The 55,325-nt window shown below is 70.2% G+C and carries 54 protein-coding genes (1 of these 54 running past the window's edge); 30 read left to right on the top strand and 24 right to left on the bottom strand.

What is annotated here, in order from left to right:
* The 3 genes from trmD to serA all read left to right on the top strand — a co-directional run.
* Positions 1 to 268: the 3' portion of a tRNA (guanosine(37)-N1)-methyltransferase TrmD gene (trmD, locus tag E1J50_RS04095; protein WP_132250680.1), read on the top strand. The gene continues 473 nt to the left of window position 1, outside the view; the window shows 268 of its 741 coding nt (coding positions 474–741); its start codon lies beyond the left edge, outside the window; it ends in the stop codon at positions 266 to 268.
* Positions 269 to 405: 137 nt separating this feature from the next.
* Positions 406 to 1,575, top strand: coding sequence for a phosphoserine transaminase (locus E1J50_RS04090; protein WP_132250678.1), 1,170 nt, complete (start codon positions 406 to 408; stop codon positions 1,573 to 1,575).
* Positions 1,576 to 1,708: 133 nt separating this feature from the next.
* The gene (serA, locus tag E1J50_RS04085; RefSeq protein WP_132250676.1) at positions 1,709 to 3,301 is read left to right on the top strand and encodes a phosphoglycerate dehydrogenase; all 1,593 of its coding nucleotides are present in this window, start codon (positions 1,709 to 1,711) and stop codon (positions 3,299 to 3,301) included.
* A gap of 160 nt (positions 3,302 to 3,461) precedes the next feature.
* Here serA and E1J50_RS04080 read toward each other — a convergent pair whose 3' ends face one another.
* The 4 genes from E1J50_RS04080 to tesB form a co-directional block, all read right to left on the bottom strand.
* Positions 3,462 to 4,730: an outer membrane beta-barrel protein gene (locus E1J50_RS04080; protein WP_425374907.1), complete on the bottom strand. Its 1,269-nt coding sequence runs from the start codon at positions 4,728 to 4,730 to the stop codon at positions 3,462 to 3,464.
* 391 nt (positions 4,731 to 5,121) lie between these two features.
* A complete protein-coding gene (locus E1J50_RS04075; protein ID WP_132250674.1) occupies positions 5,122 to 6,624 on the bottom strand; it encodes an ammonium transporter in 1,503 nt (500 codons plus the stop codon).
* Between the two features lie 91 nt (positions 6,625 to 6,715).
* Positions 6,716 to 7,054 carry a P-II family nitrogen regulator gene (locus E1J50_RS04070; RefSeq protein WP_132250672.1) on the bottom strand — a complete coding sequence of 113 codons (339 nt, stop codon included), beginning with the start codon at positions 7,052 to 7,054 and terminating at the stop codon, positions 6,716 to 6,718.
* Between the two features lie 310 nt (positions 7,055 to 7,364).
* Positions 7,365 to 8,234 (bottom strand): acyl-CoA thioesterase II, encoded by an 870-nt coding sequence (tesB, locus tag E1J50_RS04065; protein WP_132250670.1) that lies wholly within the window; start codon positions 8,232 to 8,234, stop codon positions 7,365 to 7,367.
* A 92-nt stretch (positions 8,235 to 8,326) separates the two neighbouring features.
* Between tesB and E1J50_RS04060 the strand changes: the two genes are divergently transcribed.
* Positions 8,327 to 9,583 carry an FAD-dependent monooxygenase gene (locus E1J50_RS04060; RefSeq protein WP_132250668.1) on the top strand — a complete coding sequence of 419 codons (1,257 nt, stop codon included), beginning with the start codon at positions 8,327 to 8,329 and terminating at the stop codon, positions 9,581 to 9,583.
* Between the two features lie 18 nt (positions 9,584 to 9,601).
* Here E1J50_RS04060 and ppa read toward each other — a convergent pair whose 3' ends face one another.
* Positions 9,602 to 10,141, bottom strand: coding sequence for an inorganic diphosphatase (gene ppa, locus E1J50_RS04055; RefSeq protein WP_132250666.1), 540 nt, complete (start codon positions 10,139 to 10,141; stop codon positions 9,602 to 9,604).
* A 151-nt stretch (positions 10,142 to 10,292) separates the two neighbouring features.
* Entirely contained in the window at positions 10,293 to 10,802 is a 510-nt protein-coding gene (locus E1J50_RS04050) for a GNAT family N-acetyltransferase (protein ID WP_132250664.1), read from the bottom strand.
* A 190-nt stretch (positions 10,803 to 10,992) separates the two neighbouring features.
* Here E1J50_RS04050 and E1J50_RS04045 point away from each other — a divergent pair, with 190 nt between their 5' ends.
* Entirely contained in the window at positions 10,993 to 11,718 is a 726-nt protein-coding gene (locus E1J50_RS04045) for a tyrosine-protein phosphatase (protein ID WP_132250662.1), read from the top strand.
* Between the two features lie 4 nt (positions 11,719 to 11,722).
* Here the strand turns inward: E1J50_RS04045 and E1J50_RS04040 are convergent, their stop codons facing one another.
* Entirely contained in the window at positions 11,723 to 12,580 is an 858-nt protein-coding gene (locus E1J50_RS04040; RefSeq protein WP_132250660.1) for a prephenate dehydratase, read from the bottom strand.
* Between the two features lie 6 nt (positions 12,581 to 12,586).
* On the bottom strand, positions 12,587 to 13,330 hold the full coding sequence (locus E1J50_RS04035; protein ID WP_132250658.1) for a 3-deoxy-manno-octulosonate cytidylyltransferase: 744 nt from the start codon (positions 13,328 to 13,330) through the stop codon (positions 12,587 to 12,589).
* Between the two features lie 288 nt (positions 13,331 to 13,618).
* On the opposite strand from E1J50_RS04035, the gene E1J50_RS04030 reads away from it, so the two are divergent.
* The 5 genes from E1J50_RS04030 to E1J50_RS04015 all read left to right on the top strand — a co-directional run bounded on the left by E1J50_RS04030 (position 13,619) and on the right by E1J50_RS04015 (position 19,883).
* Positions 13,619 to 14,581: a c-type cytochrome gene (locus tag E1J50_RS04030; protein ID WP_132250656.1), complete on the top strand. Its 963-nt coding sequence runs from the start codon at positions 13,619 to 13,621 to the stop codon at positions 14,579 to 14,581.
* Positions 14,582 to 14,711: 130 nt separating this feature from the next.
* Positions 14,712 to 14,885 carry a hypothetical protein gene (locus E1J50_RS27115; RefSeq protein WP_165937771.1) on the top strand — a complete coding sequence of 58 codons (174 nt, stop codon included), beginning with the start codon at positions 14,712 to 14,714 and terminating at the stop codon, positions 14,883 to 14,885.
* 220 nt (positions 14,886 to 15,105) lie between these two features.
* Entirely contained in the window at positions 15,106 to 16,902 is a 1,797-nt protein-coding gene (locus tag E1J50_RS04025) for an extracellular solute-binding protein (protein WP_425374908.1), read from the top strand.
* The gene (locus tag E1J50_RS04020; protein ID WP_132250652.1) at positions 16,899 to 18,761 is read left to right on the top strand and encodes an extracellular solute-binding protein; all 1,863 of its coding nucleotides are present in this window, start codon (positions 16,899 to 16,901) and stop codon (positions 18,759 to 18,761) included. The genes E1J50_RS04025 and E1J50_RS04020 overlap by 4 nt, the downstream gene beginning before the upstream one ends.
* An 18-nt stretch (positions 18,762 to 18,779) precedes the next feature.
* On the top strand, positions 18,780 to 19,883 hold the full coding sequence (locus tag E1J50_RS04015) for a microcin C ABC transporter permease YejB (protein WP_132250650.1): 1,104 nt from the start codon (positions 18,780 to 18,782) through the stop codon (positions 19,881 to 19,883).
* Between the two features lie 10 nt (positions 19,884 to 19,893).
* Here the strand turns inward: E1J50_RS04015 and E1J50_RS04010 are convergent, their stop codons facing one another.
* Together E1J50_RS04010 and E1J50_RS04005 are read right to left on the bottom strand one after the other, a co-directional pair.
* Positions 19,894 to 20,265, bottom strand: coding sequence for a hypothetical protein (locus E1J50_RS04010; protein WP_132250648.1), 372 nt, complete (start codon positions 20,263 to 20,265; stop codon positions 19,894 to 19,896).
* Positions 20,266 to 20,423: 158 nt separating this feature from the next.
* Positions 20,424 to 21,206 carry a hypothetical protein gene (locus E1J50_RS04005; protein WP_132250646.1) on the bottom strand — a complete coding sequence of 261 codons (783 nt, stop codon included), beginning with the start codon at positions 21,204 to 21,206 and terminating at the stop codon, positions 20,424 to 20,426.
* Positions 21,207 to 21,434: 228 nt separating this feature from the next.
* On the opposite strand from E1J50_RS04005, the gene E1J50_RS04000 reads away from it, so the two are divergent.
* Together E1J50_RS04000 and E1J50_RS03995 are read left to right on the top strand one after the other, a co-directional pair.
* Entirely contained in the window at positions 21,435 to 21,932 is a 498-nt protein-coding gene (locus tag E1J50_RS04000; RefSeq protein ID WP_132250644.1) for a GNAT family N-acetyltransferase, read from the top strand.
* A 22-nt stretch (positions 21,933 to 21,954) separates the two neighbouring features.
* Complete coding sequence (locus E1J50_RS03995; protein WP_132250642.1) at positions 21,955 to 22,353, top strand: DUF6157 family protein; 399 nt, start codon at positions 21,955 to 21,957, stop codon at positions 22,351 to 22,353.
* A 15-nt stretch (positions 22,354 to 22,368) separates the two neighbouring features.
* Here the strand turns inward: E1J50_RS03995 and E1J50_RS03990 are convergent, their stop codons facing one another.
* From E1J50_RS03990 to E1J50_RS03975, 4 genes are all read right to left on the bottom strand, one after another.
* Positions 22,369 to 24,450, bottom strand: a complete 2,082-nt coding sequence (locus E1J50_RS03990) for a hypothetical protein (RefSeq protein WP_132250640.1) — start codon at positions 24,448 to 24,450, stop codon at positions 22,369 to 22,371.
* 232 nt (positions 24,451 to 24,682) lie between these two features.
* The gene (locus E1J50_RS03985) at positions 24,683 to 27,514 is read right to left on the bottom strand and encodes a DUF4159 domain-containing protein (RefSeq protein WP_132250638.1); all 2,832 of its coding nucleotides are present in this window, start codon (positions 27,512 to 27,514) and stop codon (positions 24,683 to 24,685) included.
* A gap of 10 nt (positions 27,515 to 27,524) precedes the next feature.
* On the bottom strand, positions 27,525 to 28,436 hold the full coding sequence (locus E1J50_RS03980) for a DUF58 domain-containing protein (RefSeq protein ID WP_132250635.1): 912 nt from the start codon (positions 28,434 to 28,436) through the stop codon (positions 27,525 to 27,527).
* 3 nt (positions 28,437 to 28,439) lie between these two features.
* The gene (locus E1J50_RS03975) at positions 28,440 to 29,444 is read right to left on the bottom strand and encodes an AAA family ATPase (RefSeq protein ID WP_132250633.1); all 1,005 of its coding nucleotides are present in this window, start codon (positions 29,442 to 29,444) and stop codon (positions 28,440 to 28,442) included.
* Between the two features lie 235 nt (positions 29,445 to 29,679).
* Here E1J50_RS03975 and E1J50_RS03970 point away from each other — a divergent pair, with 235 nt between their 5' ends.
* The 5 genes from E1J50_RS03970 (at position 29,680) to E1J50_RS03950 (ending at position 32,991) form a co-directional block, all read left to right on the top strand.
* Positions 29,680 to 30,105, top strand: coding sequence for a PaaI family thioesterase (locus E1J50_RS03970; protein ID WP_132250631.1), 426 nt, complete (start codon positions 29,680 to 29,682; stop codon positions 30,103 to 30,105).
* A 62-nt stretch (positions 30,106 to 30,167) separates the two neighbouring features.
* Positions 30,168 to 30,755: a DUF1285 domain-containing protein gene (locus tag E1J50_RS03965; protein WP_132250629.1), complete on the top strand. Its 588-nt coding sequence runs from the start codon at positions 30,168 to 30,170 to the stop codon at positions 30,753 to 30,755.
* Positions 30,752 to 31,435 (top strand): CoA pyrophosphatase, encoded by a 684-nt coding sequence (locus E1J50_RS03960; protein ID WP_425374906.1) that lies wholly within the window; start codon positions 30,752 to 30,754, stop codon positions 31,433 to 31,435. Before E1J50_RS03965 ends, E1J50_RS03960 begins: the two co-directional genes overlap by 4 nt.
* Before the next feature lie 45 nt (positions 31,436 to 31,480).
* Positions 31,481 to 31,738 carry a DUF6111 family protein gene (locus E1J50_RS03955; RefSeq protein WP_132250627.1) on the top strand — a complete coding sequence of 86 codons (258 nt, stop codon included), beginning with the start codon at positions 31,481 to 31,483 and terminating at the stop codon, positions 31,736 to 31,738.
* Positions 31,738 to 32,991 carry a CCA tRNA nucleotidyltransferase gene (locus E1J50_RS03950; protein WP_132250625.1) on the top strand — a complete coding sequence of 418 codons (1,254 nt, stop codon included), beginning with the start codon at positions 31,738 to 31,740 and terminating at the stop codon, positions 32,989 to 32,991. The genes E1J50_RS03955 and E1J50_RS03950 overlap by 1 nt, the downstream gene beginning before the upstream one ends.
* 115 nt (positions 32,992 to 33,106) lie before the next feature.
* Here E1J50_RS03950 and E1J50_RS03945 read toward each other — a convergent pair whose 3' ends face one another.
* From E1J50_RS03945 to E1J50_RS03920, 6 genes are all read right to left on the bottom strand, one after another.
* Positions 33,107 to 33,508, bottom strand: a complete 402-nt coding sequence (locus E1J50_RS03945; protein ID WP_132250623.1) for a F0F1 ATP synthase subunit epsilon — start codon at positions 33,506 to 33,508, stop codon at positions 33,107 to 33,109.
* Positions 33,509 to 33,627: 119 nt separating this feature from the next.
* Positions 33,628 to 35,085: a F0F1 ATP synthase subunit beta gene (gene atpD, locus E1J50_RS03940; protein ID WP_132250621.1), complete on the bottom strand. Its 1,458-nt coding sequence runs from the start codon at positions 35,083 to 35,085 to the stop codon at positions 33,628 to 33,630.
* A gap of 48 nt (positions 35,086 to 35,133) precedes the next feature.
* On the bottom strand, positions 35,134 to 36,021 hold the full coding sequence (locus E1J50_RS03935; protein WP_132250619.1) for a F0F1 ATP synthase subunit gamma: 888 nt from the start codon (positions 36,019 to 36,021) through the stop codon (positions 35,134 to 35,136).
* Between the two features lie 75 nt (positions 36,022 to 36,096).
* Positions 36,097 to 37,626 carry a F0F1 ATP synthase subunit alpha gene (gene atpA, locus E1J50_RS03930; protein ID WP_132250617.1) on the bottom strand — a complete coding sequence of 510 codons (1,530 nt, stop codon included), beginning with the start codon at positions 37,624 to 37,626 and terminating at the stop codon, positions 36,097 to 36,099.
* A gap of 62 nt (positions 37,627 to 37,688) precedes the next feature.
* A complete protein-coding gene (locus tag E1J50_RS03925; RefSeq protein ID WP_132250615.1) occupies positions 37,689 to 38,261 on the bottom strand; it encodes a F0F1 ATP synthase subunit delta in 573 nt (190 codons plus the stop codon).
* Positions 38,262 to 38,542: 281 nt separating this feature from the next.
* On the bottom strand, positions 38,543 to 39,238 hold the full coding sequence (locus E1J50_RS03920) for a DsbA family protein (protein ID WP_132250613.1): 696 nt from the start codon (positions 39,236 to 39,238) through the stop codon (positions 38,543 to 38,545).
* Positions 39,239 to 39,500: 262 nt separating this feature from the next.
* On the opposite strand from E1J50_RS03920, the gene E1J50_RS03915 reads away from it, so the two are divergent.
* Positions 39,501 to 40,268, top strand: a complete 768-nt coding sequence (locus E1J50_RS03915) for an invasion associated locus B family protein (RefSeq protein WP_132250611.1) — start codon at positions 39,501 to 39,503, stop codon at positions 40,266 to 40,268.
* Between the two features lie 18 nt (positions 40,269 to 40,286).
* Here E1J50_RS03915 and E1J50_RS03910 read toward each other — a convergent pair whose 3' ends face one another.
* A complete protein-coding gene (locus tag E1J50_RS03910; protein WP_132250609.1) occupies positions 40,287 to 40,913 on the bottom strand; it encodes a 2-hydroxychromene-2-carboxylate isomerase in 627 nt (208 codons plus the stop codon).
* Between the two features lie 165 nt (positions 40,914 to 41,078).
* Here E1J50_RS03910 and E1J50_RS03905 point away from each other — a divergent pair, with 165 nt between their 5' ends.
* Both E1J50_RS03905 and E1J50_RS03900 read left to right on the top strand, forming a co-directional pair.
* Positions 41,079 to 42,317 carry an argininosuccinate synthase gene (locus E1J50_RS03905; protein ID WP_132250607.1) on the top strand — a complete coding sequence of 413 codons (1,239 nt, stop codon included), beginning with the start codon at positions 41,079 to 41,081 and terminating at the stop codon, positions 42,315 to 42,317.
* 275 nt (positions 42,318 to 42,592) lie between these two features.
* Positions 42,593 to 42,832 (top strand): hypothetical protein, encoded by a 240-nt coding sequence (locus tag E1J50_RS03900; protein WP_132250605.1) that lies wholly within the window; start codon positions 42,593 to 42,595, stop codon positions 42,830 to 42,832.
* Positions 42,833 to 42,870: 38 nt separating this feature from the next.
* On the opposite strand, the gene mtgA is transcribed toward E1J50_RS03900, so the two are convergent.
* Positions 42,871 to 43,575 carry a monofunctional biosynthetic peptidoglycan transglycosylase gene (gene mtgA, locus E1J50_RS03895; protein WP_245516421.1) on the bottom strand — a complete coding sequence of 235 codons (705 nt, stop codon included), beginning with the start codon at positions 43,573 to 43,575 and terminating at the stop codon, positions 42,871 to 42,873.
* 100 nt (positions 43,576 to 43,675) lie between these two features.
* On the opposite strand from mtgA, the gene E1J50_RS03890 reads away from it, so the two are divergent.
* Positions 43,676 to 44,662: a polyprenyl synthetase family protein gene (locus E1J50_RS03890; protein ID WP_245516419.1), complete on the top strand. Its 987-nt coding sequence runs from the start codon at positions 43,676 to 43,678 to the stop codon at positions 44,660 to 44,662.
* Positions 44,663 to 44,746: 84 nt separating this feature from the next.
* Positions 44,747 to 45,856 (top strand): 3-isopropylmalate dehydrogenase, encoded by a 1,110-nt coding sequence (gene leuB / locus E1J50_RS03885; RefSeq protein ID WP_132250600.1) that lies wholly within the window; start codon positions 44,747 to 44,749, stop codon positions 45,854 to 45,856.
* Positions 45,857 to 45,955: 99 nt separating this feature from the next.
* On the opposite strand, the gene E1J50_RS03880 is transcribed toward leuB, so the two are convergent.
* On the bottom strand, positions 45,956 to 46,369 hold the full coding sequence (locus E1J50_RS03880; protein WP_132250598.1) for a hypothetical protein: 414 nt from the start codon (positions 46,367 to 46,369) through the stop codon (positions 45,956 to 45,958).
* 167 nt (positions 46,370 to 46,536) lie between these two features.
* On the bottom strand, positions 46,537 to 47,451 hold the full coding sequence (locus E1J50_RS03875) for a hypothetical protein (RefSeq protein WP_245516418.1): 915 nt from the start codon (positions 47,449 to 47,451) through the stop codon (positions 46,537 to 46,539).
* A 395-nt stretch (positions 47,452 to 47,846) separates the two neighbouring features.
* Between E1J50_RS03875 and E1J50_RS03870 the strand changes: the two genes are divergently transcribed.
* The 8 genes from E1J50_RS03870 to E1J50_RS03835 all read left to right on the top strand — a co-directional run.
* Positions 47,847 to 48,881: an aspartate-semialdehyde dehydrogenase gene (locus E1J50_RS03870; protein WP_132250596.1), complete on the top strand. Its 1,035-nt coding sequence runs from the start codon at positions 47,847 to 47,849 to the stop codon at positions 48,879 to 48,881.
* A gap of 151 nt (positions 48,882 to 49,032) precedes the next feature.
* Positions 49,033 to 49,710, top strand: a complete 678-nt coding sequence (locus E1J50_RS03865) for a hypothetical protein (protein ID WP_132250594.1) — start codon at positions 49,033 to 49,035, stop codon at positions 49,708 to 49,710.
* Positions 49,711 to 49,793: 83 nt separating this feature from the next.
* Entirely contained in the window at positions 49,794 to 50,126 is a 333-nt protein-coding gene (locus E1J50_RS03860) for a hypothetical protein (RefSeq protein ID WP_132250592.1), read from the top strand.
* Positions 50,123 to 50,824 (top strand): hypothetical protein, encoded by a 702-nt coding sequence (locus E1J50_RS03855; RefSeq protein ID WP_132250590.1) that lies wholly within the window; start codon positions 50,123 to 50,125, stop codon positions 50,822 to 50,824. Before E1J50_RS03860 ends, E1J50_RS03855 begins: the two co-directional genes overlap by 4 nt.
* A 562-nt stretch (positions 50,825 to 51,386) precedes the next feature.
* Entirely contained in the window at positions 51,387 to 52,151 is a 765-nt protein-coding gene (gene rimP, locus E1J50_RS03850) for a ribosome maturation factor RimP (RefSeq protein ID WP_132250588.1), read from the top strand.
* Positions 52,152 to 52,217: 66 nt separating this feature from the next.
* Positions 52,218 to 53,822: a transcription termination factor NusA gene (nusA, locus tag E1J50_RS03845; RefSeq protein ID WP_132250586.1), complete on the top strand. Its 1,605-nt coding sequence runs from the start codon at positions 52,218 to 52,220 to the stop codon at positions 53,820 to 53,822.
* Positions 53,823 to 53,847: 25 nt separating this feature from the next.
* On the top strand, positions 53,848 to 54,648 hold the full coding sequence (locus E1J50_RS03840) for an RNA-binding protein (protein WP_132250584.1): 801 nt from the start codon (positions 53,848 to 53,850) through the stop codon (positions 54,646 to 54,648).
* On the top strand, positions 54,649 to 55,325 hold a 677-nt coding region (locus E1J50_RS03835), incomplete at its 3' end, for a translation initiation factor IF-2 associated domain-containing protein (protein WP_207919147.1).

Genomic DNA, 55,325 nt, shown 5'->3' with positions numbered 1-55,325 from the left:
GATGGTGCTGATCGATGCCTGCGTGCGCCTCCTGCCCGGCGTGATGGGCAAGGAGGCCTCCGGCATCGAGGAGAGCTTCGAGAACGACCGGCTCGAATACCCGCACTACACGCGGCCGAGGGCCTGGGAGGGGCGCACGATTCCCGAGGTACTCACCGGCGGCAACCACGCGGCGATCGCCCGCTGGCGGGCGGACGAGGCCCTTCGCCTCACGCGCGAGCGCCGGCCGGATCTTCTCAATCGGAGCGTGACGCGGATCACGGAATGACTGCGCACATGTGACACGGACGGAGGATCGACGGCCTTCGACCCTTGCCCACCTTGCTTTCGCAACGAAGTTCCATCATGCGGATCGACGGGACACTCCTCCCCAACGAGGAGCGCCCATCTGCAAGGATGGATCACATGACGAACCGCCCCGACACGCGTCCCCGCGTGCCCTATTTCTCGTCCGGCCCCTGCACGAAGCGCCCCGGCTGGACGCTCGATGCCCTCTCCGACGCGGCGCTCGGGCGCTCGCACCGCTCCCCCCTCGGCAAGGGCAAGCTCCAGGAAGCCATCGACCTGACGCGCAGGATCCTGCGCGTGCCGGCCGATTATCGCATCGGCATCGTGCCGGGCTCCGATACCGGCGCCGTCGAGATGGCCATGTGGACGATGCTCGGCCCGAAGCCGGTCGAGGTCGCGGCCTGGGAGGCCTTCGGGGCCGAGTGGGTCACGGACGCGCTGAAGGAGCTGAAGATCAGCCCCGTCGTGCACCAGACGCCCTACGGCGTGCTCCCCGACCTCTCGAAGATCGACACGAAGCGCAGCGACGTCATCTTCACCTGGAACGGGACGGCCGCCGGCGTGAAGGTGCCGAACGGCGACTGGATCGCGGCCGACCGGGAGGGGCTCACGATCTGCGACGCCACCTCGGCCGCCTTCGCGCAGCCGCTGGCGTGGGACAAGCTCGATGTCGTCACCTTCTCCTGGCAGAAGGTGATGGGCGGCGAGGCCGCGCACGGCATCCTGATCCTGTCGCCCCGCGCCGTGGCCCGGATCGAGAGCCACACCCCCGCCTGGCCGGTGCCGAAGGTGTTCCGCCTCGCCAAGGGCGGCAAGCTGATCGAGGGCATCTTCAAGGGCGACACGATCAACACGCCCTCGATGCTCGCGGTCGAGGATTACCTCGACACCCTGCGCTGGGCGGAGAGCATCGGCGGCCTCGACGCGCTGCACGCGCGGGCCGATGCCAATGCCGGCGTGATCCATGAGTGGGTGGCGCGCACCCCCTGGATCACCCATCTCGCGGTCGATCCCGCCACCTACTCGAACACGGGCATCTGTCTCGTGATCGCCGACCCGGACGTGCTCGCCAAGGGCGACGCGGCGGTCGCGGCGGTGGCCAAGGACATCGTCGGGTCCCTGGAGCGCGAGGGCGTCGCCTACGACATCGCCGCCTACCGCGATGCGCCCGCGGGCCTGCGCATCTGGTGCGGCGGCACGGTGGAGCGCGCCGACCTCGAGGCGCTGACGCCCTGGCTCGACTGGGCCTTCGCCGAGGCCAAGGCGAAGCTCGCCCGGGCGGCGTAGGGCCTGCCCCTGCGCCGCGGCGCCTCACCTCTCCCGTAGGGGAGAGGGTGTCCGCCCGCGCCGTCCACACATCGAGATTGCCGCGGCCGGCCCGTCCGGCCGCTTCCCCGACCTGTTAGAGCAGGAGGCACGCATGCCCGCTCCCAAGGTGCTCATCTCCGACGCGCTGTCGGAGGCCGCGATCCAGATCTTCCGCGACCGCGGCATCGACGTCGATTTCCGTCCCGAACTCGGCAAGGACAAGGAGGCGCTCGCCGCCGTCATCGGCGATTACGACGGCCTCGCCATCCGCTCCGCCACCAAGGTGACGCCGAAGATCCTCGATCAGGCCGCCCGCCTGCGCGTCGTCGGCCGGGCCGGCATCGGCGTCGACAACGTCGACGTGCCGGCCGCCACCGCCAAGGGCGTGATCGTGATGAACACGCCCTTCGGCAACTCGATCACCACGGCCGAGCACGCCATCGCGATGATGTTCGCGCTCGCCCGCCAGATCCCGCAGGCCGACGCCTCGACGCAGGCCGGCCGCTGGGAGAAGAACCGCTTCATGGGCGTCGAGCTCACGGCCAAGACCCTCGGGGTGATCGGCTGCGGCAATATCGGCGCGATCGTGGCCGACCGCGCCATCGGCCTGAAGCTGAAGGTGATCGCCTACGATCCCTTCCTGTCGCCCGAGCGGGCGCGCGAGATCGGGGTCGAGAAGGTCGAGCTCGACGGGCTGCTCGCGCGCGCCGACATCATCACCCTGCACGTCCCCATGACGGACAAGACCCGCAACATCCTCTCGGCCGAGGCGCTGGCGCGGACGAAGCCCGGCGTGCGCATCGTCAATTGCGCCCGCGGCGGCCTCGTGGACGAGGCGGCGCTCCGCGCGGCGCTCGATTCGGGCCACGTGGCCGGCGCGGCCTTCGACGTCTTCGTGGAGGAGCCGGCGAAGGAGAACCCGCTCTTCGGCCACCCGAACGTGATCTGCACGCCCCATCTCGGCGCCGCGACCAACGAGGCGCAGGAGAACGTGGCGCTCCAGGTCGCCGAGCAGATGGCGGATTACCTCCTCAGCGGGGCCATCACCAACGCCATCAACTTCCCCTCGATTTCGGCCGAGGAGGCGCCGCGCCTGAGGCCCTACGTGTCGCTCGCCGACAAGCTCGGCTCGTTCCTCGGCCAGCTCACCGACGCGCCGATCAAGGGCATCCGCATCACCTACGAGGGGGCGGTCGCGGGGATGAACACCCGCGCGCTCACCTCGGCGGCGGTGACCGGGGTGCTGCGCCCGTTCCTCGCCGACATCAACATGGTCTCGGCCCCAGCCATCGCCCGCGAGCGCGGCATCGTCATCGACGAGGTGAAGCGCGAGGGCGGGGACGGCGATTACGAATCGGTCGTGCGCATCACGGTCGATGCGGAGGACATGCCGCGGGATGCCGCCGGCACCGTCTTCCACGACGGCAAGCCCCGGATCATCGAGATTCGCAGCATCGACATCGATGCGGCCTTCGCGCCGCACATGCTCTACGTGCGCAACCACGACAAGCCGGGCTTCATCGGCCGCTTCGGCAGCCTGCTCGGCGAGGCCGGCGTCAACATCGCGACCTTCACTCTCGGCCGCGAGACCGAGGGCGGCAACGCCATCGCCTTCGTGGCGGTGGACGGGCCGGTCGGGCCGGACGTGCTGGAGAAGATCGCCGAGATCCCGCAGGTGAAGCGTGTGCGAGCGGTGAGCTTCTGAGACGCATCGCCCGCCGCGTCGGTGCGGCCCGACGGCTCGGTGCGGCGGGCCGCAACCCGCGGAGAATGCAGAACGGGCGCGCGTTCCGACCGAACGCGCGCCCGTTTCGTCGAGCGGTTCGCCCGGCGCCGATGGGCTCGGCGCCGGGGTTAAGCCGGAATCAGAAGGTGAAGCCCGTCTCGATCATGTAGCGGTCCTGGCCGGCGCGGTTGCCGATGCGGCCGAAGCCGAGGCCCACGATGCCGTTGGCGAGATCCGGGCGCTGGAAGTCGACCAGCTCGACATGCGAGTACTCGCCGCGGATGAAGAACCGGTCGAAGGTGAAGGTCGGCGTGATCGTGAAGGAATAGGCCGAGCTGCCCGCGCCGTAGAGCACGGAGGTCTGGCCGGCTGGGTTGAAGCGGCTGCCGCTCTGGCTGATGTACTCGAAGCGGCCGGCGAGCGCGAAGTTGTCGGTGAAGGCGTAGCTCGCGAGCAGCGCACCGCCGAAGGTCTCGGCGCCGGCGAGGCCGAAGACCGGCTCGACGTTCGTGTACTGGACGTACGGCGTCACGATCCACGGGCCGGCCGAGTAGGTGTAGTTCGCGCTGACGATGCTGCTGTTCTGCAGCGCCACCGGCGTCGCGTACTGGAAGCGCAGGCTGCGCAAGCCGGAATTGTAGCTCGAGAAGTGCGTGCCGCCGTTGATGCCGATCGTGTTGGCGTCGTCGAGTTTGTAGGTGATGGCGCCGGTGACCCAGTTGAGCTCGCCGGAGTAGAAGCCGTCCGTCACCGCGATCGAGGCCGCGAGCGGCCCGCTCGAATAATTGACCTGCGCGCCCTGGTTGATGATAATTTCCTGGTTGAACAGGAGGCCGCGCGAGATGTTCAGGTTCTGGAAGGTGAAGGCGAGCTCCGAGCCGATATTGGTCGGCATCCGGCCGCCCTGCACCGACCACTCGTCGTTGATCGCGATCTTGCCGAAGGCCACCGGCACGGGGCCGAACAGCAGGTCGGTCTGGCTGAACGAGCTGAAGGTCGGGAAGCCCAGCGCCGGGATCGAGTAGAGGCCGGTCTGGATGTAGAACTGGAACGGGCCGTCGGCCTTCTGGATGAAGGCCTGCAGGTTGCTGATGTCGACGCGGCCGTAGCGGTCGTCGCGCTCGCCCGGAGGCGTGTAGAAGGGTCCGAACGCGTTCGAGTAATTGTAGGCGTAGCCCGTGACCGCGCCGCCGACATAGATGTCGCCGATGCCCGTGGTGAAGCAGGCGGGGTTCGGGTTCTGCTTGATGACGCCGCCGAAGGCGGGGAAGGTGATCGTGGCCTTGCAGGCCTCGACCACCGGGGCCGGGGGCGGGGCCGCCGGCATGTCCGCCGCCTGAGCCTGTCCGAGGCAGAGCGATATCGCGGCCGCGGCCGTGCCGCACTGCAGGAACAGTTTGAAGGTCATCGTGTCGAGCCCCAATGTTTGATCTTGTATAGTCAAGGTGCCGGATCGGCCCGTGCAGCGCAAAACCAAACTCCAGGCAATTGCCTAGTTTGGAGGCAGTTCAGGGGGGCTCACAGCTTCCATCGGGCCATGTTGCGCCGAGGACACGCTTTTTTGTTCGGGACGGCACTTGCCACGCGACGAATTTGCTGACGGCGGGCCTTCGACGCCGGACCGACCGGGCTCCCGCAACGCCTCACCTTTCGGTGACCGCTCCGCGCCGCCGCCGGGGCCGAACGAATCAGGCCGGCGCGCCCGTCGCGCGATCGAATCGGTGGCTCGAAACGAGAGAGGGCCCCGGCTCTCGCGAGCCGGGGCCCTCCCCTTCGGATCGATGCCCGAGGGCTGACGATCAGTAGTTGTAGGCGCGCTCGCCGTGATCGGCGATGTCGAGACCCTCGCGCTCCTCCTCCTGCGTCACCCGCAGGCCGATCGTGACGTCCACGAGCTTGTAGAGGATCGCCGAGCCGATGCCCGACCACAGGATCGTCATGCCGACCGCCTTGGCCTGCGTGATGAGCTGGGTCGTCAGGTCGTAGGCACCGACGACGAGCTCGCCGGGCTTCGTGGTGTAGTCCGGGATGCCGACGCCGCCGAGATCCGGGTTGACCAGGATGCCGGTCGCGAGGGCGCCGATGATGCCGCCAATGCAATGCACGCCGAACACGTCGAGCGAGTCGTCGTAGCCGATCGCGTTCTTCACGGTGGAGCACATCGCGAAGCAGATCGCGCCAGCGACGAGCCCGAGGACGATCGAGCCCATCGGGCCGGCGAAGCCGGAGGCCGGGGTGACGGCGACGAGGCCGGCGATGGCGCCCGACAGCATGCCGAGCAGCGACGGCTTGCCCTTGAGCGCCCATTCCACGAAGAGCCACGAGACCGCCGCGGCCGCGGTGGCCACGAAGGTGTTGATCATGGCGAGCGCCGTGGTGCCGTTGGCCTCGAGGTTCGAGCCGGCGTTGAAGCCGAACCAGCCGACCCAGAGGAGCGAGGCGCCGATCGTGGTCATGGTCAGGGAGTGCGGGGCGAGCAGGTCCCGGCCGTAGCCGATGCGCTTGCCGAGCATGAGGCAGCCGACGAAGCCCGCGATGCCGGCGTTGATGTGCACGACGGTGCCGCCGGCGAAGTCGAGGGCGCCCCACTTGAAGAGCAGGCCCGCATCGGCGTTGACGGCGTCGAGCGCGTCCTGCGCCGTCTTCTTGGCGGCCTCGTCGGTCGCCGCGGCCAGGGCCTTGGCGGCGTTGCCGACCGCGTCCGGTCCGCCCCAGTACCAGACCATGTGCGCCATCGGGAAGTAGATCAGCGTGACCCACAGGATGGAGAACACGACGAGCGCCGAGAACTTCATCCGCTCGGCGAAGGCGCCGACGATGAGGGCCGGGGTGATCATCGCGAACGTCATCTGGAAGCAGATGTAGACGTATTCGGGGATCACGACGCCGTTCGAGAAGGTGGCGGCCGTCGAGTTCGGGTCGATGCCCTTCAGGAAGGCCTTCGAGAAGCCGCCGATGAAGTCGTTCAGGCCGCCGCCGTTGGTGAAGGCGAGGCTGTAGCCGTAGAAGACCCACAGCAGGCAGACGATGCAGGCGATCGCGAAGACCTGCGTCAGGACGGAGAGCATGTTCTTGGTGCGGACGAGGCCGCCGTAGAACAGCGCCAGGCCCGGCACGGTCATCATCAGGACGAGGGCGCTGGAGATCAGCATCCAGGCCGTATCGCCTTTGGCCGGCACGGGCGAGGCGGCCGGGACTGCGGCAGCCTCCAGCGTCGGCGTCTGCGCCAGGGACGGCTCGACGAGGAGGGCGGCGAGCGCTGCCCCTCCCAAGCCGAGCGCGAGGATGTTGCGAAGTTTCATGGACACGAGACTCCCGATCGCGATGCGATTCTGTTGTGAAACGGTGTGTTGCCGCTGAGCCCGCCGGGGCCCGGCGCGGATTTGGGCCGGCTCAGAGGGCGTCGGCGTCGGTCTCGCCGGTGCGGATGCGGACGGCCTTCTCGAGGGGCATCACGAAGATCTTGCCGTCGCCGATCTGGCCGGTGCGGGCGGCCCCGGCGATCGTGTCGATCACGTTCGCGACGAGATCGGCGGAGACGGCCACCTCGATCTTGAGCTTGGGCAGGAAGCTCACGGCGTATTCGGCGCCGCGGTAGATCTCCGTGTGGCCCTTCTGGCGGCCGTAGCCCTTGACCTCGGTCACTGTCAGGCCGTGCACGCCGATGCCGGTCAGGGCGTCGCGCACCTCCTCCAGCTTGAACGGCTTGATGATGGCCATCACGATTTTCATGGGCGGCGCCCCCTTGTCCGACTGGGAACCGGTGGCCGGAGCCGTCTTGATCGCGACGTCTCGGTCCGGGTTGCGCGAGGATCGGGATGACCCCGCGCTCGCCGCCCCTCATTCAAGGACTATGCCAGCGCTTTCCTGGCCGGGAACCTTTTCCCGACTTCGCCGTCTGCCCAGGTTTTGGACCGCTCATGCTGATGTTCCGGGCGGCAGCCGGCGACAATCTGCCATTCGATTGTGCAGATCGTCTTCGCATTAGGCAAAATTCAGCTTTTCCGGGTCGAAAGCGTCCGGAAGCGCACGGTCGATGCCGTCAATCCTGCGCCCGGCGCGGCCTGATCAATCCCTCCTGCGCGACCGAGGCGATCAGCTCGCCCGCGCGGCTGAAGATCTGGCCACGCGCGAAGCCGCGCGCGCCCTCTGCGGCCGGGCTGTCCTGGGCGTAGAGCAGCCAATCGTCCGCCCTGAAGGGCCGGTGGAACCAGAGCGCGTGGTCGAGGCTCGCCGACTGCATGTCCGTGTCGAACACGGTGCGCCCATGCGCGATCAGGGTCGCGTCGAGGAGCGTCATGTCGGTGGCGTAGGCGAGCACCGCCTGATGGATCGCGGGGTCGTCCGGCAGGGGCGAGGCCGCCCGCAGCCAGACGCGGCAGCGCGGCTCCCGCGGCTCGCGCACGAGGTAGCGCTCGATCGAGACGGGCTTCAGCTCGATCGGGCGCTCGCGGGCGAAATAGGCGGCGACGGGAAACGGGATGCCCTTGCCGCCCGCAGCGAGGAGGGCCCGCGTGTCGGGCAGCGTCTCGGGATCGGGCGCCTCGGGCATCCGGGCCTGATGGCTGTAGCCCTCCTCCACGTCGTGGTAGGAGACCGACATCGCGAAGATCGCGCGCCCGTGCTGGACCGCCTTGACCCGCCGCGTGGTGAAGCTGCGCCCGTCGCGAATGCGCTCGACCTCGTAGATGATCGGCACCTTCGGGTCGCCGCCGAGGAGGAAATAGGCGTGCAGGGAATGCGGCGGGCGCGTGCTCGGCACCGTCCGCGTCGCCGCCACGAGCGCCTGCGCGACGACCTGCCCCCCGAACACCCGCGGCCAGCCGATCTGCGGGCTGACGCCGCGGAACAGATCGACCTCCAGGCGCTCGAGGTCGAGGATGTCGAGGAGTTCGGCGACGAGTCCGGTCATGGCATCACATGCGGCTGAAGGGGGCCTTGTGGCCTCGGGCGGCAGGTCATAGCAGGCTTGGGCAACACCGATCCACGGGAGGCGACGGAGCCATGACGAGTTCGACAGCCCGGCCCGGCGCCCGCTCCCTCCTCGTCGCCGGCGGCGGCATCCCCGGTCTCGCCCTGGCGCTCGCCCTCGGGCAGGCGCACGGGCCGGCGCTCCGGATCACCGTCTGCGATCCCGGCCTCGCCGCGGCGGCCGCCCGCCAGCGCGGGCGGGCCTACGCGGTCGCCGCGGGCGCGCGGCGCATGCTGGACCGGCTCGGGATCTGGGGCCGCCTCGCGGGCGCGGCGCAGCCCATCCGCGACATGGCGATCAGCGACAGCCGGCTCGCCGATCCCGTCCGGCCCGTCTTCCTGACCTTCGGGCAGGACCGCGAGGCGGACGCCCCCTTCGCCCACATGGTCGAGGCCGAGCCCCTCGCCGAGGCCCTGGTCTCGGCCGCGCGGGAGGCGGAAATCGCCCTCGATCCGGTCGGCGTGGCGCGCGCGCGGCCGGAGCGGGGCGCGATGCGCGTCGCCCTGGCGGATGGCCGCGTTCTCACGGCGAGCCTCGTCGTGGCCGCGGACGGGGCGCGCTCGCGCCTGCGCGAGGCCGCCGGCATCGGCTGGGTCGGCTGGTCCTACCCGCAATCGGGCATCGTCGCGACGATCGGGCACGCCCGCGATCACGAGGGCCGGGCCTGGGAGCATTTCCTGCCGGGTGGCCCCTTCGCGATCCTGCCCCTCAGCGCGGGCGGCCCCCTCGGCCATCGCTCCTCGATCGTCTGGACGGAGCGCGCGGCGGAGGTGCCGGCCCTGCTCGGCGGCGGGCCGGAGGAGGTCCTGGCCGAGATCGAGCGGCGCTTCACCCTCAATCTGGGGGAGCTCGCCCTGCTCGACGGGCCGAGCGCCCATCCCCTCGCCTTCGGCCTCGCCCGCAGCTTCCGGGCGGAGCGCCTCGCGCTCCTCGGCGATGCCGCCCACGTCATCCATCCGATCGCCGGCCAGGGGCTCAATCTGGGGCTCGCCGACGCGGCGGCGCTCGCCGAGGCCGTGAGCGACGCCGTGCGCCTCGGGATGGATCCCGGCGGGGAGGATGTGCTGCGCGCCTACGAGCGCAGCCGCCGCTTCGACGCGCTGGCGATGGCGGCGGCCACCGACGGGCTCAACCGGCTGTTCTCGAACGACGTGCTGCCGGTGCGCCTCATCCGCGACCTCGGCCTCGGCCTCGTCGACCGGATGCCGGCGCTGAAGCGCTACTTCATCGGCGAGGCCGCGGGCCAGCGCGGCGCGCAGCCCCGGCTCATGAGGGGCGAGGCGCTGTAGCGCCCCGCCGGAGGCCGCTCAGGCCTTCTTCTCGCCCTTTGCGCGCTCGATCCCCTCGAGGATCAGGCGGTGGGCCTCGGCCTTGTCGCCCCAGCGCACGACCTTGACCCACTTGCCGGGCTCCAGGTCCTTGTAATGCTCGAAGAAGTGCTGGATCTGGCTGAGCGTGATGTCGGGCAGGTCGGTGTAGTTCTCGATGCGGTCGTAGCGCATCGTCAGGTGGCGCGAGGGCACGGCCACGATCTTCTCGTCCTCGCCCGCATTGTCCTCCATCACGAGGACGCCGACCGGGCGCACGCTCATGATCGCGCCCGGCGCGATGGCCCGGGTGTTGGCCACGAGCACGTCGCAGGGGTCGCCGTCGCCCGAGAGCGTGTGCGGGATGAAGCCGTAATTCCCCGGATAGACCATCGAGGTGTAGAGGAAGCGGTCGACGACGAGCGCGCCCGCATCCTTGTCCATCTCGTACTTGATCGGTTCGCCGCCGAGCGGGACCTCGATGATCACGTTGACGTCCTGCGGCGGAGTCTTGCCGATCGAGATGGCGTCGATACGCATGGTCCCTCGTCTCCGGTATCGGGGGCGCGAGCCCCGTCCGCCGGTCTCTTAAAGCCGTTGCCCGACGAAGGAAATCGGCCACGCCCCGCCGTGGCGACGTTTCCGCCGAATCGTTGCCGACGCGGCCCTCACCGGACCCGGTACGCGGCCCTCACCGGAACAGGTATCCGACCTTGGCGAGGCGCAATCCGGCGATTCGGTCGAGGCCCCGCGGCCCGGGGACGCCGCCGAGACCTTCGTAGAAGGCGCCCGCCCGCTCGTTCTCCTCCAGCGACCAGACGCCGACGCGCGCGAGCCCGTGATCGCCCAGATCGTTGCGCACGGCCCGGAACAGGCGCCGGCCGAGCCCGACGCCCTGGTATTCGGGGGCGAGGTAGAGCTCGTCGATCTCGCCCTCCGCCTTCAGGGCGACGCTGCGGGCCCGCCCGTAGGCCGCGTAGCCGACGACGCCCTCGGCCGTCTCGACCACGGCGATCGGCCGTCCGCGGCGCAGGGCGCCCCGCCACCAGCGGCCGTCCCGCTGCGCGATCAGGCGTTCCAGGGCGAGCCCGGGAATGATGCCGCGATAGGCTTCCCGCCAGGACGCGTCGAACACCGCGGAGAGGGACCCCGCGTCGCTCTCGCGGGCCCGGCGGATGCTCGTCGTGCTGCGCGTGCTCATGCCCCGGATCCCTTCTCGCAAGCGTGCTTCGTTGCCGGTGGGAAACCCGAATGCCCTGCCTCAGGTTCTGCCCGGATGCCGGCAAAGAGAAGGCAAGGCCGATGCCGGAAACGTACCCTCGATTTGCGAGGGTCCGGCCGGGCTGTTAGAGGCGGCCTCCGCCCCTTCCGCGAGCCCTTCCGCGCATCCCGTGTTCAACCGATTCCGCACCACCGAGGTCCGCAACGCGCGGCGTCTGGCCCGCATCGCCCGCTTCGAGCGGCCGATCTCGGGGCCGGGCGCCCGCCTGATGGCCTGGGCGAACATGCTCCTCGTGGATCACGGGGTGTTCCGCCTCGCCTATCTGAACCGGCACCGGGTCGGGGCCGGCGAGATCTGGCGCTCGGCCCAGCCGAGCCCGCGCGACCTCGCCCGCTTCCACCGCCAGGGCGTGCGCACGATCATCTCGCTCCGCGGCGGGCGCGAGCACGGGTCGTGGCCCCTGCAGCGGGAGGCCTGCGAGCGGCACGGGCTGAAGCTCGTCGAGTTCGTGCTGCGCTCCCGCGACGCGCCGTCGCGGGAGACGATCCTCGCCGCACGCGACGTCTTCGCGGGCATCGAGTACCCGGCGGTGATGCATTGCAAGTCGGGGGCGGACCGGGCGGGGCTCGCCGCCGCCCTCTACCTGATCCTGCACGAGAACCGGCCCGTGGCCGAGGCGGCCCGCCAGCTCTCGGCGCGCTTCGGCCATTTCCGCTTCGCCAAGACCGGGATCCTCGACGCGTTCTTCGCGCTCTACCTGCGCGAGGGCGAGCCGCGGGGGCTCGACTTCCTCACCTGGGTCGAGACCGCGTACGATCCGGAGGCGCTCCGGCGGTCCTTCCGGGCGGGGTTCTGGTCCGACGTGCTGGTCGACCGGGTGATCCGGCGCGAGTAGGCCGCTACTCCGCCGCGAGCCGGGTCGTCTCGCGGAAGGGGTGGGCCGGGTAGACGCCGATGATCTTGCACTCGCGCGAGAAGTAGCGGAGCTCGTCGAGGGCCCGGGCCAGTCCCGGATCGTCCGGGTGCCCGTCGACCTCGGCGTAGAACTGCGTCGCCGTGAACTGGCCCTCGACCATGTAGCTCTCGAGCTTCGACATGTTGACGCCGTTCGTCGCGAAGCCGCCGAGCGCCTTGTAGAGGGCGGCCGGGATGTTGCGCACCCGGAAGATGAAGCTCGTCACCATCGGCCCCTCGCCGGCCTGCGCCGTGATCGGATCGGGCGAGAACACCACGAAGCGGGTGGTGTTGTGCGCCTCGTCCTCGACGTCGCGCGCCAGGATCTCGAGTCCGTAGACCTCGGCGGCGAGTGCCGGGGCGAGCGCGCCCCGCGTCGGGTCGCCGGCCTCCGCCACCTCGCGCGCGGCGCCGGCCGTGTCGCCGGCGACCACCGCCTTGAGCCCGAGCCGCCGGATGATGCGGCGGCACTGGCCCAGCGCGTGGACGTGGCTGTGCACGCTGGTCAGCCCCTCGGCGGATGCGCCCGGAAGCGCCATCAGCTGGAAGTGGATCGGCAGGAAGTGCTCGGCCACGATGTGGAGCGGCGAGGTCGGCAGCAGGTGGTGGATGTCGGCGACCCGCCCCGCGATCGAGTTCTCGATCGGGATCATGGCGAGCGCGGCGCGCCCCTCCGTCACCGCCGCGAAGGCGTCCTCGAAGGTCGGGCAGGGCAGTGGCGTCCAGTCCGGATAGGCCTGCGCGCAGAGGATGTGCGAGTTGGCGCCGGGCTCGCCCTGGTAGGAGATGGTGCGGTTGGTCATCGTGCGTCAGTTCAGGCGGCGGGCGCCCATCAGGGCGCGGGCGCGTTCGAGGTCATGGGGCGTGTCGACGCCGAGCGGAAGGTCGTCGACGACGATCGCGTCGATGCGCATGCCGGCCTCGAGCGCCCGCAGCTGTTCCAGCTTCTCGCGGGTCTCGAGGTGGCCGGGCGGCAGGGCCATGAAGCGGGCGAGCGCCGTGCGGCGATACGCGTAGAGGCCGATATGGTGATGGAGCGCCCCCTCCCCCCACGGGGCGCGGGCCCGCGTGAAGTAGAGGGCGCGCAGCCGGTCCGGGCCGACCGGGACGCCGACGAGCTTGACCACGTTCGGGTCGGTCGCCTCCTCGTCGCGGGTGATCACGGCGCAGAGCGTGGCGATGTCGACGGCCCGGTCGGCGAGGGGCGTCACGGCCGCGCCGATGGCGCGCGGGTCGATCGTCGGCAGGTCGCCCTGGACGTTGACGACGACATCGTGATGGCCTTCCGGATCGACGATCTCCAGCGCCTCGGCGAGGCGATCCGAGCCCGAGGGGTGATCGGCCCGCGTCATCACCGCGAGGCCGCCGACCGCCTCGACCGCCGCCGCGATCTCCGGCGCGTCGGTCGCCACCACAACCGGGCCGATGCCCGCCTCCGTCGCGCGGCGCCAGACATGCACGATCATCGGCTCGCCGGCGATGTCGGCGAGCGGCTTGTTCGGCAGGCGCGTCGCGGCGAGCCGCGCGGGGATCAGGACCAGGGGGTCGGACATGCTGTCAACAACCTTCGCAACAGCCTTCGCGACAGCCCTCGTGGCAGGCTTCGTCTCGCGGCCGGGGTGCTTAACAGGCGGCAGGCGTGTTGTCATGGCGAGGATTCGAGGGACACTTGTCCCGCTCCGTGGCCTCTGCGACCTCGCGGTCGCCGAATCCGCCATTGTCAAGATCCGTGCGGAGCGGCTAAGGCACCCTCGAACTTTTCCAAGGTCGGCGCCTTCCCCCGCCGGTCGCAATCTTGTGCCGCGGGGGCGCAGCCCGGCGGCGCGCCGGAGTTGTCGAGAATGGACTCATTCGAGGTGAACAAGGTTGCCGGCGCGGTGCTCGGAGCCTTGCTGTTCGCGATGGGATCGGGGTTCGTCGCCGAGCTGATCTACCACCCGAAGCCCGCGGGCAGCGCCGGCTACGAGCTGCCGGAGCCGAAGGCCGAGGCCGGCGGCGCCCCCGCCGCGAAGGCCGAGCCCGTCTCCGTGCGGCTCGCCAGCGCCAATGTCGAGAAGGGGCAGGCCGGGACGAAGGCTTGCCAGTCCTGCCACAGCTTTGAGAAGGGCGGCCCGAACAAGGTCGGTCCCCATCTCTGGGACGTGGTGGAGCGCCAGAAGGCCCATGAGCCGGGCTTCGACTACTCGGCCAGCCTGAAGGAGAAGGGCGGCGCCTGGACCTACGAGGATCTCGACCACTTCCTGGAAAGCCCCAAGGGCTACGCGAAGGGCACGAAGATGGCCTTCGCCGGCATCTCCTCCCCGCAGGAGCGCGCCAACGTCATCGCCTACCTGCGTACGCTCTCCGACAGCCCGAAGCCGCTTCCCGCCGCCGAGAAGGCCGACGCCAAATCGGGCGAGGCCAAATCGGGCGAGGCCAAGCCGGCGGACGCGAAGCCGGCGGATGCGAAGCCCGAGTCCAAGCCCGCCGACGCCGCGCCGACGAAGGCCGGGGGCGACAAGCCCTCCGCCGAGACGCCGGCGGCGAACAAGCCCTCCGAGGGCAAGGACAGCCCGGCCAAGCCCGCCGACACGAAGGAGGCCAAGCCCGTCGGGCCGAAGCCCGCCGGCAGCGTCGAGGGCCACAACGAGGTCGCCCCGCAGCAGGCCCCCGAGGCCGGCGGCCCGGCGCCCTCCGCCAAGGACGCGCCCGCACCCGCCGCCCCGAGCGCGCCCGACGCGACGGAGGCTCCCGCCAAGCCCGATCCGGCGGCCGAGCAGAAGGCGAAGGATCTCGACGCAGGCAGCAAGCCCGCGCAGCAATAGAGGGCGTCCGACGCCCCAGCGAAGGCCGGGCCCCGCGCCCGGCCTTCGTCGTTCTGCCGGTCCCGCCCGGCCCTCCGCCCCGCTTGATACAGGTGAATGCGGCCGGAGCCTCGTGCGGCCACAAAGCGGTATGCACACGCTCCCGCGTCCCGCACGGATCGACTTCACCTTCCAGGCCCGCACCGACCGGTGCCTCGCGCTCACCCGCCTCGCGATCGAGTCGAGCCGGGCCCGGATCGAGGAATCGGTGCGGCTCCTCCAGCGTCCGCGCCTCGCCAAGGCCCCGCCCTCGGACGCTTCCTGACCGGGCGGGAGCCCTGCGCGGACGCGCCGGCTTGGCGTGCGGCGCCCGTCCGTCCTAGAACGTCGCCCGGCCCCGCGTCCCGACCCCGGTCGGGCGCCCACCGGGAGATCGCTCCACCGTGACAGCCCACGCCCTGATCGGACGCCTCTTCGCCGCGACGCTCTGCGTCGCCCTACCGGGGCTTCCGGCCAGAGCGGCGCCCGAATCCTCCGCCGCCTCCGTGGCCGCGCCGACGGGCGAGTGGGCGCACGCCGTCACGCTGATGGGCCAGCCGAAATACGGGCCGGACTTCAAGCATTTCGAGTACGCCAAGCCCGACGCGCCGAAGGGCGGCCTCGTGCGCCTCGGCGCGCTCGGCGGCTTCGACAACCTCAACACGATCGTGTCGGGGCTCAAGGGCGATCTCGAGGGCGGGGTCCTGCTCATCTACGACACGCTGATGACGGAATCCCTCGACGAGCCCTTCACCTCCTACGGGCTGCTCGCCGAATCCGTCCGGATCGCGCCCGACCTGTCCTCGGTCACGTATCGGCTGCGCGAGGGCGGGCGCTGGCATGACGGGAAGCCGATCACGGCCGAGGACGTGATCTGGTCCTTCGGCATCCTCAAGGACAGCAGCCCCTTCTACGCCGCCTACTACCAGAACGTGGCAAAGGCCGAGCAGACGGGCGAGCGCGAGGTCACCTTCACCTTCAGCGAGACCGGGAACCGCGAGTTGCCGCAGGTGATCGGCCAGCTCCGCGTGCTGCCCAAGCACTGGTGGACGGGCAAGAACGCCGAGGGCAAGGCGCGCAATCCCACCGAGACCAGCCTGGAGATCCCCCTCGGCTCCGGCCCCTATCGCCTCGCCAAGGTCGATCCGGGCCGCAGCGCGACCTACGAGCGGGTGGCCGATTACTGGGGCAAGGACCTGCCGGTGAATGCCGGGCGCAACAACCTCGGCACGATCCGCAATGAGTATTTCCGCGACTCGACCGTGCTGGTCGAGGCGCTGAAGGGCGACCTCTACGATTTCCGCACCGAGAACGTCGCCCGCAACTGGGCCACCGCCTACGACGACTTCCCCGCCGTCAAGGAGGGCCGCCTCGTCAAGGAGGAGTTCCCGGACCGCGGGAACGGCATCATGCAGGCCTTCGTGTTCAACCTGCGCCGGGACAAGTTCAAGGACGAGCGCGTGCGGCGCGCCTTCAACCTCGTCATGAATTTCGAGGAGATGAACCGGGCCCTGTTCTTCGGCCTCTACAAGCGGATCGACTCCTACTATTTCGGCTCGGAGCTCGCCTCCTCGGGCCTGCCCGAGGGCGAGGAGAAGGCGATCCTGGAGAGCGTCAGGGACAAGGTCCCGGCCTCCGTCTTCACCACGCCCTACAGGAACCCGGTCAATGACGGCCCCGACGCCGTGCGGGCGAACCTGCGCGAGGCGGTCAAGCTCCTGCGCGAGGCGGGCTACGAGCTGCGCGGCGGCAAGATGGTCGACGCCAAGACCGGCGAGCCGCTCACGGTCGAGTTCCTCGAATTCCAGAACGTCTTCGAGCGGGTGATCCTGCCGTTTGCCGCGCAGCTGAAGCTGATCGGCATCGATTCGACGCTGCGCGTCATCGATCAGGCGCAGTACCAGAACCGGATGCGCGCCTTCGAGTTCGACATCACGACGAGTTCCTGGCCCGAATCGCTCTCGCCGGGCAACGAGCAGCGCGAGTACTGGGGCTCGGCCGCATCCGACAAGCCGGGTGCGCGCAACATCGCCGGCATCAAGGATCCGGGCATCGACGCCCTGATCGAGAAGGTGATCTTCGCCAAGGACCGGCCCGGCGTCGTCGCCGCGACCCGCGCCCTCGACCGGACCCTGCTCGCCCACCATTACGTGGTGCCGCAATGGGCCTCCGGCGTCTCCCGCACCCTGCGCTGGAACCGCTTCGGCCATCCGGACCTGCTGCCGCGCTACGGCGGCTCGGGCTTCCCGACGACGTGGTGGTACGACGAGACGCTGGCCGCCAAGACCGGGGCGCCCCGTTGAGCCCCGCTCCCACACGGCGCGGCCTCGTCCTCGGCGCCGGGGCGCTCGCCGGCGCGGCCTGCCTGCCGCGCGGAGCCCGCGCCCAGAATCCCCGGCCCGCCCACGGCCTCTCGAGCTTCGGCGACCTGAAATACCCGGCCGATTTCCAGAATTTCGACTACGTGAACCCGGCCGCGCCCCATGGCGGCCGGTTCTCGGCGCAGCTCTCGGCGACCTTCGGCAACCAGAACGGCAACACCTTCAACACGCTCAACGTCTACGTCCTGCGCGGAGACGGTGCGGCGGGCATGAACCTCACCTTCGACAGCCTGATGGTGCGCGCCCTCGACGAGCCGGACGCGCTCTACGGCCTCGTTGCCCGCGCGGTCGAGGTGAGCGAGGACGGGCTCACCTACACGTTCCGCCTGCGCCCGCAGGCCCGCTTCCATGACGGGTCGCGGCTGACGGCCCGGGACGTCGCCGCCTCGCTGAAGCTCCTCAAGGCGAAGGGGCATCCCGAGATCTCGCAGGTGATCGCCGACATGACGGACGCGGCGGCCCCCGACGAGGGCACCGTGATCGTCACCTTCGCGCCCGGGCGCAGCCGCGACCTGCCGCTCTTCGTAGCGCAATTGCCGATCTTCTCGGCGGCCTATTACGAGACCCGCGACTTCGAGGCGGCGAGCCTGGAGCCGCCGCTCGGCTCCGGCCCCTACCAGGTCGGGCGGCTCGATGTCGGCCGCTTCATCGAGTTGGAGCGGGTGCGCGACTACTGGGCGGCCGACCTGCCGGTCAATGTCGGCCAGAACAACTTCGATTCGATCCGCTACGAGTATTTCCGCGACCGGCAGGTGGCCTTCGAGGCGTTCAAGAGCGGCGCCTTCACCTACCGGGAGGAGTTCACCGCCCGCGTCTGGGCGACGGGCTACGACTTCCCGGCCGTCAAGGAAGGCCGCGTCGTGCAGACGACCCTGCCCGACGCCACCCCCTCCGGCACGCAGGGCTGGTGGATCAACACCCGCCGCGAGCCCTTCCGCGATCCGCGGGTGCGCGAAGCGATCGGCCTCTGCTTCGATTTCGATTGGACGAACCGCAACCTGATGTACGGCGCCTACACGCGCACGGCCTCGTATTTCGAGAACTCGGACCTCAAGGCGACGGGCAAACCCTCGGCGGAGGAACTCGCCCTCCTCGACCCCCTGCGCGACGGCCTGCCGGCGGAGGTGTTCGGCGAGGCCTGGACCCCGCCCGCCTCGGACGGCTCCGGCCAGGACCGGGCGCTCCTCAGCCGCGCGGTGGCGCTGCTGCGCGAGGCCGGCTGCACCCGCGAGGGCGGCATAGCCCGCTTGCCCGGCGGCAAGCCGATCGAGATCGAGTTCCTCGACACCGACCCCGCGCTCGAGCCGCACACCCACCCCTTTATCCGCAATCTCGGGCTGATCGGCATCAAGGGCACGATCCGGCAGGTGGATCCTTCGCAATACCAGGCGCGCCTCAACGACTTCGCCTTCGACGTCACCTCGCGCCGCTTCACGAACGGCGTCACGCCGGGCGCCGAACTCCGCCAGGCCTACGGCTCGCGCGCGGCCGGCACGCCGGGCTCGAACAACCTCGCGGGCATCGCGGACCCGGCGATCGACGCGCTCCTCGACAAGGTCGCGAACGCCGCCTCGCGCCAGGACCTGACCCATGCCTGCCGCGCCCTCGACCGGGTGCTGCGGGCCGGCCGCTACTGGGTGCCCATGTGGTATTCGGGCAGCCACCGCCTCGCGGTCTGGGACGTCTACGGCCGCCCGGCCGCCGGCCCGCGCTATGGGCTCGGCGCGCCCTCCATCTGGTGGTTCGACGCCGACAAGGCGCGCCGGATCGGCCGCAACTGACCGCGGAAGGGGACCCTCGTGCTCGCCTACATCCTGCGCCGCGTCGCCCTGATGATCCCGACCCTGTTCGGGATCATGCTGATCACCTTCGCGATCGTGCAATTCGCCCCCGGCGGCCCGGTGGAGCGGGTGCTGGCCCAGCTCCAGGGCCAGGGCGACGGCGCGCTCTCGCGCGTGACCGGCGGCGCGGGCGATCTCGGCGGCGGGATGTCCGCCAACCGCACCGGCGAGACGAGCTCGAAGTACCGCGGCGCGCAGGGGTTGAGCCCGGAATTCATCGCCAAGCTCGAGCAGCAATTCGGCTTCGACCGGCCGGCACCCGAGCGCTTCGCCAAGATGCTCTGGGATTATGCCCGGTTCGATTTCGGGCGGAGCTATTTCCGCGACGTCAGCGTGCTGCAGCTGATCCGCGAGCGCCTGCCGGTCTCGATCTCGCTGGGGCTCTGGATGACGCTCCTGTCCTACGCGATCTCGATCCCGCTCGGCATCCGCAAGGCCGTGAAGGACGGCTCCCGCTTCGATCTCTGGACCTCCTTCGTCGTCATCATCGGCTACGCGATCCCGGGCTTCCTGTTCGGGCTGATGCTGATCATCCTGTTCGCGGGCGGCTCCTTCGTGCAGATCTTCCCCCTGCGCGGCCTCACCAGCGAGGGCTGGGAGAGCTTCACCTGGGGTGAGAGGATCGTTGATTACGCCTGGCACATGGTGCTGCCGCTCACCGCCCTGGTGATCGGGGCCTTCGCCACCTCGACGCTGCTGACCAAGAACTCCTTCCTCGACGAGATCCGCAAGCAATACGTGCTGACCGCCCGCATGAAGGGCCTGAGCGAGCGCCGCGTCCTCTACGGGCACGTCTTCCGCAACGCGATGCTGATCGTGGTGGCGGGCTTTCCCGGGGCCTTCATCTCGGCCTTCTTCACGGGCTCGCTCCTGATCGAGACGATCTTCAGCCTGGACGGGCTCGGCCTGCTCTCGTTCCAGTCGATCGTCGGGCGCGATTATCCGGTCGTCTTCGCCACGCTCTACATCTTCTCCCTGCTCGGGCTCGCGGTGAACCTGCTCTCCGACCTCATCTACGTCTGGATCGACCCGCGCATCGACTTCTCCGCGCGCGCGACCTGAGGGCGCTCCCTCAGGTCGTGTGGAGCCGGAGGAGGAAGAGGTCCGCCCCCGCGAGATGGAAGCACGCTCCGTCGAGGAGAGGCGGCTTCGCGAAAGGGTCGATCGCGCAGGCGCGCGCCTCCGACTCGCCGGGCCCTCCGCCGAGGACCCGCGCCAGGGCCCAGTCGGGGAAGTCTCCCGGCGGCAGCTGGGTCTGCGCGGCGCCGGCGAGAAGCGGGCGGGCGGCGTCCGGCGCGAAGCGAAGGACCGCCACGAGGAGCCAGTCGGACGGGCCGAGGCCGCCCGCCTCGCCCAGCGCCTGCGTCTGCCACCACGCCTCCTGCGGCCGCGCCGGCAGGCGGATCAGCCGCCCGAGGGCCTCGATATCGGTGCTGACGGTCACGGCCTCTGTCCTCTCCCGCGCAACGGCGCGCCCTGTGGCGGCGAGGCCGAGCGCCTGACCGCCAAGCACTTGCCCCCCGAGCACTTGCCCCCCGAGCGAGAGGCCGAGGCGCAGCAGCGCGGCCCGCCGCGTCAGGGAGCCCGGTCCCCGGTCCGGGCTCACAGGCGGTTCCGCAAGCGGCGATTGTCGGAGGGCCGCCTCTGCCGCGAGGTGTCCGCCAGGGTCACGCGGGCGGCGGCCACCGCCGAGCCGCGCCATGCGACGTGCCGCTGAACCTCCGCCACATTGAGATATTGCTGCGCCAGCCCCGTGATCTCGAACAGGCCGTTGGCGTCGTCCGGTATGCCGGTGGCGATGTCCTGCGCGCCCGGGTTGAAGTTGTACATGTCCTCGACGTGGATGGTCATCGTCATCTCGTAGACCGGGTAGGCGGGATGCGCGCTCACGATCACGTCGGCGCTGATCCAGAAATTGTGCGCGCCGATGGCCTTCTGCCAATTCTCGGTCTGCGGGTAGGGAAACGGGGACTGGGTGCCGCCCGCCGCGAGCGCGGTCGAGGTCATGCTGAAGCTTGCATCGCGCCTCGGGAAGGACCGCTCGTAGAGGCCGACGGCGCCCTCGCGCGCGTCGCGGATCATGTTGTCGAGGGTGATCCGCCCGCTCGGATCGTCCCGCAGGTAGCGCTCGTAGCCGATCCGCCGCGTCCGCCCGCTTCCTTCCAGAAAGTGCCGATAGGCGGCGAGCGCATCCGGCACGTCGTTGTGCGGCAGGAACGGTACGTTCTGGCCGGCTTCGGCGGCTTCCAGCAGCAGCTTCCAGCGGGCCAGCGTCTTCCGGTCGCCGAGCGACGGCGCGCGCTTCTGATACTGGTCGAGGAAGCCGTTGTCGTGGCGGATCTTCGGGCGGATCGGCGGACCGATCGAGTAGAGGGCGCGCGGCACCGTCGAACGCTCCGGGTTGTTCAGGTTCGGGCTCCCGGCCGGCCGGCGACGACTGGTCGGAGACCCGGGCGCGCTCCCGCGTGACTTGAGCTTGGCAGTCTTCGCGGCCGAGCTCAAGCGGGCAGACAGGCCCCGCCCCCGCCGCTGCCGGGCCGGGCGCGCAAGCCCCATTTGCAGCCGGGCCCCCGCGCTGCTATCGGGCGCGACGCCTGGATCCCGGAAGCGCGCGTGTCTCCCCTCTCCCTCGTCATCCGGCCCGAGCATCCCGACGACGGGCCGGCCATCGAGCGCCTGCATGCCCGGGCCTTCGGGCCGGGACGCTTCGCCCGCACCGCCTACCGCCTGCGCGAGGGCGTGGGGCACCGGACCGAGCTCAGCTTCACGGCCCTCGTCGGCACCTTCCTCGTCGGTTCGGTGCGGGTCGGACCCGCCCGGGCGGGCGACCGGCCGATCCTGGTGCTCGGCCCTCTCACCGTCGATCCGAGCTTCGGCAACCGCGGCGTCGGGGCCGCCCTGATGGAGGCGAGCCTGTCGGCGGCGCGGGAGGCCGGGCACGGCCTCGTCGTGCTGGTGGGAGACGCCCCCTATTACCGCCGCTTCGGCTTCGTGCCGGTGCCGACCGGCCGCCTCGTCCTGCCGGGTCCGGTCGATCCGGCCCGCTTCCTCTGGCTTGAACTCGCCGAGGGCGCCTTCGCGGCGGCCGAAGGCCCGGTCTCGGGCGGCTGAACCTGCGCGCGCCGGAGGGGCGATGAGCACCAACTATTTCGACGCGTTCATCCTCGCCTCCGCCGACAGCCCGGCCGATGCCGGCCTCGCCCCCCTGAAGTCGGGCTCGATCGCGCAGATCCAGCACGCCCTCCTCCTCGCCGATCCCTACGGGCTCACGAGCGACGACCTGCTGTTCGAGGTCCATGCGAGGCGCCGCGCCCTCACGGAGGCGGAGCGGCCGGCGGAGCGCGCCGCCTTCCTGGCCCGGCCGCAGGCGTGCCTGCGCGCCTCGCCGCTGGTGAAGCTGCACGGCTGGGGGCTGCACCACGATGCGGCGGGCCGCGTCGCGGCCTACGGCGTCGAGACGCAGGCCTATGCGATGTTCGCCGCGCGCACGGACCTCAGGATCGTTCCCGGCATGCGCACCCGGCGCGCCTGAGCCTCAGCCGGCGGCTCAGGCGGCGCGCCCGCGGCGCCCCTCCACGAGCCACATCGCCAGCAGCGCCGCGCCGATGGCGGCCAGAGCCCAGAGGCCGAGGGCGAGCGGGTAGACCTCGACGCCCCGGATGATGGCGCTGTCGCTCGGGCGGAAGCCGATCCAGTCGCCGCCGCTCAGGCGTCCGCTGCGCACGCTCTGCAGACGCGGCACGCTGATCCCGCCCGCATCCGCCACGCGGCGGATCGAGCCGCCCGTCGCCTCGGCGAGCGCCCGCGTCCGCTCGGTGTCGCTGAACACGTCGGTGAGCTCGCGCGGATTGGCCGGGCCGACGCTGACGAAGGCGACGAGGGATCCGGAGCGCAGCGTGTGGAGGCCGAGCTCGCTCGCCTCGAAGGTCGCCGAGAACAGGCCGGGCTGCGCCTCCGTGAGGGTCAGGGTCCGTTCCTGCCCGGTCGGGCCGGTGACGGTGACGGGCTCGGCCGTGTCCGACATGGTCTGGCGCTCGACGCGGACCTCGCGGCCCCGGCCCGTGGTCTGGGCGCGCAGCGCCTCCTCCTCCAGCGCCGGCTCCTTCATCAGCCAGTGGCCGAGGCGGCGCAGCAGGTCGAGATGCGGGCCGCCCTCTTGGTAGCCCCGCGCCCAGAGCCAGGCATGGTCCGAGAGCAGCAGCGCGACGCGCCCCTTCTCCTCGCGGGAGAGCGCGAGCAATGGCAGGTTGTTGGCCCCTGCCAGGATCGGCTGGATCCCGGGCCGGGTCTGCGCCGCGACGATGCGCAGCCAGTCGCCCCAGGCCGGCGGGCTCGATTCGGAGCCGGGCAGCGCCCGCGTGACGGGGTGGCGCGCCCCGGTCTGCGTGAGGGCGGCCTTGTAGGGCTGCTCGACGACCCGGCCGTTCGGGTCGCCCGGCAGGATGGAGGAGAGCCGGGTGCGGGCGAGGCTCGCCGAGGAGGCGAATTCCGGGCCCGCCGCGATGAGGAGCGCGCCGCCTTCCTGCACGTAGCGGACGATGTTGTCGAAATAGGCCGAGGGCAGCACGCTCTGGTTGGCGTAGCGGTCGAAGATGATCAGGTCGAAATCCTTGATCTTCTGGACGAACAGCTCGCGCGTCGGGAAGGCGATCAGGGAGAGTTCGGAGATCGGCGTGCCGTCCTGCTTCTCGGGCGGGCGCAGGATGGTGAAGTGGACGAGATCGACATTGGCGTCGGACTTGAGGAGGTTGCGCCACGTCCGCTCGCCCTGGTGCGGCTCGCCGGAGACGAGGAGCACGCGCAGCTTCTCGCGGATGCCCTCGATCGGCAGCACCGCCCGGTTGTTGACCGTGGTCAGCTCGCCCGGCAGCGGCTCGACCTCGATCTCGACGACGTTCGGGCCGCCATGCTCGATCTTCGTCGTCAGCGCGAAGGCCCTGCCCGTCGGCACGCTGCGCCGGCCGATCTGCTCGCCGTCGCGGCGGACCGTCACCACGGCGTTGCCGGTGCCGCCCCGCTCCATCACCTCGGCCCGGATCGTCAGCTCCTTGCCGACGATGCCGAAGCGGGGCGCTTCCAGGAGCTTGATCTGCCGGTCGCGCTCGTCCGGATGCCCGGTGACGAGGACGTGGAGCGGCGCCTTGAGGCCGAGCGCGGCGGCGGTGGCCGGGATGTCGTGGATCACGCCGTCCGTCAGCATCACGACGCCCGCCAACCGCTCCGGCGGCACGTCGGCGAGCGATTGCGAGAGCGCCGCGAAGAGTTGCGTGCCGCCGTCGCCCTCGCGGGAATCCGGCACGTCGATGAAGCGCGGCTCGATGTTGGTGAGGCCGCCGAAGCGGCGCTGCAGCTCGGCCCGGACCTGATCGGTCATGGCCGGGCGATCGCCGAGCGATTGCGAGCCCGAGCGGTCGACGACGACCGCCGCGACGTCCTTCACCGGCTCGCGGTCCTCGCGCACGAGGGAGGGGTTCGCGAGGGCGGCGAGGACGAGGATCAGCACGAGGGCCCGCAGGCCCGCCGTCCGCCCGCGCGCCACGAGGGCGAGGCCGCCGAACAGGAGGGCGAGCACGCCGAAGCCGGCGAGAACCGGCCAGGGGACGAGGGGCGTGAAGCTGAGGCTCAGCACGGAGCGAGCCCTCCGCGATCAGGGGTGCACCGGCGATCATCAAGCCCGCGCCGCGCCCCCGCTCCCGTTCGGGAGAGGGACGGGGTGAGGGGTGCGACCGTTTCCGAAAAACCTGTCCCCCTCACCCGGTCGGCTCGCGCGGCGTCGACCTCTCCCGGGCGGGAGAGCTGAAGGGCGCCCGATCGAGCCGGGCTGCGAGCCGGCGACCGTCTCACCTGTGCCTGCATGTTCCTCACTGTCCGAGCCGCTCCAGCAGGGCCGGCACGTGGACCTGATCCGCCTTGTAGTTGCCGGTCAGCGTGTACATCACGATGTTGACGCCGCCGCGGAAGGCCATCTCGCGCTGGCGCTGGTCGCCCCCGGTGACGGGATAGAGCGCCTCGCCCCGGCGGCCGACCGCCCAGGCGGCGGCGAGGTCGTTGCCGGTGATGATGATGGGGCTGACCCCGTCGCCCGCGCGCGCCGGGCGCCGCTCGCCCCCGTCCGCCGCGGGGGGCAGCGCCTCGACCCAGGTCTGGCCCGTGGCGTAGCGGCCGGGGAAGGTCTCGACGAGGTAGAAGGCCTTGGTGAGCACGTGGTCGATCGGAACGGGCTCCAGTTCCGGCACCTCCAGCGTCGCCAGCATCTTGCGCAGGTAGGCCGCCTCCGGCGTCGGCCCGTCGCCCGGGCGGCTCGTCAGGGCGTCGCGGGTGTCGAAGAGGACGGTGCCGCCGTTGCGCATGAAGGCGTCGATCCGGCGGATCGCGGCCTCGCTCGGCTGCGGGCGCCCCGGCGCGATCGGCCAGTAGATCAGCGGGTAGAAGGAGAGCTCGTCCCTGGCCGGGTCGAGGCCCGCGGGCTCGCCGGGTTCGAGCGCCGTGCGGGAGGCGAGCATCTGGGTCAGCCCCGAGAGGCCGGCCCGGCTCGCCTCGTCGACGGCCGCGTCGCCGGTGATCACGTAGGCGAGGCGCGTCACGAGGGCGGATTCGAAGCCGTTCGGGCGGTTCGCCGCCGGCTCCTCGGCGCGCGCCGGGAGCGGAGCCGCCAGCGCCAGGAGGGCGAGGCCGGCGAGCAGCAGGGCGGCCGGCCGGTTGCCGACCCGGCCCAGCAGGCCTCCGGTCGACCGGCTGAGGAACCCGCCGAGCCACAGGCCGGCGAGCGTGTCGAGGACGAGGAGCATCAGGGCAAGGGTGAAGAGGTGGGCCCGAAGGTCAAGGGTCTCGGCCCCGGCCAGCGAGCCGAGGCGGGCATTCTTCAGGCTCGCGAGGTCGAGGGCCTTCAGCCGGTCGTCCGGCCGGAGCGCGTTGACGGCGATGCCGCCATCGGGCGGCCCGTAGAAGCCCGGCGGGTGCTCGCCCGTCGCCCGGTCCCCGTAATCGGCCGAGACGGCCTTGGCGGAGGCGGGCGGGCTGCCGAGCGCCCCGAACCCGTCGAGGGTCAGCCGCGGCGCCAGGACGGCGGCCGCGGGCCGCGGGCCGCCCTCGGCCACCGGGGCGGCGCTGCTGCCGGCCAGGCCCACCACCCGCCGCAGCATGTCGATGAAGAGGCCGGACAGGGGCAGGTTCGACCAGGTCGTGTCGGCGGTGACGTGGAACAGCACGACGAGCCCCTGGCCCCGCTTCTCGGCGGTGACGATCGGCGTGCCGTCCTGGAGCGAGGCCCAGGTCCGGCTCGGCAACTCGCCGTCGGGCTCCGCCAGGATCTGGCGGCGCACGCCGATATCGGCCGGCGGCGCGAGGCCCGCGAAGGGGCTCTCGGGGGCGAAGGGAGCCAGCGTCTTCGGGCTGTCCCAGGAGAGCGTGCCGCCGAGCGTCCGGCCGCCCCGGCGCAGGCGCACGGGCACGAGCGGATCGTTGCCGGCGGCGAGCCGGGCCCCGGCGAAGCGCAGGAGGAGGCCGCCGCCATCGACGAAGGTCGAGACGCGGCCGAGCGTCTGCTCGTCGAGCGCCCCGACATCGGCCAGAACCAGCACGGAGACCTGGCTGTCGAGCATCTGGCCGATCGACTCGGCCGTGCCCTTGGCGCCCCGGGGCTCCTGCACGTCGGCGAAGGGCGTCAGCGCCTTGGCGAGATAGTAGGTCGGCGCCAGCAGGGGCTGCGCCTGATCGGCCGTGCCGCCGAAGACGAGGCCGACGCGGCGCCGCTTGCCGCGCTCGTCCATCAGGGCCACGGCTCCGGCCGAGCGCTCGTTGGCGATCTCGAGCCGCGCGATCGCGTTGCGCAGCTCCACCGGCAGGTCGAACACGATCTCGGCCTCGGTGGCGTTCGGCGCGAAGGCGAAATCGTGCTCGGCGAGGGGCAGGCCCTTCTGGTCGAGCGCCCGGACGAGGCCCGTGTCGCGCCCGTTGGGCGCCGCGCGCAGGACCCGGGCGGTGAGCCGTCCGCCCCCCTCCGAGCCGGTGATCGCGATCAACGTCGGCTGGTCGGTTTTGAGGATCGCGAGATCAACGCCGTGCTTCGTCGCGAGCGCCTCCAGATCCGGCGCGAAACGCCCCTCCCCGGTCCCCGCGACGCCGTCGCTGATCCAGACGATGCCGGCTCCCGGCATCCGCTCCAGGACGCTCCCGATGGCCGGCAGATGCGCCGCCCGGTCGGCGAGATGGGGCCGCGGCGCGATCGCCCGCAGGCGCTCCAGCGCGGCGGCCGGGTTGCGCGCCTCGGCTGCGGCGGCCGGATCGGCGAGGCTGAGGATCGCGACCGGGCGCCCGTCGCGGGCCGCGCCCTCGACCGCGTCGATGGCGACGCGCAGGCGCTCGCGCCAATCGTGGGCCGCGGAAAACCCATTGTCGATCAGCAGGATGAGCGGGTTGCGCCCGCCCGCCGCACCGATCCCGGCCGGGTTCCAGACAGGCCCCGCCACGGCGAGGATGAGGGCGGCTGCCGCCAGCATCCGCAGGATCAGCAGCCAGGGCGGCGTGCGGGCCGGCGTCTCCCGGCGCGGCGCGAGATCGGCCGCGATCCGCAGCGGCGGGAAATCGATCCGGCGCGGGCGCGGCGGCGTCACCCGCAGCAGGAACCAGAGGGCCGGCAGGGCGACGAGGGCGGCGAGCGCGAAGGGGGCGGCGAAGGTCAGCGGTCCGAGCATCACGCCCTCCTCAGCCGGCGCCGCGGGCGGCCACCAGGGTGACGAGGCGCAACGCCGCCTCGCTCGCCGGGCGGTCGGTGCGGTGGAGCGTCAGCGTCCAGCCGAGGTCCCGGGTCAGTCCGAGAAGCCCGGCGCGATGGGCGGCGATGCGCTCGCGATAGGCTTCCCCCCAGGCCGCCGCGTCGCCGACATCCAGGCTGATCCCGGCTTCCGGATCCTGCAGCACCGCCTGTCCCGCGAAGGGGAAGGTCTCCTCGACCGGGTCGGCGATGAGGACGCAATGGCCCCGCGTACCGTGCCCCGCGAGGGTGCGCAGCGCGGGCTCGATCTCGCGCAGCGGCGTCAGGAAGTCGCTCACCAGGATCGCCTCGTCGAACCGCCCGAGGGCGGCGCGGGGCGGAAGGTCCTGCGCGAGTCCGGCCTCGTCGCCGACGATCTCCTGCGCCATCGCCTCGACGATCCGCCGGGAGGCGTTCGGCCGCGTCAGCCCGAGCAGGCCGACCCGCTCGCCGCCCTCCACCAGGGTGTCGGCCAAAGCGAGGCCGAGGACGAGGGCGCGCTCGACCTTCGGGGTCTCGGAGAGGTCCGACACGAAGCCCATCGAGGCGGATCGGTCGATCCAGAGCCAGACATTGTGGGCGGCCTCCCACTCGCGCTCGCGCACGTAGAGCCGGTCGTCCCGGGCCGAGCGGCGCCAGTCGATGCGGGCCGCCGCCTCACCCGTCACGAAGGGCCGGAATTGCCAGAAGCTCTCGCCCGGTCCCGCCCGCCTGCGCCCGTGAAGGCCGTGCGCCAGCGTCGACGAGACACGCCGCGCCTCCAGCACGAGGCGCGGCATGCGCTCCGCCAGGGAGAGCGCGCGCTCGGTCTCGCGCCGTCCGGGGGCGCGCTCGGAGGGGCCGGAGACCCGGGTCGCGACCATCCGCTAGAGCTTGTCCGCGAGCTGCCGGATCAGGCCCGGCACGGTCTCGCCGTCGGCCCGGGCTGCGAAGCTCAGCGCCATGCGGTGCTTCAGCACGGGCTCGGCGAGCGCCTTCACGTCGGCGATCGAGGGCGCGACGCGGCCCTCGATCAGGGCGCGGGCGCGCACGGCGAGCGTCAGCGCCTGGCTGGCGCGGGGTCCCGGACCCCACAGGAGCTTGCCCTTTACGATTCCCTCGCCGCTGTCCGGCCGGGCCGAGCGCACGAGGTCGAGGATCGCGTCGACCACCGCCTCGCCGACCGGCAGCCGCCGGACCAGGCGCTGGGCTGTGAGAAGCTCCTCCGTCGTCATGACGGCTCGCGGCCGCGTCTCCTCGACGCCGGTGGTCTCGATCAGGATGCGCCGCTCCGCCGCCCGGTCGGGATAGCCCACGTCGATCTCGAGGAGAAAGCGGTCGAGCTGCGCCTCCGGCAGCGGGTAGGTGCCCTCCTGCTCGATCGGGTTCTGGGTCGCCAGCACGTGGAACGGTCGCGGCAGGTCGTGGCGCTCGCCCGCGACCGAGACGAAGTGCTCCTGCATCGCCTGCAGCAGGGCCGATTGGGTGCGCGGGCTCGCGCGGTTGATCTCGTCGGCCATCAGGAGCTGCGTGAAGACGGGGCCCTTCACGAAGCGGAAGGAGCGGCGCCGGTCCGCGTCCTCGTCGAGGATCTCGGTCCCCAGGATGTCGGAGGGCATCAGGTCGGGGGTGAACTGCACCCGCCGCGCGTCGAGGCCGAGGACGGTGCCGAGGGTCTCCACGAGCTTGGTCTTGGCAAGGCCCGGCAAGCCGACGAGGAGACCATGTCCGCCGGCGAGGATCGTCACCAGGGCGAGGTCGACGACCTGCTCCTGGCCGAAGATGACCCCGTGGATCGCCTCGCGGGCCTTGCCGACCGCCGCGAGGCAGGATTCGGCGGTGGCGACGATACCGTCGTCGAGGCTGGTGGCCGGCGATGAGCCGTGCGTCATGCGCGTCGTTTCCCGTCTCTCGCGGCCCGGCGCGCGGGCCTCGCGGTCGGTGTGCAGGGGCCGTGCCCGGGACGAACGCCCGGGACCTGTCGAAGGGCCGGAGTGTGGCGTCCTTTTGGGCGGGCTGGCAAGGTCGGTGTCGCCGCAGCCCGGTCCGCTCCCTCAACCCCTCGGATCAACCGCCGGCGCACCGAGTTCTGTCCACGATCCCACCGTCCCGCTTCACGAGATCGCCATGCCGGCCGACCCCGCCCTCCTGCCCGAGCCGTCCGACGGCTGGGAAGCTTTCGACGATCCGGGCTTCATCGACCATGTCGGCCCGGTCTGGCACCGGCCGGAGGGGGCCTACGGCTTCCGTGCGGAGACGAAGCACGCCAACCTGATCGGGATCGTGCAGGGCGGCATGCTGATGACCTTCGCCGACCGGGCTCTCGGCGTCGCCGCGATGGCGGCCGCCGACGGAGCGAACTGCGTGACGATCCAACTCGAGATGCAGTTCGTCGGAGCGGGCCGCATCGGCGACTGGATCGAGGCCCGCCCCGAGATTGTGAGACGCACGAGTTCCCTCGTCTTCCTGCGCACGGACCTCACCTGCGGGACGGATATCGTCGCCAGCGCCACGGGCATCTGGAAGATCCTCCGCCGCAAGCCCGCGCCATGATGGCGGTGGCACCGCGTCGCGAGCCGATTGCCAGCGTCCGCCCGGCCCTATCTGATGCACCCATGACAGCCGCCGACGCGACCGCCGATCCGATCCTCTGCCGCCTCAGCGACGCGCTCGGTGGGCTGGAGCCGCGCGGGCTGCCGCCGGTCGAATCGTGGAACCCGCCCTATTGCGGAGAGATCGACATGCGGATCGCCGCGGACGGGACGTGGTTCCACAACGGATCGCCGATCCGGCGGCCGGCCCTGGTCAAGCTCTTCGCCTCGCTTCTCCGGAAGGAGCCGGACGGACGCATCGTCCTCGTCACACCCGTCGAGAGCGTCGGCATCGCCGTGGACGACGCGCCCTTCTTGGCCGTCGAGATGGCCGTCGAGGGCACCGGCGAAGCGCGGCGCCTCGCCTTCCGCACCAACGTCGACGATCTCGTCCCGCTGGATACCGAGCACGCGCTCCGGTTCGAGCAGGATCGGGATGGGGGTCTGCGCCCCTATATCCACGTCCGGCGCGGTCTCTGGGCACTCATGACGCGCGCTCTGACCTACGACCTCGTGGAGATGGGCGAAGAGCGCGAGATCGACGGGACCCGCTGGTTCGGGCTCGCAGCGGGCGGCGCCTTCCACCGGATCGCGCCCGCAGAGGCTGCGTGAGCGTGTCCTCTCGCGTCCTGGCCCCGGTGGCCGCCCCACCGCCCGACGAGGCGGCCTTGGCCGATTTCCTCGCCCGGGCCGAGGCCCGGCTCTCGCGCGAGCCGCCGGGTCCCTGCGATCCGACCTCCAACCCGCGCGGCGACCATTCCCTCGATCCCGAGGGCAAGGCCGTGGCGCCGCCCGGTCCGCATCGCCGCGCCGCCGTGCTGGTGCCGGTGGTGCCCCGCTACGGCAGCCTGTTCGTCCTCCTGACGAAGCGCGCCCCCCATCTGCGCGACCATTCGGGCCAGATCGCCTTCCCCGGCGGCAAGATCGACCCGCACGACGAGACGCCCCGGCACGCCGCGCTCCGCGAGGCCGAGGAGGAGATCGGCCTCGCCCCCGAGCGGGTGCGGACGATCGGATATCTCGACCCCTACCTCTCGGCGACCGGCTTCCTCGTCACGCCCGTGGTCGGCCTCGTTGATCCCGCCGCACCGTTGGCGCCGAACCCGGCGGAGGTCGCCGAGATCTTCGAGGTGCCGCTCGCCGTCCTGATGGACCCCTCGCGCTACGAGCGGAACGCCCTTCTGTGGAAGGGCCAGCTGCGGCACTACTACGCCATTCCCTTCGGCGAGCGCATGATCTGGGGTCTCACGGCCGGGATCCTGCACAATCTCCATCAGCGCTTATGTCTGTGAGCCAGGGCGTCGCCGCCCGCCTGATCCGTTGACCGCCCGGGTGCTATGCTGCGTCGCGTCCTCGAAGAGCTCGGCCTCTTCCTCATCCCGTTCCTGCTCTTCTTCGGCTACCTCCTCCTCGTCGGCCGGAACCCGTTCCACCGGGTTCACTGGGAGGCGCAGGTCTTCCGGCTCGTGCTGGCGGGCTTCGGCGTCGTGATCGCCTCTCTCGTCCTCACCGGCCTGTTCTCCGAGCGCCATGCCGGCGGTTACGTGCCGGCTCATATGGAGAATGGCCGCCTCGTACCGGGGCAGTTCCGGTGATGCCGACGATCCCGGACAGTCTCGACTCGCTCGGCCTCAGCCGGCTCCTCGCGCGGCCGGGCGTAGCCGCCGTGCTCGCTGCCCTCGATGGGCCGGGCGAGGAGACCCGCCTCGTCGGCGGGTGCGTGCGCGACGCGCTGCTGGGCAGGGAAGTGGCCGACATCGACCTCGCGACGACCCTGCTGCCCGCCGAGACGATGGCGCGGGCCACCGCCGCCGGGCTGAAGGCGATCCCGACCGGGTTCGAGCACGGCACGGTCACGGTGATCGCCGACGGCGACCCGTTCGAGGTGACGACGCTCCGAGAGGACATCGAGACGGACGGGCGGCACGCCATCGTCCGGTTCGGGCGCGACTTCCGGCGCGACGCCGAGCGGCGCGACTTCACCATGAACGCCCTGTCCCTGGGCGTGGACGGCGCGCTTCACGACCTCACCGAGGGCCTCGCCGACCTCGCCGAGGGCCGTGTCCGCTTCATCGGCGACCCGGACACGCGCATCCGCGAGGATGCCCTGCGCATCCTGCGCTTCTTCCGCTTTCACGCCCGGTTCGGAGCCGGCGAGCCGGACGCTCCCGGCCTCGCCGCCTGTATCCGGGCTCGCGACAGCCTCGACGGCTTGTCCCGCGAGCGCGTGCGGGCGGAATTCCTCAAGATCCTGACGACACCGGGCGTCACCGAAGCGTTCGAGATCCTGAGCCGGACCGGGCTGCTGCCGCGTCTCATCGGCGGCCTCTGCGATCTCGGCCGGCTCGGACGGGCCGCCCGAGCAGGGCTCTGCGCCACTGGGCGGCTCGCCGCCGCCTTCGTCCTCAGCGCCTCGGACGTCGAGCGGCTACGAGACCGGTTGCGCCTCTCGAATGCCGAGCAGGCCGTCCTTCTCGCCTATGCCCGGGCGCTGGCCGCGCTCCTCAGCCCAGACAGCATCGACGCGACCGCGCTCCGGGCCTTCGCGGCAGAACACGGCGCGGCGGCGCTCGGACGCGTGCTCGAAGCCACCCGGGGCGAGCCGCGCCCTCGCCTCTCGCCGGAGGCCCGTGCGCTGCTCCCCGCCCTCCTCGATCCGGCCGCACCCCGACCGGTGATGCCCCTCGCCGGCGCCGACCTCGTCGCCCGCGGTCTGGCGCCCGGACCTCAGATCGGGCGCGCCCTCGCCGCCGCGCGCAAGCTCTGGCTCGCCCGCGGCTGCCCCGTCGACGCGGCATCGCGCGACGCGCTGCTCGAGGAGGCGCTCGAAGTGATCCGAAGGGCGTGAGTGACCCGGGCGAGTTGCCGAGCCGCAGATTGCCGCCTTCCGACCGGACAAAAAATCCGCCCTCGGCTGAGCCGAGAGCGGCGGATAATTCCGTCCTGACGAGCCGGCGATCGGCTCAGAGGCCGAGGGCGACCTTCGTCTCCTGAAGCTGCACGATCTGCCCGTTCAGCTCCTCGCGACGCTCCAAATCCTCGGTCGCATCCCGCTGAAGCTCGACCGCCTCGATGTCGCGGTCGATCGAGGCGGGGGTCACCTCCTCGATCGGGGCCGCGCGCTCGGCGATCACCGTCACGCCGGTCGGGCCGATATCCGCGAAGCCGCCGCGGACGAGGATGCGCTTGCCGCTGTTCTGGCGCTCGGTGACGAGGATGACCCCGACCTTGAGCGAGGTCAGCACCGGCGCGTGGCCGGGAAGGACGGTCATCTCGCCCTCGGTGCCCGGCAGCTGCACGGCCTCGACCTGGCCGGAATAGAGCGTCCGCTCGGGGCCGACGAAATCGAACTGGAAGGTGGCCATCGGATCAGGGTCTCTTCAGAAGCTCTCCTCCCCGCGGGGAGAAGCTGGGAGCGGGGTGGTGCGGGCAGGCCGCTCCACCCTTGGCCCCTCCCCGCGAGGCGGGGAGGGAGACGGCCGGTTCAGGCGGCTGCCGCGAGCTTCTTGGCCTTCTCTTTGGCCTCCTCGATGGTGCCGACCATGTAGAAGGCCGCCTCCGGGAGGTCGTCGTACTCGCCGCTGACGAGCCCCTTGAAGCCCTTGATCGTGTCCTCGAGGGCGACGAGCTTGCCGGGCGAGCCCGTGAAGACCTCGGCCACGTGGAAGGGCTGGCTGAGGAAGCGCTCGATCTTGCGGGCGCGGGCGACCGTCAGCTTGTCCTCTTCCGAGAGCTCGTCCATGCCCAGGATCGCGATGATGTCCTGGAGCGCCTTGTAGCGCTGCAGGGTCTGCTGGACGCGGCGGGCGATGTCGTAATGCTCCTCGCCGAGGATGGCGGGCGAGAGCATGCGCGAGGTCGAGTCGAGCGGATCCACCGCCGGGTAGATGCCCTTCTCGGCGATCGAGCGCGAGAGCACGGTGGTGGCGTCGAGGTGGGCGAAGGAGGCGGCGGGCGCCGGGTCGGTCAGGTCGTCGGCCGGCACGTAGATGGCCTGCACCGAGGTGATCGAACCCTTCGTCGTCGTGGTGATGCGCTCCTGCAGGGCGCCCATGTCGGTGGCGAGCGTCGGCTGATAGCCCACCGCCGAGGGAATGCGGCCAAGAAGCGCCGACACCTCGGAGCCCGCCTGCGTGAAGCGGAAGATGTTGTCCACGAAGAACAGCACGTCCTGGCCCTCGTCGCGGAACTGCTCGGCGACGGTGAGGCCGGTGAGCGCCACGCGCGAGCGGGCGCCGGGCGACTCGTTCATCTGGCCGTAGACCAGCGCGCACTTGGAGCCCTCGGCCGAGCCGTTGTTCTCCTTCGGGTCCATGTTGACCTTGGACTCGATCATCTCGTGGTAGAGATCGTTGCCCTCGCGGGTGCGCTCGCCGACGCCGGCGAACACCGAGTAGCCCGAGTGGGCCTTCGCGATGTTGTTGATCAGCTCCATGATCAGCACGGTCTTGCCGACGCCGGCGCCGCCGAACAGGCCGATCTTGCCGCCCTTGGCGTAGGGGGCGAGCAGGTCCACCACCTTGATGCCGGTGACGAGGATCTGCGCCTCGGTCGACTGCTCGTCATAGGCCGGAGCGGGCTGGTGGATCGCACGGTAGGTCGTGGTCTCGATCGGGCCGGCCTCGTCGATCGGCTCACCGATGACGTTCATGATGCGGCCGAGCGTGTTCAGGCCGACCGGCACCTTGATCGCCTCGCCGGTGTCGGTGACCTCCTGGCCGCGCACGAGGCCTTCGGACGTGTCCATCGCCACGCAGCGCACGGTGTTCTCGCCGAGCTGCTGGGCGACTTCGAGCACGAGGCGAGCGCCGTTGTTCTTGGTCTCGAGAGCGTTCAGGATTTCCGGCAGATGGCCGTCGAACTGCACGTCGACCACGGGCCCGATGACCTGCGTGATCCGGCCGACCGAGTTGGCGGCGGTGGGAAGAGCGGTGTTCGCCATGATGTGCGTGTCCTTCGAATCTGTGCGGGCGGGGCGTCCGGGCGGCTCTTAGAGAGCCTCGGCGCCCGAGATGATCTCGATCAGTTCCTTGGTGATCATGGCCTGACGCGTGCGGTTGTAGATCAGCGTCTGCTTCTTGATCATCTCGCCCGCGTTGCGGGTGGCGGAATCCATGGCGCTCATGCGCGAGCCCTGCTCGGAGGCTGCGTTCTCGAGAAGCGCCCGGAAGACCTGGACGGTGAGGTTGCGCGGCAGGAGCGTCGCGAGGATCGCTTCCTCGCTCGGCTCGAATTCCAGGGCGGAATCGGCGGGCGCACCGGTGGTGCTCTCCGCTCCCTCCGGCAGCTGCGCCGGGATCAGCTTCTGAGCGGTCGGGATCTGCGAGATGACCGAGCGGAACTCGGAGTAGAACAGCGTCGCCACGTCGAACTCGCCCGCGTCGAAGCGTGCGAGGATCTTGTCGGCGATCTCCGAGGCGAACTCGTAATCGACGGGCTTGTTGCCCCGCAGGTCCATGTTCTCGATGATCTGCTGCCGGAACTGGCGGCGCAGGATGTCGTAGCCCTTCTTGCCGACGGTGATGATCTTCACCGTCTTGCCCTCCGCCATCAGGCGGTTGGCGTGGTCGCGGGCGAGCCGAGCGATCGACGAGTTGAAGGCGCCGCACAGGCCGCGATCGGCGGTGCAGACCACGAGGAGGTGCGTGCGGTCCTCACCCGTGCCGGACAGAAGCTTCGGAGCACCGACGCCGCCGACGAGGTTCCCGGCGAGGTTGCCGAGCACCTGGGACATCTTCTCGGCGTAGGGCCGCGCGCTCTCGGCCGCATTCTGGGCGCGCCGCAGCTTGGCGGCGGCGACCATCTGCATCGCCTTGGTGATCTTCTGCGTCGCCTTCACCGAAGTGATGCGGTTACGCAGATCCTTCAAACTCGGCATCGGGAGATTTCCAGGTGGGTCACGGGCGGCTCAGGGCCGGGCGCGGCGGGCGCCCGGCTTCGGCGATCCGTCGCCTCAGTTGAACGACTTGGAGACGCCCTCGACGACGCTCTTCAGCTTGCCGGCGTTCTCGTCGGAGAGGTCCTTCGAGTCGCGGATGCCGGTGAGCAGGTCCTGGTGCTTGGAGCGCAGCGTCGAGAGGAGCTGATCCTCGAAGGCCCGCACCTTGCTGACGGGGAGCTTGTCGAGGTAGCCGTTCACGCCGGCGTAGATCACCGCGACCTGCTCCTCCATCTTCAGCGGCGAGAATTGCGGCTGCTTGAGAAGCTCGGTGAGCCGCGAGCCGCGGTTCAGGAGCTGCTGCGTCGAGGCGTCGAGGTCGGAGCCGAACTGCGCGAAGGCGGCCATCTCGCGGTACTGCGCGAGCTCGCCCTTGATCTTGCCGGCGACCTTCTTCATCGCCTTGGTCTGCGCGGCCGAGCCGACGCGCGACACCGAAAGTCCGACGTTCACCGCCGGGCGCACGCCCTGGTAGAACAGATCGGTCTCAAGGAAGATCTGGCCGTCGGTGATCGAGATGACGTTCGTCGGGATGTAGGCCGACACGTCGTTGGCCTGGGTCTCGATGACCGGGAGCGCGGTGAGCGAGCCGTTGCCGGCGGCGTCGCCCATCTTGGCGGCGCGCTCGAGCAGGCGGCTGTGGAGGTAGAACACGTCTCCCGGATAGGCCTCGCGGCCCGGCGGGCGGCGCAGCAGCAGCGACATCTGGCGGTAGGCGACGGCCTGCTTCGAGAGATCGTCATACACGATCACGGCGTGCATGCCGTTGTCCCGGAAGTACTCGCCCATGGCGCAACCGGCGAACGGGGCGATGAACTGCATCGGCGCGGCGTCCGACGCGGTGGCCGCGATCACGATCGAGTACTCGAGCGCGCCCTGGTCCTCCAGCACCTTCACGAACTGGGCGACGGTCGAGCGCTTCTGACCCACCGCGACGTACACGCAGTAGAGCTTGGCCTTCTCGTCGGTGCCCTGGTGGGCCGGCTTCTGGTTCAGGATCGTGTCGAGGGCGATCGCGGTCTTGCCGGTCTGGCGATCGCCGATGATCAGCTCGCGCTGGCCGCGGCCGACCGGGATGAGGGCGTCGATCGCCTTGAGGCCGGTAGCCATCGGCTCGTGCACGGACTTGCGCGGGATGATGCCCGGCGCCTTCACGTCCACGCGGCGGCGCTCCTCGGCCACGATGGGGCCCTTGCCGTCGATCGGGTTGCCGAGGCCGTCCACGACGCGGCCGAGCAGGCCCTTGCCGACCGGCACGTCCACGATGGCGCCGGTGCGCTTGACGGTCTGGCCTTCCTTGATCTCGCGGTCGGAGCCGAAGATCACGATGCCGACGTTGTCCTGCTCGAGGTTGAGCGCCATGCCGCGCACGCCCGACTCGAACTCCACCATCTCGCCGGCCTGGACGTTGTCGAGGCCATAGGCGCGGGCGATGCCGTCGCCGACGGACAGGACCTGGCCGACCTCGGTGACCTCGGCCTCTTCGCCGAAGTTCTTGATCTGCTCTTTCAGGATCGCGGAGATCTCGGCGGCGCGGATGTCCATCGTCGGGCCTCTTACTTCAATCGTGTGTTGTCAGGGACGGGAGCGGGGTCGGCGTCAGGCGCCTACCGGGCTTCCCGCATCGCAAGGCGAATTCCGTTGAGCTTGGTGCGCAGGCTGGCATCGACCATGCGGCTGCCGAGCTTCACCACGAGGCCGCCGATCAGGCGCGGATCGACATGCAGGTCGATGTCGACCTCGGACTTGGCGACGTCGCGCAGGCTGGACTTGATCTCCTCCAGCACCGCCTCCGAGGGCTTCTCGGCCACCCGGACCTCGGCGCGGACGAAGCCCTTCGAGGCCCGCACCAGGGCGCGGAAGGACCGGATCATGTCGGGGAGCGCGAACAACCGGCGGTTGGCAGCGGCGAGCCGGATGAAATTGGCGGCGAGGCCCGTGATGCCGGCTCGGTCGAGGACGGCGCCGATCGCGGCGGCCTGTTCCTCGCCGGAGAAGACCGGGCTCTTCACGAGGCGGTTCAGGTCCGCGCTCTCCTGGAGGAGCGCGCCGAACCGGTCGAGGTTCTCGGCGACGGCGTCGACCTGACGCTCGTCCCGTGCCAACTCGAACAGGGCGGAGGCGTAGCGGCCAGCCACGCCTGCAACCAGGGGACCCGCTTCGTTACCGTTCTGCGCCACCCGCCGCTCTCTCTTTTATCCTTGCCCGGGTTTCGGCCGGATCGCGCCCCTCACGAGGCGCTCGGCACTGGGACCCTGGGTATTGGGAATATGCCGGCTGCTCGGGGCGCGAAGATGCCCCTTTGCCGACGCGGCGACCGCCTAGCATGGGAGATGGGTGGGCGCAAGGCGAGCCAACCGGCGCCGGAAGCCGGCGTTGGGGCATTGCCGCGGGCTGCCTTCCGTGATGGTGAACGGTGGCAAAGGTGAGGCCTCACCCTCGCCCGCCGAATGTCCGGTTCTCAACAGGCGATGCGGTCGCAGCGGCGAAGCGAAGCGATCATCTTGGCGAGCGCGCGAGGCCCGGGATGCCCGAGAATGCCGGTATTGCCGAGCACGTAGGAGGGGGTCGCGTAGAGGCCGAGATCGGCCGCCATCCGCATGTGGCTCTTCAGGGCGAGCCGGACCTCCTCGCTGTCGGCGATGCCCTCGGCCTCCCCCGCCGGCAGCCCCAAGCCGGCGGCCGCGTCCAGGGCGCCCGGCCCGTCGATCCGGCCGGGCTTCCCGAGAAGTTGCGTGTAGAGGCTCCAGGCCGCCGCCGAGCCGAGCTTGCGCTGGACGGCGAGCGCGACCTTCGCGGCCTGCGCCGATTGCACGGACAGGATCGGGTTGTGGATGAGGCCGATGCGCAGCGAGCCGTCGCTGGCCGAGAGCGAAGCGATGTCGCTCGCCGCCTTTCGGCAATAGGGACAGTTGAAGTCGAAGAACTCGTAGAGGGTGGTCTCGGCCTCGCGGGTGCCGAGATAGGTCACGCCGCGCAGCGCCGGGATCTCGCCCGTGATCTCGCCCGGGAGCCGCATGTTGGCCACCGGGCGTCCCTCGTCGCTCGTCACACCGTAGGATTGGCCGTATCCCTGCGCCTCAGCGCCGCCGGCCCATCCCGTCCCGGTGGCGAGGCCGGCTGCGGCGGCGAGGAAGCGGCGTCGGTCGAGCGGCATGGGCGCGGATCCGGGGTGCCACGGCTGCCCGATCCCGGCGGCCGGCTGTGAAGGGGTCGACGCCGCGACGGCGGCGGATCGCGGCGGCTCTTAATGGGTTTCCCAGGCCGATGCATCTGCCCGGTCGGGCGCCGACCCGCCTCCGCATCATGTCTTCGCCGTATTCCGGAGGAAATCAGGCCCCCTGCCGCATCGAGGGCGCGTGCTGTACGAGCCTCCGATCCAAGCTTTCGAAGTCCGGTTATCCGAGGGGTCCGTTCCGATGCTCGTTGCCCAATCCGAGACGCGCCGCTCCCGCGCCATCGCGCTTCTCGCGCTCGCGGGCGCCCTCGCCGCGGGCCAGGCCTCGGCGGAGCCGTCCGGGAAGCTCGCGCCGCCGCCGCTCACGGCGCCGCCGATCACCGCTCCGATGACGGCCACGACCCAGCAGCCGCCGCAGGTGATCAACGTGAAGCCCGATTCCGGGCAGCCCGGCTGGCTCAAGATCTGCAACAAGGACCCGGGCGGCAACAACCTCTGCAGCGTCACCCGGGATTTCGTGTCGGAGGGCGGCAAGCCGCTGATGGCGATCGCCCTCTACGAGATGCGCAGCGCGCAGACCAAGCAGGAGGCCCGCATCCTGCGCTTCCTCGTGCCGCTCGGGCTCATTCTCCAGCCGGGCATCCGCGTCACGGTCGACGGGCAGCACCCCACCTCCGGCAAGTTCTCCACCTGCACCGTGATCGGCTGCTTCTCCGAGGTCACGATCGGTCCCGACGCGCTCGCGGCTCTGCGGACGGGATCTGCCCTAAAGCTTGCGGTCTTCAACCAGACCCAGCGCGAGTTGAACTTCGTGGTGCCGCTCGCGGGACTCGGGGGCGCGCTCGACGGCCCGGCCATGACCGAGGAGGAGCAGAAGAAGTATCAGGCCGAGGTGGCGCGTCGTGCGGAGGAGGCGCGTCGGCGCCAGGAGACCGACACGTCCGGTGCCGCGCCGGCCGCGGATGAGGTCAAGCCGGCGCCGGCCGCGGAGGCTGCGCCGAAGCCCTGATGCGGGCCACCTCCGGTCTCAGCGGAGGTCCCCCGGCCGGTCGCCCCCCGCCCAGGCCAGGGCCTGCTCCAGCCGGTCGTTGCCCCAGAACAACTCTCCGTCGTCGGTCAGGAAGGTCGGCGCGCCGTAGATGCCGCGGGAGCGCGCCTCCTCGCCGGCGACGCGCAGCCGCGTCTTGTTCGCCTCGGCCGAGGCGCTCTTCAGGGTGAGCGTCCCGTCGAGGCCGAGCCGGTCGAGAATCGCGGCGACGGAGGCCGGCTCCGCGATGGAGCGGCCCTCCGCGAAGTCCGCCGCGTAGACCGCTTTGCTGAAGGGTAGGAGCCAATCCTGATCCGCGCCGAACACCGCGACGCGGGTGGCGCTGAGGCTGTTCTGCGGGAACGGGTCCGGCCGTGTGATCGGCGGCAGCCCCAGGCGCGCGGCCTCGCGTTCCAGGTCGCGCCACATGTTGCGGCCCTTGGCCGGGTAGAGGTTGAACGGCGAGGAGGTCCAGCCCTGTGCCGCGAAGATCGGCCCGAGCAGGAAGGGCCGCCAGCGGACCGCGACGCCGGCGGACTGCGCCAAGGCCTCCACGCGCATCGCCGCCAGATAGGAGTAGGTGGAGGCGAACTCGTACCAGAACTCGAGGGTCGGCCGCCGCGCCATGTCGGGAAATCTCCGGAGCGAGTGTGCAGGCTAGTCCTCCCCCACCGCCGTGTCCGCGATAAGGCGGCCGGGCCCTTCCGAACGATCGACGCGGCCCGCCGGTTGCAGGGCCGGCCCCGCCACGATAAGCCGCCGCGAAGCCCGGCGAACCGAAGTCCCGATCCCATGTCCCAATCTCAGAAGCCCGTCAGCAAGGTGGTCCTCGCCTATTCGGGCGGCCTCGACACCTCGATCATCCTGAAATGGCTGCAAACGACCTACGGTTGTGAGGTCGTGACCTTCACCGCCGATCTCGGCCAGGGCGAGGAGCTGGAGCCCGCCCGCCGCAAGGCCGAGCTTCTCGGCATCAAGCCCGAGAACATCTTCATCGAGGACCTGCGCGAGGAATTCGTGCGCGACTACGTGTTCCCGATGTTCCGGGCGAACGCGCAGTACGAGGGCGTCTATCTCCTCGGCACCTCGATCGCGCGCCCGCTCATCGCCAAGAAGCAGATCGAGATCGCCGAGAAGGTCGGCGCGGATGCGGTCTGTCACGGCGCGACCGGCAAGGGAAACGATCAGGTCCGGTTCGAGCTCGGCTACTATGCGCTCAAGCCTGACGTGACGGTGATCGCACCCTGGCGCGAGTGGGATTTCCGCTCCCGCGAATCGCTCATCGCCTTCGCCGAGCAGCACCAGATCCCGATTGCCAAGGACAAGCGCGGCGAGAGCCCGTTCTCGGTCGACGCGAACCTCCTGCACGCCTCCTCCGAGGGCAAGGTGCTGGAGGATCCGGCCGACGAGGTCCCGGATTACGTCTATTCGCGGACGCTCTCCCCCGAGGAGGCGCCCGACACGCCGACCGTGATCAGTATCGGCTTCGAGCGGGGCGATGCCGTCTCGATCGATGGCGAGGCGATGTCGCCCGCGACGCTGCTGGCCAAGCTGAACGAGCTCGGCCGCGCCAACGGCATCGGCCGCCTCGATCTCGTCGAGAACCGTTTCGTCGGCATGAAGAGCCGCGGCATGTACGAGACGCCTGGCGGCACGATTCTGCTGCCGGCGCATCGGGCCATCGAGTCGATCACCCTCGACCGGGGCGCGGCGCATCTCAAGGATGAGCTGATGCCGCGCTACGCGGAGCTCATCTACAACGGCTTCTGGTTCTCGCCGGAGCGCGAGATGCTGCAGGCGCTGATCGACAAGAGTCAGGATCAGGTCACCGGCACGGTGCGGCTGAAGCTCTACAAGGGTGGCGTCCACGTTATCGGCCGCGAGAGCCCGAACTCCCTCTACGACCAGGACCTCGTGACCTTCGAGGAGGGCGCGGTGGCCTACGACCATCGCGACGCGGCGGGCTTCATCAAGCTCAACGCCCTGCGGCTGCGTACCCTCGCTCAGCGCAGGAAGAAGCTCGGCGGCTGAGGGGCCACGCCGCACCTCTCCGATCGGTACGGCGCAGGTGATCGGTGCGGACGGCGCATACCGTCCGCAAGATAGTGGGGCAGATCCTCGCTGCGCCGATGCGCACATCGAAGATCCGATCGGGTTCCGGCGGTTGTCCTCAATTAAATCTGCAACTGGAAATCTATACTACACTCTGGCGCGACGAGGCTGCGCTCCGCTCGGTGATCTGCAGTAAAGATCCAGTAAGTGGATGTGTGAGAGACAGGGCGAGACTTTCGAGCCCGAGCCCCTCCATGCTGAGCATGTCCCTGTCCGGAAATCGATTTCGCCGTAAGGGCCGAATAGTGGTGGAAGGCGGAGCAGATTTGCCCGTCATGATTGAAGCGATGTCTGAAGTCGGCGCACGCTTGACCACGTCCGATGCAGGGCAAATCCCGGCGGCCTTCACGCTGGTCATCGAGCCTCAACAGATTCGCGTGACTTGCCAGACCCTGTGGCGTTCGGGGGCCGAGGTCGGCGTCCGTTTCGACTGAGTGGCGCTCGCTCCCGAGCGTGACGTCGCCCTGCCCGCTCAGCCGCGCAGGCACCCCATCAGTCCCTCGACCTGCCCGAGGCGGCCCTGGATGCGCGCGGCGGCCGCACGCACGCCCCGTGAGGGCTTGCCGGCGCTCCGGAGGATGGGGTTCGGGAGGGCCGCGGCCAGCAGCGCCGCCTCACTTCGACTGAGCGCCCGGGCATCCTTGCCGAACCAGTGGCGGGCTGCGGCCTGCGCGCCGAACACCCCCTCCCCCCACTCGGCGACGTTCAGGTAGATCTCCATCACCCGGCGCTTGCCCCACAGCGTGTCGGCCAGCATCGCGAGCGGGATCTCCAGACCCTTCCGGATGATCGAGCGGCCCGGCCACAGGAAGACGTTCTTCACCGTCTGCATGGTGATCGTCGAGGCGCCCCGGCTCGGCCCTTCCTCGTCGTCCACGACGTCCCGGAGCGCGGCCCAGTCGACCCCGCGATGGGCGCAGAAGCGCTGGTCCTCCGAGGCGATGACGGCCTGCACGAGGTGCGGCGAGATCGCGTCGAGGGGGACGGAGGTCCGCTGAGCGGGCTGGCCCGTCAACCATCGGCCGAGCATCAGGGTTGAGGGCGGCGTCAGCGCGCTATAGACGAGCGCGAGCAGAAGGATGAGGGCGAGGCCGAGGATGGGGAGGAGCAGGATCAGGCCGGCGATGCGCCGCGCCAAGCCGCTGCGCCCCCGGCGCGTGCCCCGTGCGCGCGGCAGGTCCCGTTCGCCCGAGCCGGTCGCGGCGCCGCCCGGTCCGCCGCTTCGATCGATCCTCCCCACCGCAACGCTTTCATTTCCGATCAAGGCCTGAGTCTCGATGACGACCCCGATGACCACCTCGAAGCCCTCATCGCAAGCTTCCCACGCTTCGGTCAACCCGGGCACGCCGGCGGATGCCTTTTCCCACAGGCTCGGCACGGTCGCCGACGCCGTCGAGGCGTTTCTCGCCGAGCGGCTCGGGCCCGAGGCGGGGACGGGCGAGATCGCACGTCCCCCCCGTCTGATGGAGGCGATGCGCCACGCCGTGCTCGGCGGCGGCAAGCGGCTGCGCCCGTTTCTCGCCGTGGAGACGGCACGGATGCTCGCTGGTCCCGAGGAGGGCGCGCTCGCAGCCGGCTCGGCGATCGAGCTCGTGCACTGCTACTCGCTCGTCCATGACGACCTGCCGGCGATGGACAACGACGACCTGCGGCGCGGCAAGCCCACCGTCCACCGGGCCTACGACGAGGCGACCGCGATCCTCGTCGGCGATGCCCTGCAGACCCTGGCCTTCGAGATCCTCGCCGATTCCCGCTGGCAGGCGAATGCCGCCATTCGCGCGGATCTCGTCCTCGGCCTCGCCCGAGCCTCAGGGCTCGGCGGCATGGTCGGCGGCCAGCTCCTCGACCTCGGGGCCGAGGGACGCTTCGGACCGATCGCGGTCGACGTGGACGACACGCTGAAGCTCCAGGCCATGAAGACCGGCGCGATCCTCGCCTTCTCGGTCGAGGCGGGTGCCATCGTCGGCGGCGCGAATGCCGACGAACGTGCGGCGCTCCTCCGCTACGGCCTCGCGCTCGGCCAAGCCTTCCAGATCGCCGACGACATCCTGGACCGGGAAGCCTCGCCAGAGGCGATGGGGAAGGCGACCGGCAAGGACAAGGAGGCCGGCAAGGCGACCCTCGTCGACCGGCTCGGTCTCGACGGTGCGCGTGCCGAGTGCGACCGGCTCGTCGGCGTCTGCGAAGAGGCGGTTTCGCGCTGGGGCGCGAAGGCCGAGATCCTGCGCGAGGCGGCCCGCTTCACGGTGGCCCGCAAGGCCTGATCGCGGTCCCCGCCCGCTTGCCAAAGGCCGGCCCGCGCCGATAGAGCCGCGCGGCACGTTCCGTTTCAGCAGACGAGGTCCACCATGACCACCTACAAGCTCCTCCTCCTGCCCGGCGACGGCATCGGCCCCGAGGTGATGGCGCAGGTGGAGCGGGTGGTCGGCGCGCTGCGCGAGTTCGGTATCGCTTCGTTCGAGACCGAGACCGACCTCGTCGGCGGCGCCGCGATCGACGTGCACGGCAAGCCGCTCGCGGACGAGACCCTGGCCCGTGCCGACGCCGCGGACGCGATCCTGCTCGGCGCGGTCGGGGGCCCGAAATGGAACGGCGTCGCCTATGAGATCAGGCCCGAGGCCGGCCTCCTGCGTCTGCGCAAGGATCTCGGCCTCTTCGCGAACTTGCGCCCGGCGATCTGCTATCCCGCTCTGGCCGACGCCTCGGCCCTCAAGCGCGATCTCGTCGAGGGCCTCGACATCATGATCGTGCGCGAACTCACCGGCGGCGTCTATTTCGGCGAGCCGAAGGAGATCACGGTGCTGGAGGACGGCTCGAAGCGGGCCGTCGACACGCAGGTCTACACGACCGGCGAGATCGAGCGGATCGCCCACGTGGCCTTCGACCTCGCCCGCAAGCGCTCGGGCCGCGTCGCCTCCGCCGAGAAGCACAACGTGATGAAGTCCGGCGTCCTCTGGAAGGAGGTCGTCTCCAAGGTCCATGCCGAGCACTACACGGACGTGCAGCTCGAGCACGTCCTCGCCGACAATTGCGCCATGCAGCTGGTGCGGCGCCCGAAGCAGTTCGACGTGCTGGTGACCGACAACCTGTTCGGCGACATCCTTTCCGACGCGGCCGCCATGCTCACGGGTTCGCTCGGCATGCTGCCCTCGGCCTCGCTCGGCGCGGTCGACGCACGCGGCACCCGCAAGGCCCTGTACGAGCCCGTGCACGGCTCCGCCCCCGACATCGCGGGGCAGGACATCGCGAACCCGCTCGCCATGATCGGATCGCTCGCCATGTGCCTGCGCTACTCGTTCGGCCTCGGCGAGGCCGCCGATCTCCTGGACGGCGCCATCACCGACGCGCTCGCAGGGGGCGCTCGCACGAAGGACATCGCGGGCGCCGGCGCGAAGGTGCTCGGCACCGGCGGCATGGGCGATGCAGTGATCGCGGCGCTGAAGGCGCGCGCGCGCTGAGCGCGCGTCGGCCGACACTCACCGGCAGCGGTCGAGGACCTCACCAACGAAAAGGGCGCCCCGCGGGCGCCCTTTCTTGCTTCGGTCGTTCGTGTCGTCTCAGTACGGGTTGCCGTAGCGCGAGACGTAGGAGGTCGGGTCGATCGCATCGACCGCCGAGAAGTCGACGTTGCGGATCGCGCTCGACCGGGCGCCGATGAACGGGCCATTGGTGATCGGGTCGGGCAGGATGCCCGCGCCGAAGCGATCGTTGCGGCCGTAGACCGGGTTCAGCTGGTTCGAAGCGGCGATGAGCTGCGGGTTGGTGGCCGGGTTCCCGAGCCCACCCGCGGTGCTGCCCGGCTCGACCACGTTGCCGGCATCGAGCCAGCTCCGCGGACGGATGCGGATCGGCAGCGGCTGGCTCACCCGGTAGCCCGCCGGCGCGTAGCGCCCCTGAGCATCCGCTGCGGTGCTGAGGCCGAGGCCGGCGACAGCGAGGGCTCCCACGAGGGCAATCTTGAAAGAGCGCATGACGCACCTTGGTTAAATTCGGACTGACTTTGGCACCGAAGGGTTAAGAGCCTGTCACGCCAAGCTGGCGCGCAGCTGTCCTAGCTCCTGCGCCGATCGGTGTTTCCGGCCATTGGTCCTCGGCTTGTCTGTGGAGAAGACGTGCCAGCGGAGCCGTTGTTCCCGACTCACGGCCTAGCTTGCACGTTTTCGCCCCGTTTTCGCCTTATTTTTTCATCGATCCGCGCGGGGCCGATCGACCCGGTCTGCCCGCCCTGATCGGACACGGTCGAAACCGAATTCTCGCTCCGGCAACGCGGGTCGCGCCGCGCCGCCGCTTCACGGAAGACGGCCTCGGTCGCCGCGTCCGCGGATCCGTCGAGGGCGAGGCCATCCAGGGCGCAGGCGAGCGCCGCCGCCTCCGGAGGTCGTGCGAGCGGAGCGCAGAGCCAGCCTTCGAGGCGAACCGGCGCGGCCTCGAGACTGAGAAACCCGGTGCAGGTGCGGCTCGTGCCCCCCGCCAGCACAGCCTCAAGGGTTTCGACCGCACCGAATTTCGTGACCACACGGCCGCGTTCGCCTGTGCGCGTCACGGAGAGGCCCGGGCCGTCCGCGGCTCGGCGTGCCAACGCGACGAACAGGCTCGGGGTCGGCTCGCTCGTGACCCCCTGGGTCAGCGTCACCCGCAGATGGGATTCCTCGATCGCGGAAAAGTCGCCGCGGGACAGGCTCGCCTCGCGCAAGGACGTGGCGGCGTTGATGCGGGCCGGCTCCGGGCGGATCGCCTCGAACCCGGCGGGATCCTCCAGCCGCAGCCGCGGACCCGCCTCGGCGATCGGTAAAGCCGGCCTGACCGGCAGAGCCGACGCGGGCACGAAGGCGACGGTGACCGCCTGCTCCGGTTCACGGACAGGCGGGTCTGTCCGGATCGTATTGCGGGCATAGAGGCTGAGCACGGCGATCACCGCGGCCGCAGCCGTCGCGCGGAGCGTGAACCGGGCAGCCCCGAACGGGCGCAGGGCGGGAGCGGTGGGCGCCCCGTCGGCCTGAATATCGGCTCCTCCCAGCGCGTCGAAATGCGGTTCGCGGCGTTCTCTCGTCATCGGCATCTCGCGGGCGCGGTTCAGGCTCCGGGCGGGCATTTGCAGGCATCATGGGCGCTCCCGTTCGCCACCGGGTTTCCGCGCGAGATCTCTCGGCCGCCTTTCTGCGGTCTCAGTAAATCGAGTCTTTTCCGTCAGGGATCGCCGAGGCTGTGGCGCGGTCGCCCTTGACAGCTGCGCGACCGCGGAGTCTTGCTCCCGCCGGCCGGAGGCCCCACCTCGGATGAAAGCCGGGACGGGGATCGGATGGCGACGCTCCGCCCGGGTGCGGCGCGGATCTCGTCCCGGCGGTCGCCGTCTGCGCGTCGAGGATATGCCCGCAGGGCAGGATGGCCGGACCGTCGCCGGAAAAACCGTGCGGTCGCGGGTCGAAGGTTTCAAGCGGAGTGGGAGAAATGGGTTACAAGGTCGCCGTCGTCGGTGCCACGGGGAACGTGGGCCGCGAGATGCTCGACATCCTGGCCGAGCGCGCCTTCCCGGCCGACGAGGTCGTCGCACTGGCCTCGCGCCGGAGCCAGGGGCAGGACGTCTCGTTCGGCGACAAGATCCTCAAGGTCAAAGCGCTGGATACCTACGATTTCTCGGACACGGACATCTGCCTGATGTCGGCGGGCGGCGAGGCCTCGAAGGAGTGGTCGCCGCGGATCGGCCAGCAGGGCTGCGTCGTGATCGATAACTCCTCGGCCTTTCGCTACGATTCGGACGTGCCGCTGATCGTGCCCGAGGTGAACGCTGACGCGATCGTGGGCTTCTCCAAGAAGAACATCATCGCCAATCCGAATTGCTCGACGGCGCAGCTCGTCGTCGCGCTCAAGCCGCTGCATGACGCGGCGACGATCAAGCGCGTCGTCGTCTCGACCTACCAATCCGTCTCCGGCGCCGGCAAGGACGCGATGGACGAGCTCTTCAACCAGACCCGTTCCGTCTTCACGGCAGGCGAGGTCAAGGTCGAGAAGTTCACCAAGCGCATCGCCTTCAACGTCATCCCCCACATCGACGTGTTCATGGAGGATGGCTACACGAAGGAAGAGTGGAAGATGGTCGCCGAGACCAAGAAGATGCTCGACCCGAAGATCAAGCTCACGGCCACCGCCGTGCGCGTGCCGGTCTTCATCGGGCACGCGGAATCGGTGAACGTCGAGTTCGAGCGTCCCCTGTCGCCCGAGCAGGCCACCGAGATCCTGCGCGCGGCGCCGGGTATCCTCGTGGTCGATAAGCGTGAGCCCGGCGGCTACATCACGCCCCACGAGGCGGCCGGCGAGGATGCCACCTACATCTCCCGCATCCGCGAGGACGCGACGGTGGAGAACGGGCTCGCCTTCTGGTGCGTCTCGGACAACCTGCGCAAAGGCGCGGCGCTGAACGCCGTGCAGATCGCCGAGGTGCTGATTAATCGGAAGCTCCTGAGCAAGGCGAAGCAGGCGGCCTGAGCCGCCGTCGCACGCGTCTTCGGTCCAAAAAGCGCCGTCCCGCCTGAGCGGGGCGGCGCTTCTCGTTTGGGCCGTAACGCGGACGTGATGTGACAACAGACCTAGGAATCTGTACCGATTAAAGAACAAAGCACGAACACAGGCTGTCGAGATGTTAGGTTTGCCGCCGCGCGACAGCGAACTCAGCCGCATCCGCCAGGTGCTGGCGGGGCTGCTGGTCGAGACGAAGCTCATCCGTCTCTCGCGGAGCCTCGCCCGCAAGTACAGTCCCGATCAGCCCCGCGCGCCGGCCGGTCAACCGGATGGCGGCCAGTGGATCTCGGAGGGCAGCGGAGCACGCGAGGGAGACGTCGATCCCGCGCTCGTGGGGCCGGGCCGCTGGGCCTCCCTCGCGTCGAAGGATCAGGCAGGCGAAGACGGTCGCAGCCGCGAGCGCACGCTGCTCGAGGACGGCTCCGAAGTTCTCACCATCCGGATCCATGCGGGCCCGCGCGCCGGTGACGAGGAGCACACGGTCACCGCACCGGACGGCGAGAGTCGGGTCTTCGAGACGTCCGGCGACATGCAAACCATCCGGGATGGGTCGTCCGGCGAGATTCTGTCCCGTACGCGCTTCACCGGAACGGGCGTGGAGCCCGTCGCGAGCGTTCAGCCCGCTTTCCTTTCCTTCCTGCGCTGCCGCTGGTCGTCACGACCACGGTCGAACTGGCAGCCATCCTCGCCACGGTTCTTTCGGCACGCGGAGGCCGGTTTGGGGCTGCCCTCGGTCTCTCCGCCAACGGGTACGCGCCAGACGGAAGCCTGGAAAACGCTCCGTTGGTGTGGGTGAGGCCGCTGACGTGATCGGAGCTTGAGGTCGCCTGTCCGCGAGCAGGTGAAGTCTCGGCTCTTGCCGATCGGGTCGCTGCTCAATTGAGGCAGTCGAAGCCGCTGCTCACACCGCAAAATTTCGGAAATGCCCTGCACTACGAAATAGCCAACGCGATAAATTCGCGAAATGATCCTGATTTCGTTGCTGAAATTTCTTTCGACGATAATGGAAAAGAGGCTGATTACGGAGATCTCGGATCTATTTCTCTAGATGTGCTTGAAAATACAAAGCACAACACGGTGTGTGTCTATGACCATAAGACGGGATCGCGGGGGCTCTCCGCTTCACGCGCTCTCTGGATCGCGACCATTGTGAAGAAACGCTATCCCCACGTTCAGCAGATCATCATCGTGCAAGTGAGGCCTCGGACATGACGACATTAAAACAGATTAAGAGTCTTTCAAAGGATTTGCTCGATCAACGCTCTGATTTGATCCTGATTAAGGGTCACGTGATTTGGCTTAAGCCGATCGACCATGTCGGGCGCACCATCCGGTTTGATCGATCCTCATGTGCACGACGGTTCTATCTGAGCTGGGAAGTCACCGAACTCTATGCACCCGAAGCGAGGCCGGCCCGATCCTACGGGTGCTGCGGCCAGAGATTCCTGCGGCGGACCGGTTCGAAAGGCGAGGATTTCGTTGGATGGGATTGGGACGATCCGGCCATGCCGGGCGGCTTCCGGCAGGCTATGGAGGAGAGCGTGTTGCCGATGCTCCATCCGCTCGACAGCTTGGAGAAGGCGCTCGCCTTCGTGCGCGGCCACCAGCCGACGGTCCTGACCCGTGGCTGGCGGTGGCACCTCGTTGCCGCCGTGGCACTCGGGGAGCTTGATGCCGCGCGGGACCTCTGGCGGGAGCGCGGCCACCTGTATTGGAAAGGGGAGGTCATGCGCGACCCACAGGATCAGTTCCTGTACGATCGCTATTGCGAGATCGGCGAGCCTCTCATGGCGGATGACCGAGCCTCCTTGGCGCGGATCCTCCAACGGTGGGAAGCCGAGAACGTGCGGGGCACCGCGATCGAGCCGTACTGGGCGCCGACGCCCTTCCCGCTTGAGCGTGAGGTCTGACCGACACGTCCTGTCAGCCCGCCATGTCCCGGTTGGACCAGAACGCAGGACGACCAAGAGGCAAGTCCGACAGCTCTTCCTCCCGATCTTGAAGAGGCCTGATAGCGACGCCTGGCATCCGGCATGCGAACACATCGGGATCCGGCAGGGGCCAGCAAGTCCGCTTGTCGAGACTGAGCCGTCCGCCTCGCACCCCGCCTCGCCCGCGAGGATAGGCGCGATCAAGCGTGCGCCCGCCCGTCAGCCAGACGGCGCTCATCGGGCTGCTCCTCCATAGCCGAGAGCCGGACACCGCGCGGCATCGCGATCGAGCCCAACCGGATACCCGCGCCCTTCCCCATCGAGATCGGCTGACGACCGCTCGCCGCACCCCCTCTCTGTTGGAAGGGAGCATTCTATCCGCGAGAAATTGGCTTGAATCCCGGCGCTCCCGGCGCTATTTCAGACCCAACAGTTCTGGTTGCAGTCGTGAGGCTGCGGTTCGGGAGTGGGCCCCACCGGGCCCGCTCTTTTTTATTGCCGCATCGCGCGACCCGGCCTGTCACGTCGGAGCCTTGAGCGCATGGCGGAAGCCCCCGAGAAGCGTCTGGTCAGCGAGAGCGGCGTCGCCGCGCGCGTCGTGCAGGTGGTCGAGGCCCCCCTCGAGGGGCTCGGCTACCAACTCGTGCGCGTGAAGGTCTCGGGCACGAACGGTTGCACGGTCCAGATCATGGCCGAGCGGCCGGACGGGTCGATGACCGTGGAGGATTGCGAGGCGGTGAGCCGCGCGCTCTCGCCGATCCTCGATCTCGAAGACCCGGTCGGTCGGCCTTACCACTTGGAGATTTCCTCGCCCGGCATCGACCGGCCGCTGGTGCGCGTCTCCGACTTTGCCCGCTGGGCGGGCTACGAGGCCAAGATCGAGCTTGCCGTGCCGCTCGACGGCCGCAAGCGCTTCCGCGGCATCATCGACACGCCGAGCCCGGACGGGCGGACCGTGCCGGTCGATCTGCCCGATGTGAAGGAGGGCCTGCCGAGCCGGATCGACGTGCCGCTGCGCGATCTCGCCGAGGCCCATCTCGTCCTCACCGACGATTTGATCCGCGAATCGCTCCGCCGCGGGTCCGCCCCGCCGCAGGACGACGACGAGGATCTCGAACCGGATCAGGTCGAGGCCGACGCACCGCACGCGGTGCGCCTCGTGCCCGCTCCGCAGCGGCCGAAGCTGAAGGAAGCAAAGCCTGTGAAGCCCAAGGTCCCACAGCCCAAGACGCCGGAGCAGAAGGAGAAGGCGAAATCCGCCGTCACCAAGGCCGTGCGTCTGAAGGATTCCGGCAAGCTCCACTGAACGAGCCCCTGTCCCGCCGTCTGCGGCGGGGCGTGAACAGATTGTGAGAGAGAAGGAACGATTCCGATGGCCGTCGTCAGCGCCAACAGGCTCGAACTCCTGCAGATCGCCGATGCGGTCGCCCGCGAGAAGGTGATCGACCGACAGATCGTGATCGAGGCCATGGAGGAGGCGATCGCGAAGGCGGCTCGCTCCCGCTACGGCGCCGAGACCGATGTCCATGCCGAGATCGACGCGAAGACGGGGGCGCTTCGCCTGTCGCGCCACCTCCTCGTGGTCGATCTCGTCGAGAACGACGCCCGCGAGATCACCCTCGATCAGGCCCGCCGCTACAACCCCGCCGCCCAAGTCGGCGACGTGATCTCCGACACCCTGCCGCCCTTCGATTTCGGGCGCGTCGCCGCCCAGTCCGCCAAGCAGGTGATCGTCCAGAAGGTCCGCGATGCCGAGCGCGACCGCCAGTACGAGGAGTATAAGGACCGCATCGGCGAGGTCGTGAACGGCCTCGTCAAGCGCGTCGAGTACGGCAACGTCATCGTCGATCTCGGGCGCGGCGAGGGCATCGTGCGGCGCGACGAGATGATCCCGCGCGAGACGTTCCGGCCGGGCGACCGCATCCGCTCGTATCTCTTCGACGTGCGCCGCGAGGTGCGCGGGCCGCAGATCTTCCTCTCGCGCTCGCATCCGCAATTCATGGCCAAGCTCTTCGGCCAGGAGGTGCCCGAGATCTACGACGGCATCGTCGAGGTGAAGGCGGTGGCGCGCGATCCCGGCTCGCGGGCCAAGATCGCCGTCATCTCCCGGGACGGCTCGATCGACCCGGTTGGCGCCTGCGTCGGCATGCGGGGCTCGCGCGTCCAGGCGGTGGTCGGCGAGCTTCAGGGCGAGAAGATCGACATCATCCCGTGGTCCGAGGACCAGGCGACTTTCATCGTCAATGCGCTGCAGCCGGCGGAAGTGGTCAAGGTGGTGCTCGACGAGGAGGCCGACCGTATCGAGGTCGTGGTGCCCGACGACCAGCTCTCGCTCGCCATCGGCCGCCGCGGCCAGAACGTGCGCCTCGCTTCGCAACTCACGGGCTGGGACATCGACATCCTGACCGAGGCCGAGGAATCGGAGCGTCGCCAGAAAGAATTCGCCGAGCGGACCCAGGTCTTCATGGAAGCCCTCGACGTCGACGAGACGGTCGGCCAGCTTCTCGCGGCGGAAGGCTTCCGCAACGTCGAGGAAGTGGCCTATGTCGAGCCGCAGGAACTCGGCAACATCCAGGGCCTAGACGAAGAGACCGGCGCCGAGATCCAGGCCCGCGCGCAGGATTACCTTGCCCGCGTCGAGTCGGAATACGATGCTCGCCGCCAGGAACTCGGCGTCGAGGATGACGTTCGGGAGATCGAGGGCATCACCACCCCGATGCTCGTCGCCCTCGGCGAGAACGAGGTGAAGACGGTCGAGGATCTGGCAGGCTGTGCCACGGACGATCTCGTGGGCTACACCGAGGGCCGCGGCCAGGACGCCGTGCGCCACGCCGGCTACCTCGACGGGTTCGACGTCTCGCGGGCCGAGGCCGAGGCCATGATCATGGCGGCGCGCCTCAAGGCCGGCTGGATCGAGGCTCTGCCCGAGGAGCCGGCAGAGGGCGAGGAAGCCGCGGAGGCGGAGGCGGAGGCCTGAGGCGAGCCGAGGGAATCAGATTCCGATGACGACAGCGCGCGAGGCGGATGATCCGGCCATCGCCGATCTCGATGCGGGCCCCCTCACGGGCCGGCACGGGGCTCGGCGGACCTGCATCGTCACGCGCGTTTCGCAGGACCCCGCCCGACTGATCCGCTTCGTGCTCGGGCCCGACGGGACGGTGGTGCCGGACCTGCGCGCGCGCCTGCCCGGCCGCGGCGCCTGGGTGAGCGCGCGGCGCGAGGCCGTGGCCGAGGCCGCGCGCCGCCGCCTGTTTCAGCGCGCCTTCAAGACGAAGACGGCCGAGGCGGCGGATGATGTGGCCGACCGGATCGCCGAGTCGCTGCGCGAGGACCTGCGGCAGGGGCTGGCCCTCGCCAACAAGGCCGGTTGCGTGGTCGCCGGCTTCGCCAAGGTCGAGGCCGCGATCGGCGACCGCGCCGGCGTCGCAGCGATCGTCCACGCCTCCGATGCCAGTGCGGATGGACGCCGGAAGATCGCCGCGGCATTGCACCGGCGGCATGGCGATGCCATATCCCGTGTACCGATCATCGATGACCTGTCCGGTGTCGAATTGGACATGGCCTTGGGTCGGGATCATGTGATACACGCTGCGCTCGTCGCAGGAGTCGGTGCGTCCGGCTGCCTGGCGCGTTGGCGTCGGTACCGCTCCTTCGAGGGCGTTGCCACGACGACTGAGGGGACCGGTTCCGCCCGCGATGGCGAGATCGGCTCCGATCTGCCTGACGACGATGTGACGGATCTGGCCGGTACCGGGACGGTTGCCGGTGGACGGGACGATGGAAACCCTCAGGGTTTGGGCTGAATGAGCGATACGAACAATCCGGGAGACAAGACTCTGACGAAGGCACCCTCGAAGCCGCTGTCCTTGAAGCGTCCGATCGAGCAGGGCACTGTCCGTCAGAGCTTCTCCCACGGCCGCTCCAAGCAGGTCGTGGTCGAGACGGTGAAGCGCCGGGTCATCGGCGCGACGCCCGGCACGGCCGCACCGCGTGAGGCTGCGCCCGCCGGCCGTCCCGCAGCGTCGGCACCGGCCGCACCCGCGCGTCCGGCAGCCGCTCCGCAGCGATCGTCTTCCGGCGTCGTCCTTCGGACGCTGAGCGAGCAGGAGCGCGACGCCCGCGCCGCCGCTCTCGCCGACGCGCAGCGCCGCGAGCAGGAGATTCGCCAGAACGCCGAGGACGAGGCGCGCCAGCGCCGCGAGCGTGAGGAGGCGGAGCAGCGCGAGCGCGAAGCCGCCGAGCAGCGCAAGCGCGACGAGGAGGCCCGTCGCCGGCAGGACGACGAGCTGCGCCGCCGCGCGACCGAGGAGGCCCTGCGGCGCACCGACGCCGAGGCTACCCGCGCACCCGCCCCGCCCGCTGCCGCTGCCGCTCCGAGCGCGCCGGTTCCGGCCGCGCCCGCCCAAGCTGCCCCCGCCCAAGCCGCTCCTGCCGCCGCGCAGCCTGCCGCGCCCCAGCGTCCCGCCGCGCCTGCGGCCCG

The organism is Methylobacterium segetis (assembly GCF_004348265.1).
Lineage (GTDB): Bacteria > Pseudomonadota > Alphaproteobacteria > Rhizobiales > Beijerinckiaceae > Methylobacterium > Methylobacterium segetis.
The sequence above is the reverse complement of the archived record's forward strand: the minus strand, read 5'-3'. Positions and strand labels throughout refer to the sequence as shown.

Excerpts from the sequence above, each read along its gene's own strand:
- E1J50_RS04090 (WP_132250678.1), top strand. The coding sequence starts at position 406 with ATGACGAACCGCCCCGACACGCGTCCCCGCGTGCCCTATTTCTCGTCC.
- serA (WP_132250676.1), top strand. The coding sequence starts at position 1,709 with ATGCCCGCTCCCAAGGTGCTCATCTCCGACGCGCTGTCGGAGGCCGCG.
- E1J50_RS04080 (WP_425374907.1), bottom strand. The coding sequence starts at position 4,730 with ATGACCTTCAAACTGTTCCTGCAGTGCGGCACGGCCGCGGCCGCGATA.
- E1J50_RS04075 (WP_132250674.1), bottom strand. The coding sequence starts at position 6,624 with ATGAAACTTCGCAACATCCTCGCGCTCGGCTTGGGAGGGGCAGCGCTC.
- E1J50_RS04070 (WP_132250672.1), bottom strand. The coding sequence starts at position 7,054 with ATGAAAATCGTGATGGCCATCATCAAGCCGTTCAAGCTGGAGGAGGTG.
- tesB (WP_132250670.1), bottom strand. The coding sequence starts at position 8,234 with ATGACCGGACTCGTCGCCGAACTCCTCGACATCCTCGACCTCGAGCGC.
- E1J50_RS04060 (WP_132250668.1), top strand. The coding sequence starts at position 8,327 with ATGACGAGTTCGACAGCCCGGCCCGGCGCCCGCTCCCTCCTCGTCGCC.
- ppa (WP_132250666.1), bottom strand. The coding sequence starts at position 10,141 with ATGCGTATCGACGCCATCTCGATCGGCAAGACTCCGCCGCAGGACGTC.
- E1J50_RS04050 (WP_132250664.1), bottom strand. The coding sequence starts at position 10,802 with ATGAGCACGCGCAGCACGACGAGCATCCGCCGGGCCCGCGAGAGCGAC.
- E1J50_RS04040 (WP_132250660.1), bottom strand. The coding sequence starts at position 12,580 with ATGACCAACCGCACCATCTCCTACCAGGGCGAGCCCGGCGCCAACTCG.
- E1J50_RS04035 (WP_132250658.1), bottom strand. The coding sequence starts at position 13,330 with ATGTCCGACCCCCTGGTCCTGATCCCCGCGCGGCTCGCCGCGACGCGC.
- E1J50_RS04030 (WP_132250656.1), top strand. The coding sequence starts at position 13,619 with ATGGACTCATTCGAGGTGAACAAGGTTGCCGGCGCGGTGCTCGGAGCC.
- E1J50_RS27115 (WP_165937771.1), top strand. The coding sequence starts at position 14,712 with ATGCACACGCTCCCGCGTCCCGCACGGATCGACTTCACCTTCCAGGCC.
- E1J50_RS03995 (WP_132250642.1), top strand. The coding sequence starts at position 21,955 with ATGAGCACCAACTATTTCGACGCGTTCATCCTCGCCTCCGCCGACAGC.
- E1J50_RS03985 (WP_132250638.1), bottom strand. The coding sequence starts at position 27,514 with ATGCTCGGACCGCTGACCTTCGCCGCCCCCTTCGCGCTCGCCGCCCTC.
- E1J50_RS03980 (WP_132250635.1), bottom strand. The coding sequence starts at position 28,436 with ATGGTCGCGACCCGGGTCTCCGGCCCCTCCGAGCGCGCCCCCGGACGG.
- E1J50_RS03975 (WP_132250633.1), bottom strand. The coding sequence starts at position 29,444 with ATGACGCACGGCTCATCGCCGGCCACCAGCCTCGACGACGGTATCGTC.
- E1J50_RS03970 (WP_132250631.1), top strand. The coding sequence starts at position 29,680 with ATGCCGGCCGACCCCGCCCTCCTGCCCGAGCCGTCCGACGGCTGGGAA.
- E1J50_RS03965 (WP_132250629.1), top strand. The coding sequence starts at position 30,168 with ATGACAGCCGCCGACGCGACCGCCGATCCGATCCTCTGCCGCCTCAGC.
- E1J50_RS03955 (WP_132250627.1), top strand. The coding sequence starts at position 31,481 with ATGCTGCGTCGCGTCCTCGAAGAGCTCGGCCTCTTCCTCATCCCGTTC.
- E1J50_RS03950 (WP_132250625.1), top strand. The coding sequence starts at position 31,738 with ATGCCGACGATCCCGGACAGTCTCGACTCGCTCGGCCTCAGCCGGCTC.
- E1J50_RS03945 (WP_132250623.1), bottom strand. The coding sequence starts at position 33,508 with ATGGCCACCTTCCAGTTCGATTTCGTCGGCCCCGAGCGGACGCTCTAT.
- atpD (WP_132250621.1), bottom strand. The coding sequence starts at position 35,085 with ATGGCGAACACCGCTCTTCCCACCGCCGCCAACTCGGTCGGCCGGATC.
- E1J50_RS03935 (WP_132250619.1), bottom strand. The coding sequence starts at position 36,021 with ATGCCGAGTTTGAAGGATCTGCGTAACCGCATCACTTCGGTGAAGGCG.
- atpA (WP_132250617.1), bottom strand. The coding sequence starts at position 37,626 with ATGGACATCCGCGCCGCCGAGATCTCCGCGATCCTGAAAGAGCAGATC.
- E1J50_RS03920 (WP_132250613.1), bottom strand. The coding sequence starts at position 39,238 with ATGCCGCTCGACCGACGCCGCTTCCTCGCCGCCGCAGCCGGCCTCGCC.
- E1J50_RS03915 (WP_132250611.1), top strand. The coding sequence starts at position 39,501 with ATGCTCGTTGCCCAATCCGAGACGCGCCGCTCCCGCGCCATCGCGCTT.
- E1J50_RS03910 (WP_132250609.1), bottom strand. The coding sequence starts at position 40,913 with ATGGCGCGGCGGCCGACCCTCGAGTTCTGGTACGAGTTCGCCTCCACC.
- E1J50_RS03905 (WP_132250607.1), top strand. The coding sequence starts at position 41,079 with ATGTCCCAATCTCAGAAGCCCGTCAGCAAGGTGGTCCTCGCCTATTCG.
- E1J50_RS03900 (WP_132250605.1), top strand. The coding sequence starts at position 42,593 with ATGCTGAGCATGTCCCTGTCCGGAAATCGATTTCGCCGTAAGGGCCGA.
- E1J50_RS03890 (WP_245516419.1), top strand. The coding sequence starts at position 43,676 with ATGACGACCCCGATGACCACCTCGAAGCCCTCATCGCAAGCTTCCCAC.
- leuB (WP_132250600.1), top strand. The coding sequence starts at position 44,747 with ATGACCACCTACAAGCTCCTCCTCCTGCCCGGCGACGGCATCGGCCCC.
- E1J50_RS03880 (WP_132250598.1), bottom strand. The coding sequence starts at position 46,369 with ATGCGCTCTTTCAAGATTGCCCTCGTGGGAGCCCTCGCTGTCGCCGGC.
- E1J50_RS03875 (WP_245516418.1), bottom strand. The coding sequence starts at position 47,451 with ATGACGAGAGAACGCCGCGAACCGCATTTCGACGCGCTGGGAGGAGCC.
- E1J50_RS03870 (WP_132250596.1), top strand. The coding sequence starts at position 47,847 with ATGGGTTACAAGGTCGCCGTCGTCGGTGCCACGGGGAACGTGGGCCGC.
- E1J50_RS03865 (WP_132250594.1), top strand. The coding sequence starts at position 49,033 with ATGTTAGGTTTGCCGCCGCGCGACAGCGAACTCAGCCGCATCCGCCAG.
- E1J50_RS03855 (WP_132250590.1), top strand. The coding sequence starts at position 50,123 with ATGACGACATTAAAACAGATTAAGAGTCTTTCAAAGGATTTGCTCGAT.
- rimP (WP_132250588.1), top strand. The coding sequence starts at position 51,387 with ATGGCGGAAGCCCCCGAGAAGCGTCTGGTCAGCGAGAGCGGCGTCGCC.
- nusA (WP_132250586.1), top strand. The coding sequence starts at position 52,218 with ATGGCCGTCGTCAGCGCCAACAGGCTCGAACTCCTGCAGATCGCCGAT.
- E1J50_RS03840 (WP_132250584.1), top strand. The coding sequence starts at position 53,848 with ATGACGACAGCGCGCGAGGCGGATGATCCGGCCATCGCCGATCTCGAT.